This window comes from Streptomyces sp. NPDC007901 (genome assembly GCF_042959465.1).
Classification (GTDB): domain Bacteria; phylum Actinomycetota; class Actinomycetes; order Streptomycetales; family Streptomycetaceae; genus Streptomyces.
In genome coordinates, this window is the sequence record NZ_JBIBKW010000001.1 from 1 (window position 1) to 54,781 (window position 54,781).

Below are 54,781 nucleotides of genomic sequence, written 5' to 3' on the forward strand. Positions count from 1 at the left end.
AGCGTGAGGGAAACGCCCGGTTACATTCCGAACCCGGAAGCTAAGCCTTACAGCGCCGATGGTACTGCAGGGGGGACCCTGTGGGAGAGTAGGACACCGCCGAACAAATTTTGGGAAAGGCCCACGCCGTATGGCGTGGGCCTTTCTGCATTTAAGCTCAGGGGTATGCGCTATGACCTCGTCATCTTCGACAACGACGGCGTTCTCGTCGACAGTGAGCCCATCTCCAACCGGCTCCTGGCCGCCTACCTCACCGAGCTCGGGCATCCGACCTCCTACGAGGACTCGATACGGGACTACATGGGATCGGCGATGCACCGGGTCCATGAGCTCGTCCAGGAGCGTACGGGGCAGCGGTTGCCGGACGACTTCGACGATGTCTTTCACAGCCGGGTGTTCGCCGCGTTCGAGCGGGAGTTGAAGCCCGTGGCCGGAGCGGCGGAGGTGCTGGAGCGGCTTGCGGCGGACGGGGTGCCGTACTGCGTGGCGTCGTCCGGGAGCCATGAGCGGATCCGGGTGGGGCATCGGACGACGGGGCTCGACCGGTGGTTCGACGAGTCGCGGGTGTTCAGTTCGCAGGACGTGGGGCGGGGGAAGCCGGCGCCGGATCTCTTCCTGTACGCGGCCGAGCGGATGGGGGTCGCGCCGGGGCGTTGTGCCGTCGTAGAAGACAGTCCGCTGGGGGTGCAGGCGGCGGTCGCGGCCGGGATGGATGTGTACGGGTTCACGGCCATGACGCCGGCCGAGCGGCTGCGGGGTGCCACTCAACTCTTCTCCGACCTGGGGCACTTGGCTGACCTGCTGGAATGACCGGGGGCATGACGGGGGCGCTGACAATTGTCATGCCGAGCTCCGGACGTTCGTTTCTACTGGGGGACCCCGCCCGGACGCGAAGCTGAGGGCATGACGAAGACGACGAACACCGGGTCCCAGAGCAAGCAGCGGCAGGCGGGCGTGCTGGAGAACCTCCGGCCGCTGATCGTGGATGTGGCGGTGCCCCTCGGGTCGTACTACTTCTTCAAGGAGGCCTTCGGGATGAGCACCTTCGCGGCGCTCGCCTGGAGCAGTGTGGTGCCGGCCGTGCGGACGGTCTGGAGTGTGGTCAGGGAACGCCGGGTCAACGGGCTGGCGGCGCTGATCCTGGTCGTGAACGTGGTCGGGCTGGCGCTCAGCTTCGTCTCCGGCGACCCGCGGCTGATGCTGGCCAAGGACGGTGCGGTCAGCAGCACGGTCGGGATCGGGATCCTGGTGTCGGTGGCGCTGGGGAAGCCGATGATGACGGCGGGGCTGAAGCCCTTCCTGGTGAAGGGGGACGCGGCGCGGGAGGCCGCCTGGGAGCGGCTGGCCTCCGGGACCGCGGTCCGGTCGGCGGAGTTCCTGAAGAAGGAGCGGGTCTTCTCCGTGATCTGGGGTCTGGTGCTGGTGGTGGAGTGTGTGGCCCGGGTCGTCGGCGCCTACACGATCCCGGTGGCCACCATGGTCTGGCTGAGCTCGCTGCTCCTGGTCGTGGCGATCACCCTCGGGATGGTGGTCTGCGGCGGGGCGGCCGCCGAGCCGATGGCGTGCCTGATCACCGACGAGGTGAAGCGCCAGGAGGCGGCCGCGCAGGAGCGGGAGAAGGAGCAGGCGGAGGGGCAGGAGCCGCGGCTCGCTGTCGCCGCCTGAGCGGCACGAAGGTAAAGCTGAAGGAAATTCATCTTTGGCTGGATCTACCCACGAGTACGCCGGGGCCCTACGCTCGCCGCCATGACAGATGTGCTGCGGCGCGGTAGGGCCTCATTGGCGTTCAGCTTCTTCACGCAGGGCGCCACGTTCGCGCTGCTGGTGACGCGCATCCCCGCCATCCAGGACCGGTACGGCGTCTCGGACGCGCTGCTGCCGGTCTTTCTGGCTGCCGTGCCGATCCTGGCCGGTGTCGGCAGTGTCACCACCGAGCAGTTGGTGAAGCGGATACGGCCGAGTCTGCTGCTGCGCTGGTCCCAGCCCGTGGTGATGCTGGCGCTGCTCGGGGTCGGGGCCGGCGGGGCGATGGCCGAGCTCGCGGTGTCGCTGGCCGTGTTCGGGCTGGCCGTCGGGGCGCTGGACGCCTCGATGAACATGCTGGGGGTGAGCCTGCAGCGGACGTACGGGCGCAGCATCATGCTCAGCTTCCACGCCGCGTACAGCCTGGGCGGGATTCTGGGGGCCTCGCTGGCCTGGGTGGGCGCGCACTGGCACCTCGCGCTGTGGGTGTCGTATCTGCCGGTCGTGGCGGTGCTGCTGCCGGCCGCGCTGGTGGGGAGCCGGTGGTATGTGGACGGTGATCCCGCGCCGGTGGAGGACGCGACGGGCGAGGGTGCGGGCGGCGGTGTCGTCTTCAAGCTGCTGCTGCCGCTGTGTCTGGTGATGACCTTCGCGTACATCGGGGACTCGACGGTCTCCAACTGGAGTGCGAAGTATCTGAAGGACGTCCTGGGCAGCAGTGAGCAGCTCGCGACCGTGCCCTACAACGTGTACATGGTGACCACGCTGGTCGGGCGGGCCATCGGGGACTTCGGGGTACGGCGGTTCGGGGCCGTGGCCGTCGTACGGCTGGGGGCGCTGGTGGCGGCCGGGGGGTTCGCGGTGGTGGCGGTGGCGCCGGGGGCCTGGGTGGGGATGGTCGGGTTCACCCTGCTGGGGCTGGGGTTGTGTGTGCTGGTGCCGCAGACCTTCGCGGCGGCCGGGAGGTTGTTCCCGGGGTCTTCGGATGCGGCCATCGCGCGACTGAACATCTTCAACTACGTCGGGTTTCTGATCGGTTCGCCGTTGGTGGGTGCTCTCGGCGACGCGTGGAGCTATCGCGGGGCGATGCTGGTGCCGATGGTGTTGGTGCTGGTGACGTTGGTGTACGCCCGTTCGTTCGCGACCAGGTCGGACCGATACGGTGGCGGTCATGAGCGGCCGCGCACAGCTGATGTGGGACGAGGCAGTAACGGGATATGACTTCGGTCCGGGCCATCCGATGGATCCGGTCCGGCTGGCGTTGACCCGGAGTCTGGTCGGTGCCTTCGGGCTCGACCGGGTGGCGGATGTCGTCGCGGCGAAGCCGGCCGGGGAGTCGACGCTGCGGCTGGTGCACCGCGAGGACTACATCGAGGCCGTGAAGGCGGCCTCGGCGGATCCGGCGGCGGCCGATCAGTCGTACGGGCTGGGGACGGTCGATGATCCGGCCTTCGCCGGGATGCACGAGGTGTCCGCGCTGATCGCGGGGCAGTCGGTGGGGGCCGCGGAGGCCGTGTGGCGGGGGGACGCGGATCACGCCGTGAACTTCGCGGGCGGGCTGCATCACGCGATGCCGGGGGCGGCGTCCGGGTTCTGCGTCTACAACGACGCCTCGATCGCGATCGCGCGGCTGCTGGAGCTCGGTGCCGAGCGGGTCGCCTACGTCGATGTGGACGTGCATCACGGGGACGGGGTGCAGGCCGCGTTCTGGGAGGATCCGCGGGTTCTGACGATCTCGCTGCACGAGCATCCCCGGACGCTGTTCCCGCAGACCGGGTGGCCGCAGGAGGTCGGGGACGGGGCGGGGGAGGGGTCCGCGGTGAACGTGGCGTTGCCGGCGGGGACCGGGGACGCGGGGTGGTTGCGGGCGTTCCACGCGGTCGTGCCGGAGCTGGTCGCCGACTTCCGGCCGCAGGTGCTGGTCACCCAGCACGGGGCCGATACGCATTTCGAGGATCCGCTGGCTCATCTGGCCGTCTCGCTGGACGCGCAGCGGGCGGTGCAGGTGGCCTGTCATGAGCTGGCGCACGAGTACGCCGGGGGGAAGTGGCTCGCGTTGGGCGGGGGCGGATACGAGGTGGTGGACGTCGTACCTCGGTCGTGGACGCATCTGGTGGCGATCGCGGCGGGGCGGGAGATCGAGCCCGAGACGCTGGTTCCCGAGGGGTGGCGGCAGGAAGTGTTCGCCCGGACTCGGCAGTTGGGGCCGGGGCGGATGACGGACGGGCGGTGGCCGGTGGGGTGGGCGTCGTGGGAGGCGGGGTACGACCCGGCTGATCGGCTGGATCAGGCTGTGCTGGCCACCCGGCGGGCTGTGTTTCCGTTGCGGGGATTGCTGGCGTAGGGGTTTTCTCGCCCCCGCCGCCCCTACCCGTCCCATCACCGGGGGGCTGCGCCCCCTTCGACCCCCGCTTCGGCCTGGACGGCCTCGTCCTCAAGCGCCGGACGGGCTGGGTGGGTGGTGTCCGGGGGTGGTCAAACGTTACGCCGACCGTGCGGTGTTCTTCTGGTCTCCGCTCTTCGCCGGGCGCCGTCCGTCACCATCTCAGCCGTGTTGAGTGCTGGTGAGCTTCGTGCGTACCTCGTGGCTGTCGGGCTTGCCGGGGTGGTGGCCACCTCTCGGGAGCGGAGTCTTCGGCGTTACCGCCTGTTCGCTGCTCGGGATCCTCGGGTGTTGATCGGGATTGATCCACAAGGGACGTGGAGCGAGCGGGAATTGGTTCGGTTGATGGCGGACAAGTGTGGGGTTTCGGACGATCCGCGGTGTGTTTCAGGGCATGATGTGATCGACCCGGAACGCACGGTGGCCGCGCTGGATGCCTTCGCGGAGCGGGTGGGGGACGTCGCCAGGCGGCGGGCCCCGGTGCTGTTCGGGACCGGGCATCCGCACCGGCTGATCGGGTTCTACGCCGGTCTCGCGGACGCGTTGTCGGCGGCGGGGTGTGAGGTTCTCACCCCTGCGCAGGGTCGCTGTGTCGACATAACGACCCGGTTCGGTCTACGTACCTGCAACCTCGATTACGTACGAGGTGTCGGGTTCGTGAGAGAAACGGGCCGTGAACGCCCCGGTTGTGCGCCGGGTACGCACACGCATTCGCCGCTGCCGGTTCGGGTGGCGCTGGATGCGGCGGCGGGGGGTGGAGGGCCGCTGCCAGAGCTGGTGGTGGGGGATCATGGATGGGTCTGCGGCGCAGGTCAGCTCGGGTTTGAGGCCATTGGGCTCGCGGATACGGATGACCCTGCGCTCTTCGTGGGGGAGGCCGAGGGGGCCGTGTCCGTCGCCGTTCCGGTTGATGACGGCGTGCGGTCTGATTACTACACGCCGCTTACCCGCTACGTACTCAATCGAGCGTGTCTGTCACAGTAGGCCGCCGATGGGTGCACCTCTTCCCCACTCGCATCACCCGCCCCTACATTGGGGAGTGAGCACGCAACGACGAAGAGTCACCGGAAGGGGAAGCCGGTGGCCCGTCGAGTGCGGAAGGTTCAGGTGTGTCATGGCAGCTGGCGAGAGGCCTCTGAACGAGGTTGTGTTCCTTACCGTGGCGGAGGTCGCCGCGGTGATGCGAGTGTCGAAGATGACCGTGTACCGGCTGGTGCACAGCGGTCATCTGCCCGCGATCCGGGTGGGGCGGTCCTTCCGCGTCCCCGAGCAAGCGGTACACGAGTACCTTCGCGAGAGCTATGTGGGGGTGGAGACCGCCTGACGGACGTTCCGGGATTCGTTCCGGGGCACCTCGATTACGACCTCAGCGCTCGGGCGGGTAGGCTAGCCCCTCGTAGGTCGTATGGGCCCATGATGCCCAGCACCGAGTGATGAGAAGTGAGCGAGGGTAGTCGTGGGCTCTGTTATCAAGAAGCGGCGCAAGCGGATGGCCAAGAAGAAGCACCGCAAGCTGCTCAAGCGCACGCGTGTTCAGCGTCGTAACAAGAAGTAATTACGGCGCCGAGCCGCGAGAGCTTGTGTGTGGCCCCCCACCAGTACGGTGGGGGGCCACATGCATTTTCCGGCCGTTGCGGCTCGTCATGGCCCGCCGGGGGTCATGCCGGCGCAACATCGACCCGCTAAGTTGGCCCGCATACGGGAACACGGAAGAAAGGCGCTGATCTTGGGGAAGGTCGTGCTCGTGACCGGAGTGGCCCGTCAGCTCGGGGGCCGGTTCGTACGACGTATTCAGCGTGACCCCGAAGTGGACCGGGTCGTCGCCGTGGACGCGGTGGCGCCGGAGCACCATCTGGGCGGGGCGGACTTCATCCAGACCGACATCCGGCAGCCGAGCATCGCCCGGGTGCTGGCCGAGAGCGGTGCCGACACCGTCGTCCACATGGATGTGACCGGGACACCGCTGGGGAGCGGCAGCCGGGCCACCGTCAAAGAGACCAATGTCATCGGGACGATGCAGCTGCTCGGCGCCTGTCAGAAGTCGCCGAACGTGAAGCGGCTGGTGATCAAGTCCAGTACGAACGTGTACGGCTCCGCGCCGAAGGATCCCGCCGTCTTCACGGAGACGACCCCGCCGAAATCCCTGCCCAGCGGGGGGTTCGCGAAGGACACGGTGGAGGTCGAGGGATATGTGCGGGGGTTCGCCAGGAGGCGGCCGGACGTGGCGGTGTGTGTGCTGCGGTTCGCCAATATCCTCGGGGCCACCGCCGACACCCCGCTCGCGTCCTATTTCTCGCTGCCCGTGCTGCCCACCGTCTTCGGGTACGACCCCCGGCTGCAGTTCGTGCACGAGGACGATGTGATCGACGTGCTGCGGATCGCCTCGCACGATCCGGTCCGGGGGACGCTGAACAGCGGCACGTTCAACATCGCGGGTGACGGGGTGCTGTTGCTCTCGCAGTGTTCGCGGCGGCTGGGGCGGCCCACCGTGCCGCTGCTGCTGCCGGCGGTCACCTGGGCCGGGTCCCTGGTGCGGACGCTCGGTATGAGCGACTTCTCGCCCGAGCAGATCCGGCTGCTGACGCACGGCCGGGTGGTGTCCACCGACCAGATGCGCGAGACGCTGGGATTCCGGCCGAAGTACACGACGGCGGAGACGTTCGCGGACTTCGTGCGGGCCCAGGCCCCGGGGCTGCTGCCGCCCGAGGCGGTGGCAGCGGCCGTCGACCGGCTCGCCGCGCTGGGCGGCGGCCCGACAAAGACCCCGACCAAGAGCGCCAACTGAGGAGCGCAACAACGATGGCGGACGCCAAGGTCATTCCGTTCGACGACGACCGGTCCCGCGGGGCTGCCGTGCAGCGGCCGGCCCGGCGCCGGGGTCAGGGGGGCCGTCGTGGCGGCGGCGAGCAGGCGGCGGTGGTGCGTGAGGTCCAGCCCCTCGCCGGGCGGATCCCCGCGCAGGAAGATGTGCATGTGAACCGGGAGAGCCCTGAGACGGGCGTGGAGCAGCCGCACGACGACGCCGGCCTGGAGCAGCGCGTGGCGCGCGGGCTCGCGTTTCTGCGGCGGCGGCTGACCGGGGACTACGAGGTCGACGACTTCGGGTACGACGAGGAGCTGACCGACCAGGTCCTGATGTCCCTGCTGCGGCCGGTGTACGAGAAGTACTTCCGGGTCGAGGTGAAGGGCATGGAGAACATCCCGGCGGAGGGCGGTGCGCTGATCGTCGCCAACCATTCCGGGACGCTGCCGCTGGACGGGCTGATGATGCAGGTCGCCGTGCACGATCACCATCCGGCGAATCGTCACCTCAGGCTGCTCGCCGCGGATCTGGTCTTCGTGCTGCCGGTCGTCAACGAGCTGGCGCGGAAGCTGGGGCACACGCTCGCGTGCGCGGAGGACGCGGAGCGGCTGCTGGCCCAGGGTGAGCTGGTCGGGGTGATGCCGGAGGGGTTCAAGGGCATCGGGAAGCCGTTCAGCGAGCGGTACAAGCTCCAGCGGTTCGGGCGGGGCGGGTTCGTGTCGACGGCGTTGCGGAAGGGGGCGCCGATCATTCCCTGCTCGATCGTGGGGGCGGAGGAGATCTATCCGATGATCGGCAACGCGAAGACGCTGGCCCGGGTGCTGGGATTCCCGTATTTCCCGTTGACGCCGACGTTTCCGTGGCTGGGGCCGTTGGGCGGGATTCCGCTGCCGACGAAGTGGACGATTCAGTTCGGGGAGCCGATCCGTACGGACGGCTATCCGCCGGAGGCGGCCGAGGATCCGATGCTGATGTTCAATCTGACGGATCAGGTGCGGGAGCAGATTCAGCACACGCTGTACAAGTTGCTTGTGCAGCGGAGGTCGGTTTTCTTCTGAGGCGCGATGCGTTGAGATCTGGGTGCGCGTTCGGTGGGGGCTGGTCGCGCCCACGCGGCGGAGCCGCACATTGATACAGCCCCGCGCCCCTTTGGGGCGCGGGGAGTGAACCTCTGTCGGCTAGTTGCCGGTGTTCTCGCTGTCGATGCCCAGGCCGGGTAGCAGGCCCGGGAGGAGCGGGGGCAGGGTGACGTCGGGTTCGGTGATTGCGCTCTTTGAGGGGGGCGGGCTGGTCGTGCCGGTCTTCGGAGGGTCGAGGAGGCCGCCCGTGGTGCCGCCGATCAGGCCGTTGTCGGCGCTGCCGGAGGCCGAGCCGCTGGGGCTGCCGGTGCCGGATTCGTGGCCGGAGGAGGAGCTGCCGGAGGACGACGGGGCCGTCGACCGGTGGCGGCCGGAGGAACCGGTGGACGCCGTGCCGGAGCCCTGCCTGCCGGTGTCGCCGCCCGTGCTCTGGGGCGGTTGGGGGAGCAGGGACTGCAGCGGGCCGACCTCTTGGTCTATGGCGTCGAAGACCGATGACACCTGCTGGCTGACGTCCCCGAGCTGGACCGGGAGCTTGTCGCGCAGGGCGCCCCAGGCCTCGCGGTGCGACTGGGCGAAGGTGGACAGGGCCTGGATGGGGCCCAGGGAGTTCGGATCGCGCTCGTAGGCCTCGTGGAGCAGGCGGTGGCCCTCGGTGACGTCCTGCTGCATCCCGGACAGGGTGCGGCGGATCTCGCCGATCGACTCGTGGTCGAGGTGGCCGCCGCGGCCCCGCTCCATCAGCCGGCGGGCCTCCATCAGCCTGGTCGAGGCCTGGTCGAGGTAGGTCTGGCCGCGCTGGTCGTCGCCGTCGGACAGATAGTTGAGCTTGAAGTCCTCGATGCCGCGTTTGAGGCCGTACAGCGAGTCGCCGGGCAGGGCGTCGGAGCTGGCGGCGGCGACGCCGCCGAAGGCTCCGGCGGCCACGCCGACGCTCAGGCCGCCCGCGGCGAGCCCCTTGGTGAGCCGGGAACGCGGTCGCAGTTTGCCCAGTGGACTCGCCCGGTGCGCGCCCCTGGCCCGGCCGGAACGCTGCCCAGGCACGGATGTGTCCGCCGCCCCGCCCAGGGTGCCCTCCGCGAGCATGGCCTCCATCGCGGCCACCAGTTGGGCCCGCTGGACGACCTTGACCTCCGGATCGAGCTCCGGTTTGGGCAGAGCGGCGAGACCCGTCGCCAGGGCCAGCAGCTCGCCCGGCTCGGTCCGTTCGGCGCGATCCGCTGCGGCCGGTGGATCGCCCGCCGGGACCTCGGACCGCTCGGTCGCCGGGTCCCGGTCGGGCTGCTCCTCCAGGGCCTGGGCGAAGGCGTTCGCCCGCCGGTGGGCCGATACGTTCGCGATCACTGGCGGCACCTCCTCTCGTCATGACGGTCGACTCCCCAGGGGGTCCTGAGGGTTGCACGCCCTCGACCGATGCACACGATCGTGTGATCAGGGTCTTGCTGGACGTGACCACAGGGAGCCTGTATCCCGCACAACGAGCGGCTCGGCACTTGGGTTACGGACGACCGGTGATCGACTGAGAATGGCAACAGGCTTTCACCGAGCGTGAGTTGGACGTCGCCGACGGTGCCCGGCTCAGCGGGCGTCGTCCGGGAGGAGCCGGGCGAGGGTGCGCACGGCCCGGTACTGGAGGGTCTTGATGGCGCCCTCGTTCTTGCCCATCACCCGGGCGGTCTCGGCGACCGAGAGGCCCTGCAGGAAGCGGAGCGTCACGCACTCCTGCTGCTGCGGGTTGAGGCGCCGTACGGCGTCGAGCAGTGCCGCGTTGGAGAGGGACTCCAGGACGGAGTCCTCGGGCGAGCGTTCGACCTCGTTGGCGTCGAGCATCTCGCCGGTCGTCACCTCCAGGCGGAAGCGGCTCGACTTGAAGTGGTCGGCGACCAGGTTGCGGGCGATCGTCACCAGCCAGGCGCCGAAGTCGCGGCCCTGCCAGGTGAAGGTGCCGATCCTGCGCAGCGCGCGCAGGAACGTCTCGCTGGTGAGGTCCTCGGCGGTCGCCTTGCCGCCGACGCGGTAGTAGATGTAGCGGTACACGGTGTCGCTGTACTGGTCGTAGAGGCGGCCGAAGGCGTCGGACTCGCCGGCCTGCGCGCGCTCCACGAGATCCATCATCCGGGCGCTGTCGCTGTCCGCGGCCGGACGGCGGGCGGTGGCGGCGCTGCCGGAGGTCCGGCTGCGTCTGCCGACGGCGGCGCCGCCGTCGGCCAGTGCGTAGCACGGGCCCACGGGGGCGCCGCCGGCGAAGGCGGGGACGGCGTACGCGGAGGGGACGAGGCCGCGCAGCGTCTCTTTGACCGTCGCGACCGTTGCGCGCAGCGTAGCCAGGCCCGAGGCGTCAACCCCGACGTGTGGGTACACGGGACTCCCAGAGGCAGAGCTTCCATCACGTGCAGTACGGGACCTTTCACCCGTCGTAGCGACGGAGGGGTACCGGTTTGCGTCTGAGGAGAATAACGCTTCGTGCAGGCACTGCTACACCGAGTTGCTCAAATCACCGATTGCGTCGCTTCTCTCACCGATTTGAGATGGTTCAAGTGCCGCAGAGTGACTGATTGTTGATCAGAAAGGTGCGTGTTCAGGCGGAGTCGAGGGCGTGTTGGGGCGGTCCCGCGATAATTCGGGCGCGTGGCGGGAGAACGGCGGGATGTTCGGGCGCGGGCGGGCGGAAGGCATGCCTGAGGGGCGCCCCGTGCGGGGCGCCGGGCTGTGCGGATGCGCGAATGCGGAGGTGCGGATGCGCGGCTCGGCCGCGTGGTTACCGCCGGCGCCGGGACAGCGCGATCGCCGCCGCCGTGCCGCCGGCCACCGCGCCGACCCCGGCCGCCGCCGGGATGCCGACCTTCGCCGCCTTGCGGCCCGTGCGGTAGTCGCGCAGGCGCCAGTCCAGCTCCCGGGCGTGCTTGCGCAGCTTGGTGTCCGGGTTGATGGCGTACGGGTGACCGACCAGGGAGAGCATCGGGATGTCGTTGTGGGAGTCGCTGTAGGCCGCGCAGCGGGAGAGGTCGAGGCCCTCGGCGGCGGCCAGGGCGCGGACCGCCTCCGCCTTCGCCGGGCCGTGCAGGGGCTCGCCCACCAGCTTGCCGGTGTAGACGCCGTCGACCGACTCGGCGACCGTGCCCAGTGCTCCGGTCAGGCCCAGCCGGCGGGCGATCACGCCGGCGATCTCCACCGGTGCCGCCGTGACGAGCCACACCTTCTGGCCCGCGTCCAGGTGGGCCTGGGCGAGGGCGCGGGTGCCGGGCCAGATGCGCTCGGCCATGTACTCGTCGTAGATCTCCTCGCCGATGGTCTGGAGCTCCGCGACGCGGTGGCCCTTGACGATCGACAGGGCCGAGTCGCGGGCCTCCTGCATGTGCTCGGGGTCCTCGACGCCGGCCAGCCGGAACCACGCCTGCTGCCAGGCGAACCGGGCGAGGTCGCGGGTCTCGAAGAACTTCCGCTTGTAGAGGCCGCGGCCGAAGTGGAAGATGGCGGCGCCCTGCATGACGGTGTTGTCCAGGTCGAAGAAGGCGGCGGCCTTGTCGTCGCCGAGCACCGGGAAGTCCGGCTCCGCGGCTTCTTCGGCGGTCGCCGACGCCTCTTCTGCCAGGGCTTCCTGGTTCTTGCGCGCAGCCTCCGCCGAGGCCTCGCCTGCCAACACGCTCCGCGCCGTGGCGGAGCGCCTACGGGGAGTGAGCCATCCGAGAGCGGCCATGTCGTGAGCATAGCCAGTCTGTTCGGTGCATCCGGAGTCGCGGGAGTTGGTTGGGTGTGAACTCTCCGCGACCGGTCTGTTAAACAACCAGTCAAACATGCCGTGGAAGAGCGGGAGAATGGACCGCATGAGTCCTCTCTTCGGCCGGAAGGCCCCCGCGTCTCGTGCGCGATCGGTCACTCTCATCCGTAAGCCGGGCTGTCATTTGTGCGATGACGCACAGGTCGTGGTCGAGAAGGTGTGCGGCGACCTCGACGTGCCCTGGGAGCAGAAGGACATCACCCAGGACGAACGGCTGCACGACCTGTACTGGGAGCAGATCCCGGTCGTCCTGGTCGACGGTGAGCAGCACACCTTCTGGCGTGTGAACGAAGAGCGCCTCCGTAAGGCACTGACTGACTAGTCCAAACCGGTGGGAAAGTCGCCTAGGATCGACGGCGGCTTGATCTCGGGGGCGGGATTCGTGAGGAGTGTGTACGGCTTTGCCCCCATTGGAGACGGAGCGTGAGCGCGTATGCGCCGGTTCCCCGCGACCGCGCCGAGGGTGCGTGACCCCGGTCACGTTGGCGGGGCAAATCGGACACCATCTTTGTGCACGCGTTCACAAAGACATAGCCTGCTGTCGACGGGGCGGTCCGGGTACGAGTGACCGTCCGCAGCCCCGCTCAACCCGTTGGAGCACCGTGGCAACTGGCCGAACTCACCGACCGGCGACCCGCAGCCGAGGTATCCCCGAGGCCACCGTCGCGCGGCTTCCGCTGTACCTCCGGGCGCTGACCGCACTGTCGGAGCGCTCGGTGCCCACGGTCTCCTCCGAAGAGCTGGCCGCGGCCGCGGGGGTCAACTCCGCCAAGCTGCGCAAGGACTTCTCTTACCTGGGTTCTTACGGAACGCGCGGTGTCGGCTACGACGTCGAGTACCTCGTCTACCAGATCTCCCGCGAGCTGGGCCTCACGCAGGACTGGCCGGTCGTGATCGTCGGTATCGGTAACCTCGGCGCCGCCCTCGCCAACTACGGCGGGTTCGCCTCGCGCGGTTTCCGGGTCGCGGCCCTGATCGACGCCGATCCCGCGATGGCCGGCAAGCCGGTCGCCGGTATCCCGGTGCAGCACACCGACGACCTGGAGAAGATCATCCAGGACAACGGCGTCAGCATCGGCGTGATCGCCACCCCGGCCGGCGCCGCCCAGCCCGTCTGCGACCGGCTCGTGGCCGCCGGGGTCACCTCCATCCTGAACTTCGCGCCGACCGTGCTGACCGTCCCGGACGGCGTCGACGTCCGCAAGGTCGACCTCTCCATCGAGCTGCAGATCCTCGCCTTCCACGAGCAGCGCAAGGCCGGCGAGGAGCACGACGGCGCGGTTCCGCCCGTCGCCCCGCACCAGGAGTCCGGCGAGCAGGGACCCGACGGGGACGTGCCCGCCGTGATGCCGGCATGAGTCTCCTCGTCGTCGGGCTGAGCCACCGCAGCGCCCCGGTCAGCGTCCTGGAACGGGCCGCGCTCACCACGGACGCCCAGGTCAAGCTGGTCCAGGACACGGTCGCCGCCGAGCCGGCCGCCGAGGCCGCGGTCCTCGCCACCTGCAACCGCATCGAGCTCTACGCCGACGTGGACAAGTTCCACGCCGGGGTCGCCGAGCTGTCCACGCTGCTCGCCCAGCACAGCGGGGTCGGGCTGGACGAGCTCACCCCTTATCTCTACGTGCACTACGAGGACCGGGCCGTCCACCACCTGTTCTCGGTGGCCTGTGGGCTGGACTCGATGGTCGTGGGCGAGGGGCAGATCCTCGGCCAGATCAAGGACTCGCTGGCCCGGGCGCAGGAGCTGCACAGCGCCGGCCGGCTGATGAACGACCTGTTCCAGCAGGGCCTCAGGGTCGGCAAGCGCGCCCACTCCGAGACCGGGATCGACCGGGCCGGACAGTCCCTGGTCACCTTCGGCCTGGAGCAGCTGGCCGCCGGTACCGACGTCGAGACCTGGGCCAAGGGCAAGAAGGCGCTGGTCATCGGCGCCGGCTCGATGTCCTCGCTGGCCGCCGCCACGCTCGCGCGGGCGGGGGTCGCGGAGATCGTCGTGGCCAACCGGACGCTGGACCGCGCGCAGCGGCTCGCACAGATCCTGAACGAGGGCGACGACACGCACGTGACGGCCCGCGCGGTACCGATGGATGCGGTGCCGGGCGAGCTGACACGTGCCGACCTCGCGGTCTCGTGTACCGGGGCGACGGGGCTGGTCCTCACCGCCGACGCGGTCGCGGCCGCGGTCGAGGGACGCACCGGCGAACCCGTCGCCGAGATCGACGTGGCCGTACCGGCGGCCCCGAAGCCGCTGCCCGCCGCGGGCCTCGGCGCGGACGAGAACTGCCCGCTCGACCTCACCGCCGCGCAGAGTGGTTTCTCCGTGATGGGCGAGGCCGCGGTCGCCGGGATGGCCGCCGCCGAGCTGGAGCAGCACGCGGCCTGGGTGGACAACGGGACGGTGGACATCCGGGAGACCGGCCGTCGTACCCCCGAGAACCTCGAAGCCGAAGCCGAGCTGATCGGCGCGCTCGCCGCGGCCGCCACCCGGGTCGGCCGGATCCCCGAGCGACGCAGGCCGGAGCCGGTCGCCGGGTTCGTACGCCCCGCTCCCGCGCTGTTCCTCCTCGACCTCGCCATGCCCCGCGACATCGACGCGGCCGCGCACCGGCTGGCCGGGGTGCGGCTGGTCGACATCGAGTCGCTGGCGGAGGCGTCGGCCGATGCTCCGATGGCCGCCGACGTCGACCAGGTCCGCCGTATCGTTTCGGACGAGGTGGCCGCGTTCGGGGCGGCGCAGCGGGCCGCGCACATCACGCCGACCGTGGTCGCGCTGCGCACCATGGCCGCCGATGTGGTGGCGGGCGAGATCGCCCGGCTCGACGGGCGCCTGCCCGACCTGGACGAGCGGCAGCGCGGGGAGATCCGGCAGGCCGTGCACCGGGTCGTCGACAAGCTGCTGCACGCGCCGACCGTACGGGTCAAGCAGCTCGCGGCCGAGCCCGGCGGTGCCGGGTACGCGGACGCGCTGCGGACCCTGTTCGACCTCGACCCCGAGACGGTGGCCGCCGTCTCCCGGGCCGTGGACAGCACAGACGAGAAGGACCGACCGGCATGAGTGACAATCCGCTGCGACTGGGGACCAGGCGATCCAGACTCGCCATGGCCCAGTCCGGGCAAGTGGCAGAAGCCGTGAGCCGGGTGACCGGACGGCCCGTCGAGCTCGTCGAGATCACCACCTACGGCGACACCTCCCGCGAGCACCTCGCACAGATCGGCGGCACGGGGGTCTTCGTGACCGCCTTGCGTGACGCGCTGCTGAGCGGTGAGGTCGACTTCGCGGTTCACTCGCTCAAGGACCTCCCGACCACCCAGCCCGAAGAGCTGGTGCTGGCGGCCGTACCGCTGCGCGAGGACCCCCGCGACGTGATCGTCGCCCGGGACGCGCTGAAGTTCACCGACCTGCCGCGCGGCGCGCGCATCGGCACCGGTTCGCCGCGCCGGACGGCGCAGCTGAACGCGTACGCCCGCACCCACGGGCTGGACATCGAGACCGTCCCGATCCGGGGGAACGTCGACACCCGCATCGGGTACATACACGACGGCGAGCTCGACGCGGTGGTGCTGGCGGCGGCCGGCCTCAGCCGCATCGGCCGCCTCGACGAGGTGACCGACTTCCTGTCGGTCGACACGATTCTGCCCGCCCCCGGCCAGGGGGCACTGGCGATCGAGTGCGTCGCGGACAACGCGTCGCTGATCGCCGCGCTCGGGGAACTCGACGACCCGTTCACCCGGGTCGCCGTGACCGCCGAGCGGTCACTGCTCGCCGCCCTGGAGGCCGGCTGCTCCGCCCCTGTGGGCGCGCTGGCCGACCTGCTGGCCGACGGGCAGATTGTCAAGGAAATGCGCCTGCGGGGAGTCGTCGGCACGACCGACGGCACCCGGATGGTGCAGTTGTCCACCACCGGTCCCGTGCCCGAGACATACGACCAGGCGACGACGCTCGGTCGCGAACTCGCCTCCGAGATGCTTGCCCAGGGCGCGGCCGGTCTGATGGGGGAGCGAGCACAGTGAGCCCCACCAACCTTCCCGCCGGCCTCGATCACGGGCACGTCACCTTCCTGGGTGCCGGACCCGGGGATCCGGGACTGCTGACCTTGCGTGCCGTGGAGGCACTGTCCAGCGCGGACGTCCTGGTCGCCGAGCACGAGGTGCTCGACGTGATCAGAGCCCACGCCAGGCAGGGCGTCTCCGTCGTGCCCACGAGTCCGGATTACTCGTCGGACCCGTATCCGGGCACAGGCGCGCCTCAACTCACGGTTGTTGACGGTGCGTCAACAACCGCTTCCCTCCCGCCCGTGCGGGATGCGGCTCATCTTGTCATGGAGGCCGCGCGGGGTGGCAGGCGGGTCGTCCGTGCGGTGTCCGGGGACCCGGGACTTGATACGTACGCCACCGAGGAAATGCTCGCCTGCGCGGCGGCCGGTGTGCCTTTCGAGGTCGTGCCGGGTGTCGCGGCGGCGGTGGGCGTGCCCGCGTACGCCGGTGTGCCGCTGCGCGACGCGCAGGGCACCGACGTCCGCTTCGTGGACGCCCGGACGGCCTCCGACCGGTGCTGGACCGAGGTCGGTGCCTCGGACGGCACGGTCGTCGTGTCGACCTCGCTCGATTCGGTCGCGGCCGCGGCCGGGGAGCTGGTCGCCGCGGGCCGCAAGCCGGACACGCCGCTGACCGTCACCGTCGCCGGTACGACGACCCGGCAGCGGACCTGGACCGCCACCCTCGGCACCATCGCGCAGACGCTGAAGCAGGCGAAGGTGCTGCCCTCGCCGGACGGCGGCCGGCCGGTGATAGCCGTGGTCGGTGAGCGGTCCGCCGCCGCCCAGCGCGACCAGTTGTCGTGGTTCGAGTCCAAGCCGCTGTTCGGCTGGAAGGTGCTCGTGCCGCGCACGAAGGAGCAGGCGGCCACGCTCTCCGACCAGCTGCGGTCGTACGGGGCCGTGCCGCACGAGGTGCCGACGATCGCCGTCGAACCGCCGCGCACGCCCCAGCAGATGGAGCGGGCGGTGAAGGGGCTCGTCACCGGACGGTACGAGTGGATCGCCTTCACGTCGGTCAACGCCGTCAAGGCGGTGCGGGAGAAGTTCGAGGAGTACGGGCTCGACGCCCGGGCCTTCGCGGGGATCAAGGTCGCGGCAGTCGGGGAGCAGACGGCGAAGGCGCTGGTCGCCTTCGGCGTGAAGCCGGATCTGGTGCCGAGCGGTGAGCAGAGCGCCGCGGGGCTCCTGGAGGACTGGCCGCCGTACGACCCCGTGTTCGATCCCATCGACCGGGTGTTCCTGCCGCGGGCCGACATCGCCACGGAGACGCTGGTCGCCGGGCTGATCGAGCTCGGGTGGGAGGTGGACGACGTGACCGCCTACCGCACCGTGCGGGCGTCGCCGCCGCCGGCCGAGACGCGGGAGGCGATCAAGGGCGGCGGGTTCGACGCCGTGCTGTTCACGTCGTCGTCCACCGTGCGGAACCTGGTGGGTATCGCCGGGAAGCCGCACAACGTGACGGTGATCGCGTGCATCGGTCCCGCGACGGCGAAGACCGCCGAGGAGCATGGGCTGCGGGTGGACGTGATGGCTCCGGAGCCGTCGGCGGGCAAGCTCGCGGAGGCGTTGGCCGAGTTCGGGCTGCGGCGGCGGGCGAGTGCGGTGGAGGCCGGGGATCCGGTGACTCGGCCCAGTGAGCGGCGGCCGGGGGCGCGCAGGAGGCGTACCACTACGTGAGGTGAGCTGCGGGAGGGGTGGGGGGGGGGGGGCCCCCCCCCCCCGCGGGGGGGGGGGGGGGGGGTGGGGGGGGGGGGGGGGGGGGGGGGGGGGCGGCCCCCCCGCACCCCTTTTGTGTTCGTGGTTGTCTGCGGGTGCGTTGTGGCTGGTCGCGCCCACGCGGCGGTAGCCGCACATCGATACAGCCCCGCGCCCCTCTCGGGGCACGTCGTTGTCGAGGACCTTTTTGAGGTCTGCGACGACTGTGGGGATCTCCCTGTCGAAGGCCAGGCCGTCGATGCCCTCGTCTGTGACCACGGCGAGGAGGGCTCGGGTGCCGACCGCGGTGATGATGACGTGGCCGGCGGTGCACTGGGCGGTGAGTTGGCGGAGGGTGCCGGTGTTGGCCACCACCAGGCCGTCGACGGTGGCCAGGACGGTCTCGGAGACGCCCATCACCCGGTCGCGCAACGAGAGGAGGATGTCCTGCACGGGGTCGCTCATGGTGGCTACTTCCTGTCGTTCCTGTCGTGCTCGGTGGTGCGGAGGCGCGGCCGGCCTCCCCGGGGCCGCTAGCGCTTGCGGCGGGGGAGCGGGGTCGCTGAGGGTTGCGATGGTGCCGTCGAGGGGTGGGGCGGGGTGCGCAGGGCCGTGCTGGGGCGGGCGGCGGCCGTGGCGGACGGGGGCTGGAGAAGGCCCTGGGCCAGGAGGTCGCGGAGGTCCACCATGACGGCGAACAGGCCGCGGCCGAGGGCGAACGCGATGTCCCGGGGGGGGGGGTCTGCGGCCGTCGGCGGCGGTCAGGACGGCGCGGTGCCGGGGGAGAGACGGGCGGTCTGCCGCGGGTCGCGGGCGGCGGGGGCCGGGGCCAGGCGGTCGCGGGCGAAGCGGGCCGTGGCGCCGCGTTCGTTCGCCAGCAGCCGGACACGGCGGGCGTTCTCGGTGACCAGGCGGGCGGGCGGTACTGCGGCGCCCGTTTCGAGCAGCGGGCGGGCGGCGGTCACCTCCCAGCCGTCCGGGCTGGTCAGGACCAGGGCGAAGGCCGCGTCGAAGAGCGCCGCCTGGCCGATGATCTCCAGTTCCGTGGCGCCCAGCAGGCCTTGGGCGACCAGTTCCCGGGCCAGCCGTGCGGGGTCGGTGCCGGCGGCGCGTACGGCGGCCCAGTCCTCCTCGGCGACCCGGTGCGACTTGAGCAGAAGCACCTCGACACCGGGGCGCCGGGTGTCTCCATGCCCACGACCAGGCCGTCCCGGACGTGGATGACACCGCCCGGGGTGCCCGAGACCAGGACGGTGCAGGACCGTTCCTCTGTGTGCAGGGCGGACAGCAGGGCGGGGATGTTGCGGGGCGCCGGGGCCGCGTCGGTCATGCGAGCAGTCGGCCCGTGTGCTCGGCCAGGTCGCGCAGTGCCCAGGTGATGTTCGTCCGGTGCCGGTCCACCAGGGCGAAGAGGAGGAGCGGGTCGCCCTCGCGGTCGACCCGGGTCGTCACATGGTGGTGGCTGGTGGTCGTGATGACGATGGTCTCCAACTCGCCCTCGAAACCGGCCTGGTTGAGGTGAGTGGTCACCAAGTGGGCGGTCTCCTGGGCGTCCTGGGACGGTCCCGCGTCGCCGTGCTCGGCGTAGGAGAGGCCCGTCACGCCGTCCAGGAGGGCCGCGGCGGTCACACCGGGTGTGCCGGCCTCTGCCGATCCGCTCGCGTCCGAGTTGACCCACGTAAGGAAATCGAGGGCACCAGCGTGAACATCGAGACCACCCTCAAGGAAGCAATGAGCATCGACGGGGCCCTCGGAGTCGCCCTCGTCGACTACGAGAGCGGCATGTCCCTCGGCGCCCTGGGCGGTGGGCCCCACCTGGACCTGGAGCTGGCCGCGGCCGGGAACACCGAGGTCGTGCGGGCCAAGCAGCGCACCCTGAAGTCCATCGGCCTGGACGACGAGATCGAGGACATCCTGATCACGCTCGGCGGCCAGTACCACCTGATCCGCCCCCTGACCAAGGTCGGCGGTTCGCTCCTCCTCTACCTCGCCCTGGACCGGGGCCGCAGCAACCTCGCCCTGGCCCGGCACGGCCTCAAGAAGCTGGAGAGCGAGCTGGAGGTCTGACCGACGCGACGTCGGCAAGCGTGCCCGTGTGACGGGCGTAGCGTAGGGAGCATGACGAAGTACGGCTCCTTTCCCGGCACGCGGCCGCGTCGGCTGCGGACCACCCCCGTCATGCGGCGCATGGTCGCCGAGACCCGGCTGCATCCCGCGGACTTCATCCTCCCGGCGTTCGTCCGCGAGGGCGTCTCCGAGCCGGTGCCGATCGGCGCCATGCCCGGTGTCGTACAGCACACCCGGGACAGTCTGAAGAAGGCCGCCGCGGAGGCCGTCGCGGCCGGGATCTCCGGGATCATGCTGTTCGGGGTGCCGGAGGAGGGCAAGAAGGACGCCCTCGGGACGCCCGGCACCGACCCGGACGGGATCCTCCAGGTCGCGCTGCGGGACGTGCGCGCCGAGGTCGGCGACGAACTGCTCGTGATGTCCGACCTCTGCCTCGACGAGACCACCGACCACGGGCACTGCGGGGTGCTGGACGACGAGGGGCGCGTGGACAACGACGCCACCCTGGAGCGGTACGCCGAGATGGCCCAGGTGCAGGCCGACGCCGGCGCCCATGTCGTCGGCCCCAGCGGGATGATGGACGGGCAGATCGGCGTCATCCGCGACGCCCTCGACCAGATCGGGCGGGAGGACGTCGCGATCCTCGCCTACACCGTGAAGTACGCCTCCGCCTTCTTCGGCCCGTTCCGGGAGGCCGTCGGCTCGTCCCTGAAGGGCGACCGCAAGACCTACCAGCAGGATCCCGCCAACATGCGGGAGTCGATGCGCGAGCTGGCCCTGGACCTGGAGGAAGGGGCCGACATGGTGATGGTCAAGCCGGCCGGGCCCTACCTCGACATCCTCGCCCGGGTCGCCGACTCCGTGGACGTACCGGTCGCCGCCTACCAGATCTCCGGCGAGTACTCGATGGTCGAGGCCGCCGCCGAGAAGGGCTGGATCGACCGCGAACGGGCCATCCTGGAGACCCTCACCGGCATCAAGCGGGCCGGCGCGCAGAACATCCTGACGTACTGGGCGGTGGAAGCCGCCCGGATGCTGGGCTGAGCCCCGGGTCATGGTGCCCCCGGCCGGAGAGATCCGGCCGGGGGCACTTTCAAGTCGCCGGTGGCGTTAGGTTGTTGACCGTCCGTTGTTGACCGTCCTCGCCCTTCGCCGACCGTCCGGGAGACGCCCATGTCCGGTGACGCCCTCAGTCAGGACCCCGCCCAGCTGAGAAGGAGGATAGACAGCACCAAGGCACACCCGGCCCGCGTGTACGACGTCTTCCTCGGCGGCAAGGACCACTACCCCGCCGACCTCGCCGCCGCCTCCGCCGCGCTCTCCGCCAATCCGCGCGGCTACCTCGACGTCCGGCACAACCGCGACTTCCTGCGCCGCGCCGTGAACACGCTGGCCGAGGACGGGATCCGGCAGTTCCTCGACATCGGCACCGGCCTGCCCACCGCGGAGAACGTCCACCAGATCGCCCAGCGCGTCATACCCGACTCCCGGGTGGTGTACGTCGACAACGACCCGATCGTCCTCGCGCACGCCCGCGCCCTGCTCACCAGCGGGCCCGAGGGCCGTACCGACTACATCGACGCCGACTTCAGGAACCCGGCGGAGATCCTCGAACAGGCCTCGAAGACACTGGACTTCGACGAGCCGATCGCCCTGTGCCTGGTGGCGATCCTGCACTTCGTGGAGGACGAGGAGGCCTACCCGATCGTCCGCGGACTCGTCGAGGCGCTGCCCGCCGGCAGCCGGGTGGTGCTCAGCCACCTCACCGAGGACCTCAACCCCGAGAACATCCGGGCGGTCCAGCGGGCCTACACCGAGCGCGGCTTCAGCTTCGTCCTGCGGTCGCGGGCCGACGTCGAGCGCTTCTTCACGGAGAACTCCCTCGCCCTGACCGACCCGGGCGTGGTCCCCGTGCACCGCTGGCGCGCCGACCACGCGGCGCCCGTGCCCGAGCAGCCGGACGCCGCCTTCCTGGAGTCCCTCGACCCCGTCGAGCGGGTCCGCTACGCCGACATCAACGACGTCACCGACGCGGACATCAACGTCTACGCGGGGCTCGGCGCGAAGGCCTGAGGCCTCCCCCTCACCAGTCGAGGACGTCGTCCTGGTTCTGCTGCCAGTACGTCACCCGCAGCGAGCTGTCGTAGTACACGCCCTTCGCCGGCAGCAGCGGTGTCGCCGAGGCACCGCCGCTGCTGTTCGGGGTCATGCCCTGGAAGGCGACGGTCAGCTTCCGGGCGGTCGTGCCGCCGTCGCCGCTGCCGTCGGCCGCGGACAGCAGCACGCCCGCGTAGCCGGACTCGCCCGGCGCGAGGGTGGTGACCGCCTGCGGGTGGGTCGCCTCGTCGGGCTGCGGCACCCACTGCATCTCGTCGAAGCGCAGGACGGGGTAGTAGGTGAGGTCGCAGGTCCTGCTGCCGGTGTTCCGCACGGTCAGCAGCAGGTGGTTCAGCGGGCGGGAGAGCGGCTGGGCGGTGACGGTGGTGTTGGAGCCGTTGCACAGGACGCGGGAGGTGCTGCTGCCCGGCTTCTTCGTGGCGGTGTCGCTCACGGGCGAGGGGGTCGACTTGGCGGTGCCCGAGCCGGTGTCGCCGGTGTCCGTGTTGCCGGTGGTACCTGTGGCGGCTTCCGAGGTCTTCGGTGTCGGTGTCGCCGGCTGCGACGCGGTCGTCGCCGGTGCGGACGCGCCCTCGTCGCGGGTGCCCGTTCCGTCCTCGCAGGCCGTGAGGGCGAGGGCGGCGACGGCGGCGCCGGTGGCGGCGAGCAGACGGACACGGCGGGTGGCGCGCTGGGCCATGGCGAATCCTCTTTCGAGTGACGGCGTGCTTGGATGGCCACAGCCTGTGGGCCGCTCCGTCCCGTCCGCCACAGCCGCCGGACGATCCGGGACGCTGGAACGGCCACACCGGCTCTGACCTGTAAGAACAACCCTTCCCTGGAACGCGGGTACGGGATGTGGGGGGACGGAGGAATGGTGTCGGACGGCACTTCGGGAAGCGGTTTCGCCGAGTCGCTGCGGGAGTTGAAGGACCGCTCGGGGCTCAGCTACGGCACGCTCGCCAAACGGCTGCACATGAGTACGTCCACCCTGCACCGCTACTGCAACGGGGACGCCGTACCGGCGGACTACGCCCCCGTGGAACGCCTCGCCCGGCTCTGCAAGGCCGGCCCCGAGGAACTCGTCGAGCTGCATCGGCGGTGGGTGCTGGCGGACGCGGAGCGAGCACGCAAACCGGACCCACCCCGGAAGGCGGCCGAGGCAGCGGCCGTGGAACCGGCGGCCGTGGAACCGGCGGCCGTGGAACCGGCGGCCGTGGAAACGGCGGTCCGGGAAACGGCGGTCCGGGAAACGGCGGTCCGGGAAACGGCGGTCCGGGAAACGGCGGTCCGGGAAACGGCGGTCCGGGAGACGGCGGTCCGGGAGACGGCGGTCCGGGAGACGGCGGTCCGGGAGACGGCGGTCCGGGAGACGGCGGTCCGGGAGACGGCGGCTGTGGAAGTGGTGGGTCCGGAGCCGGTGGGTCCGGAAGCGGCGGCTGTCGGGGAACCGGGGCCGAGCCCCGTGCCGGAGCCGTTGGTGGAATCGGTGCCGGAGTCGTTGGCGGGGTGGGACGGCGAGCGGCGTCGGCGTACCGTCCGGCCCGTGCTGCTCGCCGGCACCGCGGTCGTCGTCCTGCTCGGCGCCGCCGTCCTCGCCGTGAAGCTGCCCTCCGGCGGGACCGACGACAAGGGGCAGGGGCCCGCGGGCGCCGCCGCGTCGGTGTCCGGCGGCCCGCGCTCCGCAGGGGCCACGGCCTCGGGTACCCCGTCCACCGCCTCGCCGTCCGCCTCCTCCTCCGGCGACTCCGGCTCGTCCTCCCCCTCCGCGCCGACCACGGCCACCGGCGGCTCCGGGGACGCCGGTACGGCCGCCTCCGCGCCCGCCGCCGGCAGCACCGCGCCTCCGCTCACCGTCAACACCCAGCCGTACTCCTGGGAGAGCCCCTGCTCCCAGCACTACCTGATCGACCGGGCGCCGGCCGACGTGGCGCCGCCGCCGCTGGAGACCGATGCCACCGCCTGGGTCTCCGCGCACCAGGCGGTCTCCTCGGGGGAGCAGTACGTCACGCTGACCGTGCAGGGGACCGGCAAGGAGTCGGTGGTGCTGGAGAGCCTCGCGGTCCGCACGGTGGACCGGAGCGCGCCGCTCGCCTGGAACGACTACGCGATGGGATACCCGGGCGTCGGCTGCGGCGGAAACGTGCCCACCCGCTCCTTCACCGTCGCCCTGGACGCGATGCGCCCGGCGGTCGTCCCGGAGGCGGGGCACCGGGACTTCCCGTTCAAGGTGAGCGAGTCGGACCCCGAGGTGTTCTACGTGACGGCGGACGCCTCGGCGTACTCCGTCGGCTGGTATCTGGAGCTGGCCTGGTCCAGCGGGTCGCGGCACGGGACGCTGCGGATCGACGACAAGGGGCGGCCGTTCCGCACGAGTGGCAACAACGGGCGGCCCGCCTACGAGTTCCCGCTGGGCGGCGAGGCCTGGCGGGCCGCGTCGTCGGGGGGCTGAGAGCGGGACGCGGCGGAGGGGCCCTCGTCGCGTACGCCCTGTCCGTCCCGGCACCCGCTGAGGGCGGTCGCGGCGACCAGCGCGAGGGCGGCCACCGCGAGCAGACGGCGGCGGCCGGGGGCCGGGGTGGGGGGCGTGGCGGACATGCGAGGACTCCCTTGGCGATCTCGAACTGCCTTCAGCCTGTCCGGTTGCCCGCCCGGGCCGCCAGAGCACACCGGGAATTCGGGACGCGTGCCGCCGTTCCACCCCTGTGAGCTGTGCGGATCCCGTCCCGTGGGACGACGGTCCGGGACGTCCTGGCCGCCGGAGCGGGGGCCTCGGCGCCGTCCGTCCGGATCGCGGAATGACGGGTGTAGACGGCATGCACCTCTCTAGGCTCCGGCCAAGACGAGGATCAGACCGCGGACCCGGATCGAGGACCGGACCAAGAACCGGACCGAGAACGGGACCGCGGATCCAGACCGAGGAGAGCCGTCCATGACCGTCACCAGCGCCCCCGCCCCCGCCCTGCCGCCGCTCGCGGCCCGTGCCCGTACCGTCGGCGGTTCGCCCGTGCGGGAGATCCTCGCGGTGACCGCACGCCCCGAGGTGATCAACTTCGCGGGCGGGCTGCCGGCCCCGGAGCTGTTCGACCGGGAGGGCATCGCCGCCGCCTTCCGGACGGTCCTCGAGGAGACGCCCGAGCGGGCGCTGCAGTACTCCACGACCGAGGGCGAACCGGTGCTCCGGCAGGGGCTCGCGGCCCGCCTCCAGGCGCAGGGCCTGCCCACCGACCCCGACGACCTCCTGATCACCACCGGCTCCCAGCAGGCCCTCTCCCTCCTCGCGAGCGCCCTGATAGACCCCGGTGACACCGTCCTCGTCGAAAGCCCCTGCTATCTGGCGGCACTTCAGGTGTTCGGGCTGGCCGGCGCGCGGGTCCTGCCCGTCCCCTGCGACGACGACGGAGTCGACCCGGCCGCCCTCGCGGAGCTGATCCGCGCCGAGCGGCCCAAACTCCTCTACCTGGTCCCGACCTTCCAGAACCCCACCGGCCGCACCATGCCCGCCGCCCGCCGTGCCGCCGTCGCCTCGGCCGCCGCCGGGCACGGCCTGTGGATCGTCGAGGACGACCCCTACGGCGAGCTCCGCTACGACGGCGACCGCGTCCCCTGGATCGCGTCCTTCCCCGGCGCCGAGGACCGCACGGTCCTGCTGGGCTCCTTCTCCAAGGTCATGGCCCCCGGCCTGCGGCTCGGCTGGCTCCGCGCCCCGGGCGTCGTGCGCCGCGCCTGCGCGGTGGCCAAGCAGGCCGCCGACCTGCACACCCCGACCGTCAACCAGCTGGCCGCCGCCCGCTATCTGGACGTCCTCGACGCCCATGTCGCCAAGGTCCGCGCCGTGTACGGCGAACGCCGGGACGCCATGCTCGCCGGGCTGGCCGACGCCCTCCCGGCCGGCTCCACCTGGAACCGGCCCGAGGGCGGCATGTTCCTCTGGGCCCGGCTCCCGGAGTCGTACGACACCACCGCCCTGCTCCGCCGGGTGGTGGAGCAGAACGTGGCCTACGTCCCCGGCGAGCCCTTCTACGCCGCCGACCCCGACCGCTCGACCCTGCGGCTGTGCTTCGTGACGCAGACACCGGAGGAGATCGCGGAGGGCCTGCGCAGACTCGCCAAGGGGCTCGCCGGGGGCCTCGACGACTAGGCGTGTATCGAAAGAGCTGCCAGGTGTCCGAGCTGTAGGCGCGAAGATCGAGCGCAACTCGGTGGCGTCTGGAGCGGAGATCAGGAATGCTCGCGCGCATGGTCTCGGTATTGCAGAACGTGGCGATTGACTGTGCGGATGCCTACGAGCTGGCCCGGTTCTGGAGCAGAGTGACCTGCCGTCCGCTGCATCCGGAGGACAAACCGGGTGATCCGGAGACTCAGGTGGTGCTGGCGGAGGGCCCAGTGCTGTACTTCAACCAGGTGCCCGAGGCTAAGACGATCAAGAACCGGATCCATCTGTGTCTGCGCCCAGAGACCTCGCGTGAGCAGGAGGTGGAACGGCTGCTCGGCCTCGGTGCCACCCTTGTCGCCGATCTCCGGAATCCCGATGGCTCTGGCTGGGCGGTCCTTGCTGATCCCGAAGGCAACGAATTCTGCGTTCTGCGCAGCGAGTCCGACCGGGCCGCCATGACTTCCTGACGCCTCCACGGCCATCCTGGCCGGTTTCGGCTGGTCACAGCCACTCGTTGATGGCCGCGACGAGGACGGTCGCCTGGTAGCGGACCGCGAGCTTGTCATACCTCGTAGCCACAGCACGGTGCCGCTTGAGGCGATTGATGCAGCACTCGACAGCGTGCCGGGCCTTGTGGTCTTCCTGGTCGAACTTCGGCGGCCTGCCGCCTTTCGAGCCGAGCTTCTTGCGGTTGCGGGCTTGGTCGGCCTTGTCCGGGATGGTGCAGCGGATCCCGCGCCGACGCAGGTAGGCGCGGTTCTTCCGGGAGGCACAGGCCCTGTCGGCGCGCACGCGATCAGGTGGGATGCGGGGCCTGCCCGGCCCGATGCGGGGCACGCGGACCGTCTCCAGGACGGGCTCGAACTGCGGGCAGTCCCCGCGCTGCCCGGCGGTGACCACGACCGACATGGGCTTCTGCCCTTGCTCGGTGGCCAGGTGGAGCTTGGTGGTCAGGCCGCCGCGCGAGCGTCCCAGGCCGTGATCGTCCGGCTCGGTGGCGATGCCGCCGGGCGGCTCCTTTTGCAGGTCCCCCTTTTCCTCGCTCCGGCGGCGTGCTGGTGGGCCCGGCACACTGTGGAGTCCACGTTGAGATCCCAGGCGATCAGGCCCTTGGCGTCGGCCCCGGGCCTGCAGCGCGGTGAAGATCCGCTGCCAGGTGCCCCGCTGCCAGCGGCGGAACAGGTCGTACACCCGGCCCCGGGGCCCGTACCGCTCCGGGACATCCCGCCACGGAGTCCCGGTCCGGGTCCGCCACCGTATGTCGTCGATCAGCTGCCGACGGGTCCATATCGGGGGCCGGCCCGGCTTCTTGCCCTTCGGCAGCAGCGGCTCCAGCACCGCCCACTGCTCGTCCGTCAGATCTCCACGTGCCACGAAACAAGATCATCTCAGGTCCAAGATCCACTTCCGGTACACGCCCTAGCGGGGGCTCAGTCCCACCAGAAATGCCACAGCCGCTCGCCGACCAGCTGCTCGGCGTAGGACGAGAGGGTGTCGTCCTTGCCGGGCAGCACGGCGTACGGGCAGAACGCGAAGTGCTCGGCGGCGAGCGCCTCGGCCTGGTCGAGGTCGGCGGGCGGGGCGGCCACGGAGACGGCGAGGTGGTCCAGGCCCAGGGCCACCACCCGTATCCCGAAGCGGTCCTCCCAGGAACGCAGCACCGCGCACAGCCGGGCCACGTCCTCCTCGTGGTTGACCGGGCCGCTCCAGCCGATCGCCGACGGTATGTCCGCGCTGCGCCGGGCGGACACCAGCGCCAGATGCGGCTCCTTCAGCCACGGCCGGCCCTGGCTCAGCGCGTCGGCGACATCGGCGGCCCGCGCGTCCGGGTGGGCGACCAGCGCGGGGGCGGGGGCGAGCCCGGGCCACTCCTCGCCCTCCAGCGGGTCCTCTTCCCAGAAGTCCTCCAGCACCTCGTCGGCGTCGTGGTCCCCCGGGTACGACGTCTCCCCGGGCGCGAAGTCCCAGTCGTCGATCTCGGACACGTCGACGAGCACCGGCAGCAGCCCCGCACGCGCGGCCGGCGCACCCAGCGCGGCCCAGGTCCCGGGGCCCGCGGGCTGCCCGGCGTACCACAGCAACGGCTCGTGCCACGGGCCGTCGAGCGTGTCGTCGACCAGTGTCCCGGGCGGGAGTTGAAGCCCCAGGGACCGGCCGCTCGGGTCGGTCGCCAGCTTGGGCAGCGGGTTGGGAAGAGTCGCCATGGCAGTGACTGTAAGGGGCGGCACTGACAACGACGGACGGGGCTATCCGACGGATGCGGTGAAGGCGGCCCAGGCGGCGGGGGAGGCGGTGAGGGTGGGGGCGGTCTCCGCCGGGTTCTTGGAGTCCCGGATGTGGACGGCGTGGGGGCAGGCGGCTACTTCGACGCATGCGCCGCCTTCGTCACCGCTGTAGCTCGACTTCCGCCAGGCGACGGCGACTTCGATGCACGCGCCGCCTTCACTGCCGCTGTAGGTCGACTTGAACCACTGAAGTGCCTCGGTGTTCATCGCTCTCCTAGCAGGCGGTCGAGCAGGCCCGCCGAGTCCTGAGTGGTCAGGGCCTGCGTCCGCAGCATCGCATACTTGCGCGCCAGCCTGGAGACCTCATCCGCGTCGGACACCCACTGACTGCCGCGCTGGGACTCGGTGTACGCGAGGTGCTGATGGTCCGGGGTTTCGAGGAGGATGAAGGGCCCGTTGACACCTGCGTGGTAGGGGCTGCTCAGAAGCAGGAACTGCAGGGATACGCAGGGCAGTTCGGCGAGCTCCCGAAGGCGGCGGAGCTGTCCCGTACGCACCTCCGGCCCACCGAGTGCCATGAGCAGCACCGGTTCCCAGACGACGAAGCTGAGCGTCGGCGCGTTCCTGCGGTGCAGGATCTCCTGGCGCTCCAGCCGGGCCGCCGTCCGCGTCTCGACCTCGTCCCCGTCGTACGCGGGCACGCGGTTGCGCAGGACGGCCCGCACATACGCCTCCGTCTGCAGAAGACCGGGGAGCACCGCGTTGTCGTACCAGGACAGGGCGATCGCCTCGCGCTCGTGCTCCATGTAGACCTCGGCCCACATCGGGAACTGGTCCACATCCGGCAGGTTCGCCACCCCCGCCGCCAACATCCCTTTCGTTTCGAGGACTTCGTCCATCCGCGCCGCCACGTCCGGTTTCAGCGCCCGCCTGCCCTGCTCGATCGACGCGACCGTCTGTTCGTCGAGTCCCACCCGCAGGCCCAGCTCGGTCTGCGTCAGACCGGCGACCCGGCGCGCCGCGCCGAGTTGCTTGCCGAGCATCTTCATCGACGTCTGGTTCTTGGGCCGCGGCGGCTTCTTCGCGCTCATGTCGGTCTCAATCCCCTTGGGCACGCGTACGTCACCGGGTCGGAACCCGTACAAAAATTTCGTACGGGTTCACTGCCTGCCTCACGTTAGTGACTCTGCGCGACATTCGTCCCGTGAACGACGTAACCGAACTCCTCTATCCCCGCGAACAGTTCTATGCCCGGGAGCGCCGGTCCGTGCCCGCGGCCAGGCGGTTCGCCGCGCAGTCGCTCAGATGCTGGGGCCTGTCCGACTGGACCCGCGCCGACGACGTGTCGCTGTGCGTGAGCGAGTTGGCGACGAACGCGCTCCTGCACGGGGTGCCGCCCGGCCGGGGCTTCCTTCTGCGGTTGCGGTACGACGGTGACGTCGTCCGCGTCGAGGTGCACGACAGCGGGTCGGGCGTGCCGAGGATCGCCGAGGAGACGGACGGCGAGGGCGGCCGCGGTCTGCTGCTGGTCGCGTCGCTCGCCGACAAGTGGGGGGTGTGCGAGCGGGCGCTCGGCAAGGTGGTGTGGGCAGAGTTCGAGGGCTCCGCCATGGCGGGCGTACAGCTGGTATAACCGTGAGTATGTCGACGAGTAAGCTCACGGTGACCGTGCCGGACGAACTCCTCCAGGCCGCGCGCGAGGCGGCGGACGGCAATCTGTCCGCCTTCGTCGCCAGAGCCATAAGAGATCAGCTGTTGCGCGACGCGATGGCGCTGTACGCCGAGGACAACGCCCGTATCGGAGACGACCTGGACGATCTGTACAGCGCGGCGGAGGACGATCTGTGCGACAACTGAAGCGCGGCCAGGTGTGGACCGTCCCCACCGTGGGCCGGGATCGCACGGTGGTCGTCGTCCAGAACGACCACGTGGCCGAACTGCACCCCGGCGCGGTGCTCTGCGCGCTGCTCGACACGTCCGGGGAGCGGCGGGAATCACTGGTCACGGTCCGGGTGACGACTCCGCTGAGGGGAGTGGTCCTGGCCCCGGACCTGTACAACTTCCGGCTGGGGCGGTTCGAGCAGGGCAAGTACCACGGAGACGTTCCCGGCGAGCAGATGGAACGCGTGGACATCGCGTTGCGGGCGGTGCTCAGTCTCTGACGTTCTCGGCCCCTTGCCGGCGGCCCCCGCTGACGTGGGGGTGTGACCGAGGGGTTGTTGCTGCGGTGAGGACGGTCAGAGCTTCTCCGGCGTCCTGATCCCCAGCAGCGCCATGCCCCGGTGCAGGGTCCGGGCCGTGATGTCGCACAGGAAGAGGCGGTTCTCCACCTGCTCGGGGGTGTCGGCCTTCAGGACCGGGCACTTGTCGTAGAAGGAGGTGTAGAGCGAGGCCAGTTGGTACAGGTACGCGGCCAGCTTGTGCGGGGCGTACTCCGCCGCCGCCTCGAAGACCGTGTCGCCGAAGGCGTCCAGGTGCAGGCCCAGCGCCCGCTCCGCGGCGTGCAGTTCCAGCTCCGCGTGGGCGGCGGGGCGGACGTCGCCCGCCTTGCGGAGGATGGACTGGATCCGGGCGTAGGCGTACTGGAGGTAGACGGAGGTGTCGCCGTTGAGCGAGACCATCTGGTCCAGGTCGAACTTGTAGTCCCGGCTGGGGGACGTGGACAGGTCGGCGTACTTCACCGCGCCGATGCCGACCTGCGTGGCCCGCTCCTGGATCTCGTCCTCGGTCAGGTCCTGCGCCTTCTCCCGGACGACCTCGGCGGCCCGCTGCACCGCCTCGTCCAGCAGGTCCTCCAGCCGTACGGTCTCGCCCTCACGCGTCTTGAACGGCTTGCCGTCCGCGCCCAGCACCGTGCCGTAGCCCATGTTGTGCGCGGTGACGTCGTCGGTGAGCCAGCCCGCCCGGCGGGCCGCCTCGAAGACCATCTTGAAGTGCAGGGACTGGCGGACGTCCACGACGTAGATCAGGGACGTGGCGTGCAGGTCCTGGACCCGGTTGCGGATCGCCGTCAGGTCGGAGGCCGCGTAGCCGAAGCCGCCGTCCGCCTTCTGCACGATCAGCGGGACCGGTTGGTCGTCCTTGCCCCGGATGTCGTCGAAGAAGACGACGAGCGCGCCTTCGGAGCGGACCGCCACGCCCATCTCCTCCAGGAGGCGGGCGGTCTCGGGCATGCCGTCGTTGTACGCCGACTCGCCCACGATCTCGTCGTCGCGGATCTCCATGTCCAGCTTCTCGAAGACCGAGTAGAAGTAGACCTTCGACTCGTCCACGAACCGCTGCCACAGGTCGAGGGTCTCCTTGTCGCCGGACTGGAGGGCGACCACCCGCTTCCGGGCCCGCTCCTTGAACTCCTCGTCCGCGTCGAAGACCGCCCGGGAGGCCTTGTAGACCCGGTTCAGGTTCGACATGGCCTGCTCGCCGTCCGTGTCGGTCTCCGCGGACAGCTCGGCCGGGTTCTCGATCAGGTACTGGATGAGCATGCCGAACTGGGTGCCCCAGTCGCCGATGTGGTGCCGGCCGATCGTCTTCTCGCCGGTGAAGTCGAGCATGCCGCGCAGGGCGTCGCCGATCACCGCGGAGCGCAGGTGGCCGACGTGCATCTCCTTGGCGACGTTCGGCTGGGCGTAGTCGATGACGGTGAGGCCCGGGTGCGTCTTGGACGGCACGCCGAGCCGGTCGCCGTCCGCGTACCGCGCGGCCAGGTTCTCGGTGATCGCCTTGTCGGCGAGGGTGATGTTGAGGAAGCCGGGGCCGGAGACCTCGACGTCCTGGATCAGGTCCGCGCCGGTGGTGATGTGCGAGACGACCTGCGTCGCCAGCTCCCGGGGGTTGGCCTTGGCCTTCTTGGCGGCGGCGAGGATGCCGTTCGCCTGGTAGTCGGCCCGGTCGCTGCGTCGCAGCAGGGGGTCCACGGGGGCCTCCGGCAGGGTGGCCGAGAGGGCGTTCGTGAGCTGCTGGGTGACGGAGTCGCTGAGGGACGTGACCGGGGCCATGGGGTGGGAGCCGTTCTCCTCGTGGGTGCTGGTAGACGGGTCCAGTATTTCACGGGGGGTAAAGGGGTTTTTGCGGCCACGGGGTGGGGGTGGTGCGGTGCGCTGCCGGGTGCGGGTGCGTGGGGGCTGGTCGCGCAGTTCCCCGCGCCCCCAAGCGGCGGCTGTGCCGCCGGTCGGGGCTGTGCTGCGTGCTTGGTCGTGCCCGTGCGGCGGAGCCGCATATCGGTGCGGCCCGGTGCCCCCGGGCGGCTGCTGCGCCACCGGTCGGGGGCGCCTTGACAACCCGTTTTCGTAGATGTGGGGGTGCCTGGGAGAATGGAGCGGTCAGCCGTGCGACCGTACCGGCTGCCCGTTGCCAGAAAGAAGGACGTGCCGACGTGGCTCAGAGCACCGAGACCACCGACTGGGTCTCCCGTTTCGCGGATGAGGTCATCGAGGAGTCGGAGCGTCGGGCCCCGGGCAAACCGGTCGTCGTCGCGTCCGGGCTCTCGCCGTCGGGGCCGATCCACCTGGGCAACCTGCGTGAGGTCATGACCCCGCACCTGGTCGCGGACGAGGTCCGGCGGCGCGGGTACCAGGTGCGGCACCTGATCTCCTGGGACGACTACGACCGGTACCGCAAGGTGCCCGCCGGCATCGCCGGGGTCGACGAGAGCTGGGCCGAGCACATCGGCAAGCCGCTGACCTCCGTGCCCGCGCCGAAGGGCTCCGCGTTCCCGAACTGGGCCGAGCACTTCAAGGCCGCGATGGTCGAGTCGCTGGCCGAGCTCGGTGTGGAGTTCGACGGGATCAGCCAGACCGCGCAGTACACGTCCGGTGTGTACCGCGAGCAGGTGCTGCACGCCATGAAGCACCGGGGTGACATCGACGCGATCCTGGAGCAGTACCGGACGAAGAAGGCCCCCAAGAAGCAGCAGCAGAAGGCCGTCGACGAGGCCGAGCTGGAGGCCGAGGAGGGCTCGGGCGCGGCGAGCGAGGACGACGGCTCGTCCGGCTCCGCCGGGTACTTCCCGTACAAGCCCTACTGCGGGGGCTGCGGGAAGGACCTGACGACCGTCACCGCGTACGACGACGACAGCACCGAGCTGACGTACGTCTGCACCGAGTGCGGCTTCACCGAGACCGTCCGGCTGAACGAGTTCAACCGCGGCAAGCTGGTCTGGAAGGTCGACTGGCCGATGCGCTGGGCCTACGAGGGCGTGATCTTCGAGCCGAGCGGTGTCGACCACTCCTCGCCCGGGTCCAGCTTCCAGGTGGGCGGGCAGATCGTGGGGATCTTCGGCGGGCAGCAGCCCATCGGGCCCATGTACGCCTTCGTGGGCATCAGCGGCATGGCCAAGATGTCGTCGTCCCGGGGCGGGGTGCCGACCCCGGCCGACGCGCTGAAGATCATGGAGCCGCAGATCCTGCGCTGGCTGTACGCCCGCCGCCGGCCCAACCAGTCCTTCAAGATCGCCTTCGACCAGGAGATCCAGCGGCTCTACGACGAGTGGGACAAGCTCGACGCCAAGGTCGCGGAGGGCGCCGCGCTGCCCGCCGACGTCGCCGCGCACTCGCGTGCCGTGCGCACGGCGGGCGGTGAGCTGCCGCGGACGCCCAAGCCGCTGCCGTACCGGACCCTCGCCTCGGTCGCCGACATCACCGCCGGGCACGAGGACCAGGCGCTGCGCATCCTCAGCGAGCTGGACCCCGCGAACCCGCTGGGATCGGTGGACGAGGCACGCCCCCGCTACGACAAGGCCGAGGCCTGGATCAACACCCAGGTACCGGCCGACCAGCGGACCATCGTCCGCGAGGAGCCCGACGCCGAGCTGCTGAAGTCCCTCGACGAGGCGTCCCAGCAGTCCGTACGACTGCTGCTCGACGGGCTCGCCGAGCACTGGTCGCTCGACGGGCTGACCCACCTCGTGTACGGCGTGCCCAAGGTGCAGGCCGGGTTCTCCGCCGACGCGACGCCCAAGGAGCTGCCGGCCGAGATCAAGACGGCCCAGCGCACGTTCTTCGCGCTGCTGTACCACCTGCTGGTGGGCCGGGACACCGGCCCCCGGCTGCCCACGCTGCTGCTCGCGGTGGGGCAGGAGCGGGTGCGGGCCCTGCTCGGGGCGTAGCACCGGGATGTGACGCATGAAGAAGGGGCCCTCCGCCGAGGAGGGCCCCTTCTTCATGCCGTCGCGCGGCTCGCGTGGCTTACGTGGCTTACGCGATGTGGTCTTCCTGCAGCTCCGCCGTGTGGCGGTTGGTGAAGCGGTTGACCATGCGGTCCGCGTCGCGCTGCGGGAGCGTGATGCCGAAGGTCGCCTCCACGTCACCCCTGAACTGGCCGGAGCTGGGGTAACCGCCGTCTATCGACTTCTTGAAGACCAGGTAGAAGTCCTCCTCCGCCGGCTCCGGGGGCCCGCCGCCCTCACCGAGCTCACGGGTGCGGCCCGGGCCGGAGGGGATGGGGAAGCTGCCGGTCTGCTCCGACGGGGACTCCTCGGGGAGGGGCGGCTGCTCCTCCGGGAACTGGTTCTGGGCGAGCTGTTCCTGCCGGTACTGCTGCTCTTGCTGGTACTGCTCCTGCTGGTACCGCTGCTGCTCCTGCTCGTACCAGGCCGCGTACTGCTCCTCGGTGAACTGCGGTTCGTACGGCGGCTCGAAGTCGGGGTTGTAGTCGCCGTGGTACTCGATCTGCTGGGGATCCCTGGCGTGCAGCCACTGGTTGACGTCCGTCTCGGGTTCCGGCGCCGCGGCCTGCCGGGGGACGGCCGGTTGCCCGGCGCCGGGGGCCGGCTCGGGGCGCTGCTCGGCGGGCGGCGCGACCACGGCCGCCGCCGGGGCCTGTACGGCGGGTGCGGGGGCCGGCAGGAGGGCCGGGAGGTCGATGCCCGCCGCCGCCAGGCCGTTTGGGGCGGTGTCGGCGAGGGGGACGCCGTACTTCGCCAGGCGCAGCGGCATCAGGGACTCCACCGGGGCCTTGCGGCGCCAGGCCCGCCCGAAGCGGGAGCGGAGCCGCGCCTGGTAGACGAGACGTTCCTGCTCCAGCTTGATGACCTGGTCGTAGGAGCGCAGCTCCCACAGCTTCATGCGGCGCCAGAGCAGGAAGGTCGGGACCGGGGAGAGCAGCCAGCGGGTGAGGCGGACCCCCTCCATGTGCTTGTCCGCCGTGATGTCGGCGATCCGCCCGATCGCGTGCCGGGCCGCCTCGACCGCCACCACGAAGAGGACCGGGATGACCGCGTGCATGCCCACGCCCAGCGGGTCCGGCCAGGCCGCCGCGCCGTTGAAGGCGATCGTGGCGACGGTCAGCAGCCAGGCCGTCTGCCGCAGCAGCGGGAAGGGGATGCGGATCCAGGTCAGCAGCAGGTCAAGGGCGAGCAGGACACAGATGCCCGCGTCGATACCGATCGGGAAGACATAGGCGAAGTTCCCGAAGCCCTTCTTGATGGCCAGCTCGCGGACGGCCGCGTACGAACCGGCGAAGCCGATGCCGGCGATGATCAGGGCGCCGGTCACGACCACGCCGATGAGAACGCGGTGCATCCGAGTCAGCTGCATTGGCGCGGCCACCCGTACTCCCCTCCCCTTGCGTGTTGTTGCGCGCAACAGGGTGGCACATGTGTGCGGCGCACGTGTTGCCGGTCAGCTCTTCTTGGCTGACGACTTGGAGGGCGAGGCGGAGGCGGAGGGCGACTTGGAGGTGGACTTGGAGGGTGTCGCCGCAGGTGAACTCGGTGCGGAACCGGACCCGTTGGCCGTCGAGACCGACGCCACCGCCTCCTTGGCCGCCTTCTCCGCCGCCTTCGTGAGCGTGTCGGCGTCCGGCGTCTTCTCGCCGGCCAGACCCGCGCCGTTGTAGTCGACGGTGACGACCACGTTCGCGACCCGGGCCACGACCGTCTGCTGCTTGAAGGCGCCCTCCTTCTTCTTCAGGTCGTAGCGCACCACGGTGGCCTGGTCGCCGGCCCCGGTCACCGGCACCGACTTGGTGTTCTTGGCACCGGTCACGGACTGGGCGTCCTGCAGCTGGGTCGTGTAGTACGCCTCGGCCTGCTTCTCGCCGGAGCCGCGGTTGGCGTCCGAGTCGAAGCGGAGGAAGGAGATGTTCAGCCAGCGGAACTGGGAGCCCTTCACACCGTTGTTGTCCAGGCTGCTCCAGGAGCAGCTGTTCCGCGTGGCCACATCGTCCGAGCTGCCCTCCTTGCCCGACTTCACGCCCTTCGGGACGAGTTCGGTGAGCGTCTTCTTCGACAGCACCGCGCACGGCTCGGGCAGCTTCTGGTACTTGGCCGCCTGGACGGTCGGCGAGGCGGCCGTGGAGCCGTCGGAGGGGGCGGTGACGGTGCCGGTGCCGCTGCCCGTCCCCTGGGCGCCGCTGTCCGAGTCCGAGGAGCAGGCCGTCGCGAACAGGGCCACCGCGGGGACGGCCGCCGCGCAGACGAGACCGCGGCGCAGGCGCCCTGCCCGTCGCGGTGCGTTCCGTTCGGTCCGGGCGCTCTGGTCGGCTGGCTGGACTGCTACTCGCTGCATGGTTCCTTCACTCATACGTTCGGGGTTCCTGCGGTCGGATCGGGTCCGAGGGGCCACGGTACGCGGTGAGGGAGCTGTGCGGTTTTGGTTCGCCTGCTTTGCGGACGGGGTGCGGACGGCGGGCCCGGACGGTCAGCCGTTGAGGGCCTCGGCCAGTTGGGCGGCCAGATTCTGGGCCCTGTCCTGCATTTCCTTGCTGTCCGGAACGGTCCCGGTGGCCATCGGCTGCTCCTCGTACTCGATGGTCACCACGACGTTGGACGTGCGGAACACCACAGTCACGGTCCGCTGTTCGGCCGTCGAACCGGACGCGCTGAGCTGATCGTCGAGATACGCCTCGTCGCCGAGGTCGGCGAGGGTGCGGGGCTGGAGGGCGGCCGGGGTGGTGGAGGGGGACGCGGACGCCGAGCCGGAACCGGAGGCGGTGGCGGAGGCGGAGGGTGACGCCGGCGAGGAGGGCGACCCGGACGCCGACCCGGACGCCGACCCGGACGGTGGCTCCGATGCCGACTCCGACTCGGTCGCGGTCGGGGACGCGGACTCGGGGATGTCGGCCGCCGCCTCCATCTGCGTGTAGATCGTCTGCGCCTCGGTGTCGTCGCTGATCGAGTTGTCGTACGACACCACGCGCTCGAAGTCGACGGAGAGCCGGTCGGTGGCGTCGCTGGACTCGACCTTCCAGCGGCAGCCGACCTTGCGGTCGGTGTCGTAGGTGAGCGTGGCGTCGCCCGCGTAGGCCTTGTCGCGCTGCGTCTCGTCGGTGATCTGGGCGATACCGGGGAGCAGGGAGTCCAGGGTGTCGTGGCTGACCGCGCCGCAGGCCTCGGGGAGGGTGCGGTACTTGCCGGGCTGGGCGGCGACGGTGGAGGTGCCGGTGTCCGCGTTCTTGTCGCTGGTGTCGTCGCCCCCGCTGGAACCGCTCGTGCAGCCGGCCAGCAGGGCCGCGAGAAGCGCGGCGGTGCCGGTTACGTACGCCTTCCGCTGCACGGTCAGGCTCCCTTCCGTTCACTGGGTCGCTCGGTCCTGCTCCAGTGTCCCCGCTGGTTATTCGCTTGCCGCAGCGGGGAGTCCCCTGGAGACAATGTGTATCGCACGCACTGCTGTGAACGCCGGTCCCTTGTCTGATTTCAGCGACCTTGGCACTGCATTTGCGTTTAATGTCATTAATTCTGTTTGTCCTTTTTGGTGTGCTGTTCGCGGGGGAATGAGGAAGTCATGTCGTACGTGGAGATACCGGGTGCGAAGGTGTCGATCCGGATGTGGACCGACCCGGCGACGGTCGAGGACGTGGCGCTCCAGCAGCTGCGCAACGTCGCGACCCTGCCGTGGATCAAGGGCCTCGCCGTCATGCCGGACGTCCACTACGGCAAGGGCGCCACGGTCGGCTCCGTCATCGCGATGCAGGGCGCGGTGTGCCCGGCCGCGGTCGGCGTCGACATCGGCTGCGGCATGTCCGCGGTGAAGACGTCCCTCACGGCCAACGACCTGCCGGGCGATCTCTCGCGGCTCCGCTCCAAGATCGAGCAGGCGATTCCGGTGGGGCGCGGCATGCACGCCGATCCGGTGGAGCCGGGGGACTTCCACGGGCTGGCCACGGCCGGGTGGGGGGAGTTCTGGGGGCGGTTCGACGGGGTCGCCGATGCGGTCAAGTTCCGTCAGGAACGGGCGCATCAGCAGATGGGAACGCTCGGGTCGGGCAACCACTTCGTCGAAGTCTGCACGGATACGACCGGTGCGGTGTGGCTGATGCTGCACTCCGGTTCCCGGAACATCGGCAAGGAACTCGCCGAACACCACATCGGCGTGGCCCAGAAGCTCCCGCACAACCAGGGCCTGGTCGACCGCGACCTCGCCGTCTTCGTCGCGGACACCCCGCAGATGGCGGCGTACCGCAACGACCTGTTCTGGGCGCAGGAGTACGCGAAGTACAACCGCACGCTGATGATGGCGCTCCTCAAGGACGTGATCCGTAAGGAGTTCAAGAAGGCCAGGCCGGTCTTCGAGCCGGAGATCAGCGCCCACCACAACTACGTCGCCGAGGAGCGCTACGACGGGATGGACCTGCTGGTCACCCGCAAGGGCGCGATCCGGGCGGGGAGTGGGGAGTTCGGGATCATCCCGGGGTCCATGGGCACCGGTTCGTACATCGTGAAGGGCCTCGGCAACCCGCTGTCCTTCAACTCGGCCTCGCACGGCGCCGGCCGGCGGATGAGCCGCAACGCGGCCAAGCGCCGGTTCTCGACCCGGGACCTGGAGGAGCAGACCCGGGGCGTGGAATGCCGCAAGGACTCCGGTGTCGTGGACGAGATCCCGGGCGCTTACAAGTCGATCGACCAGGTCATCGAGCAGCAGCGGGACCTCGTCGAGGTCGTCGCGAAGCTCAAGCAGGTCGTCTGCGTCAAGGGGTGACCGCGCGGTCCGTCACTTCGCGTGGCGGACCGCGTAGATCATCACGAACGCGACGATGTGGATGCCGAAGAGGAAGTAGGCCAGGAAGTACCAGACCTGGCGTTCGTTCCTGGTCTCCTGCTTCAGGCGGGCTTGTTCCAGGTCCTGTTCCACGGCGGCCGCCGGGTCCTCGTCCGGCATCACAGGTCCCGGTGGACCTTGGTGTTGGAGGCCTGGGCGCGGGGGCGGACCACGAGGAGGTCGATGTTGACGTGGCTGGGGCGGGTGACCGTCCAGGTGATGGTGTCGGCCACGTCGTCGGCGGTGAGGGGCTCGGCGACGCCCTGGTAGACCTTGGCCGCCTTCTCCTCGTCGCCGCCGAAGCGGGTCAGCGCGAACTCGTCCGTCTTGACCATGCCCGGGGCGATCTCGATCACCCGGACCGGCTTGCCGACGATCTCCAGGCGGAGGGTCTCGGCGAGGACGTGTGCGCCGTGCTTGGCGGCGACGTAGCCGGCGCCGCCCTCGTAGGTGCCGTGGCCGGCCGTGGAGGAGACCACGACCACCGTGCCGTCGCCGCTCGCCTCCAGCTTGGGGAGCAGGGCCTGGGTGAGGTTCAGGGTGCCGATGACGTTCGTCTCGTACATCGTGCGCCAGTCGGCCGGGTCGCCGGTGGCCACCGGGTCGGCGCCGAGGGCTCCGCCGGCGTTGTTGACGAGGACGGCGACCGCCTTGAAGGCCGTCGCGAACTCGTCGACCGCCTCGCGGTCCGTCACGTCGAGGGGGTAGGCCGTGGCCTCGCCGCCGGCCTCGTTGATCTCCTTGGCCAGCGCCTCGACGCGGTCCTCGCGGCGGGCGGTGAGGACCACGCGGTAGCCGGCGGCGGCGAGCTGCCGGGCGGTGGCGGCGCCGATTCCGCTGCTCGCGCCGGTGACGACCGCGATGCGGGATGGGGCCATGGGTTGCTCCTCAGCGGGGTTGGGAGTGCGGGTCGGTCTGTGGCAAGGATAGGTGGGGGGTGGTTTCGGTTGTTCGGCGGCTGCGGGGCGGTGGGGGTCGCTCGCGCCCACGCGGCGGAGCCGCACATCGGACACAGCCCCGCGCCCCTGGGTAGGGAGCCTTGCCGTCAGCTTCTGGGGGCCCACATGATCACTGCCATTCCCGCCAGGCAGATCGCCGCGCCCGTGAGGTCCCAGCGGTCCGGGCGGTAGCCGTCGGCGATGGCGCCCCAGAGAATGGAGCCAGCGACGAAGATGCCGCCGTAGGCCGCCAGGATGCGGCCGAAGTGGGCGTCGGGCTGGAAGGTGGCGACGAAGCCGTAGGCGCCGAGGGAGAGGATGCCGCCGGCGATCCAGAGCCAGCCGCGGTGTTCCCGTACGCCCTGCCAGACCAGCCAGGCGCCGCCGATCTCGAAGAGGGCGGCGACGACGAAGAGGGCGGCGGAGCGGAGGATCAGCATGCTCGCAGCCTGTCACGTGGGGGCCGCGTCACCTGTTGGGAGGTAACCGGGGTGGGGCCCTGGTGGCATACATCCGTAGGACTGTCGGAGTCGGACGGGACGGATGGCATGGCGATGCGGCGATACGGGCTTGCGGTGGTCGGTGCGGTGGCGGCTGGTGCGCTGGTGCTGGGGACGGGCGGTGCCGCCTGGGCCGGGGACGCCGATCTCGAGGTGCACGGTTCCGCCATGATGAGCGGGGGCGTGATGGAGGTCCGGCTGACCCCGGCCAATCACGGGCCGGACGCCGTCGCCGCTGCCAGTGTGCGGCTGACCTGGTCGGCGGCGCTGGCGGACGAGCAGCGGTTGCCGGCCGCGTGCGCGCGCACCGGCGACCGGGAGGTGGTGTGCGGCACCGGGCCGCTGGCGGTCGAGCTGCCCGGCGAGCAGCTGGTGGTTCCGGTACGGCTGCGGGAGGAGCCGTCGGAGGTGACGCTGGCGGTGGACGTGGCCTGGAGCGGGGGCGTGGTGGACCACGACCGTACGAACGACAGGCAGCGGGTGCTGGTGCTGGCGACCGGGGACCCGTACGCCTTCTGAGCGGGGGCGGGGACCGGGCGGGGACGGTCAGGACTTGTTCGTCGTGCCCCAGGTGTAGTCCTCGGCGGCCTCGGTGATCAGGTCCTTGACCGCCTGTGGGTGGGAGACCAGGGACACGTGCGAGGAGTCGATCTGCACCGTCCTGCGGGCGTTGGCGCGCTTCGCCTCGAAGCGTTCCAGGTCCGGGTTGATCGCCCGGTCCTGTTTGCCGACGAGGGCGTACACGGGCTTGGTCCGCCAGGCGGCGCCGGTGAGCTTGTCCGCGAACGCCGACATCGCGATCGGACGCTGGGTGGCCGCCATGACGGCGGTCTGGCCGGCGGGCAGGTCCGCGGCGAAGACCTGGCGCAGTCGGTCCGGCTTGATGTACACGTCCGTGCCGGTGGTGCCGTCGGCGTTGCGGAAGGGCACCTGCTGGAGCGCCTGGGTGAGCGGAGCGGGGGCGAACTTGGCGGCGAGGACGGCCTGTGACTCCCCGGCGTCGGGCATGATCGCGTTGATGTAGACGAGGGCCTTGACGTTGTCGTTTCCGACGGCGGCCTGGGAGATCACCTCTCCGCCGTAGGAATGGCCGGCCAGGATGATCGGTCCCGTGACGGACTTCAGGAAGCTCGCGAGGTAGGCCGAGTCCTGGGCGACACCGCGGAGCGGGTTGGCCGGTGCGGCCACGGTGTAGCCGTTCTGCTGGAGCCGTTCCACGACACCGTTCCAGCTCGACGCGTCGGCGAAGGCGCCGTGCACGAGCACGATGGTCGGCTTCGCCCGGCCGGGATCACCGCTCGGGCCGCCGGCCCGCGCGGTGTCGGGTGCCAGGACGGAGGTGGCCCCCGACAGGGCCAGAAGGGCCGCGCCCCAGCGGGCGATGTACACGGTGCGGCGGGACTCACGGGATATGCGCATGCCGGTCCTTCGGCGCGGGGGGCGTCGGCGACGCCCGGGATTCCAGCGTCGAGGACCCCGGTCGGCCCGTCCCCGTGGACGGGCCGACCGGGTGAACGCGCCCCGAGGGCCCGCTTCAGCGAGGGCGCTCTTCCGTGCCGTCTTCGGGGTGGGAATAGGTGGACGTGGGGTCTCGTTCTGTGGGTATAGTTGAATCGTAAACAACCTGGAGGGTGAGCGAGCATGCAGTTCGGGATCTTCACGGTCGGCGACGTCACGCCGGACCCCACCACGGGGCGGACGCCGACCGAGCGGGAGCGCATCAAGGCGATGGTCGCGATCGCGCTGAAGGCCGAGGAGGTCGGTCTGGACGTGTTCGCGACCGGCGAGCACCACAACCCGCCGTTCGTGCCGTCGTCGCCGACCACCATGCTCGGCTACATCGCCGCGCAGACGGAGCGGCTCGTGCTCTCCACCTCCACCACCCTGATCACCACCAACGACCCGGTGAAGATCGCCGAGGACTTCGCGATGCTCCAGCACCTGGCCGACGGCCGGGTGGACCTCATGATGGGCCGCGGCAACACCGGCCCGGTCTACCCCTGGTTCGGGCAGGACATCCGGCAGGGCATCAACCTCGCCATCGAGAACTACGCGCTGCTGCACCGGCTGTGGCGCGAGGACGTGGTCAACTGGGAGGGCAAGTTCCGCAGTCCGCTGCAGGGCTTCACCGCCACCCCGCGCCCGCTGGACGGCGTCGCGCCCTTCGTCTGGCACGGTTCCATCCGTTCGCCCGAGATAGCCGAGCAGGCCGCCTACTACGGTGACGGCTTCTTCCACAACAACATCTTCTGGCCCGCCGACCACACCAAGCGGATGGTCGAGCTGTACCGGGCCCGGTACGCCCACTACGGGCACGGCACGCCGGAGCAGGCGATCGTCGGCCTCGGCGGCCAGGTGTTCATGCGGAAGAACTCGCAGGACGCGGTGCGCGAGTTCCGGCCGTACTTCGACAACGCGCCGGTCTACGGCCACGGGCCCTCCCTGGAGGACTTCACCGACCAGACCCCGCTGACCGTCGGCACGCCCGAGCAGGTCATCGAGAAGACGCTGGCCTTCCGGGAGTACGCCGGTGACTACCAGCGCCAGCTGTTCCTCGTCGACCACGCGGGGCTGCCGCTGAAGACGGTCCTGGAGCAGCTCGACATGCTGGGCGAGGAGGTCGTACCGGTGCTGCGCAAGGAGTTCGCGAACGGCCGTCCGGCGGACGTTCCCGAGGCGCCGACGCACGCGTCGCTGGTCGCGGCCGCCGCCGCGGAGAAGACGGAGACGAAGGAGGTCCAGGCATGAAGCTCGTCGTCGTGTCGGCGGGGCTGAGCGTGCCGTCGTCCACGCGGCTGCTGGCGGACCGGCTGGCGGCCGCCGTGGGCCGGGAGACCGACGTGCAGGTCGAGGTCGTGGAGCTGCGCGACCTCGCGGTCGAGATCGCGCACAACTTCACCAACGGGTTCCCGGGGCGGAAGCTGGCGGCCGCCCTGGAGGCGGTGACGGAGGCGGACGGCCTGATCGCCGTCACGCCGGTCTTCACGGCCTCGTACAGCGGTCTGTTCAAGTCCTTCTTCGACGTGCTCGACAAGGAAGCGCTGGTCGGCAAGCCGGTACTCGTCGCCGCGACCGGCGGTACGGCCCGGCACTCGCTGGTGCTGGAGCACGCGCTGCGGCCCCTGTTCGCCTACCTGCGGGCCGTGGTCGTACCGACAGGCGTCTACGCGGCCTCGGAGGACTGGGGCGCGGAGGGACTGGAGGACCGTATCGACCGCGCGGCGGGAGAACTGGCGGGGCTGATGACGGGCCTGTCGGGGATCAAGCCCCAGAGGTCCGACGACCTGCGGGTGATCCCCTTCGCAGAACAACTGGCGAAGCTCAGCGCCTCCTGAGGGGCGCGGGGCTGTATCGATGTGCGGCTCCGCCGCGTGGGCGCGAGAACCCCCCGCCGGCCGACAGCCAAAACTCAACGCCCGTTGCCTCTGTGACGGTGAGAGGCAGGTAAAAAGGGTGATCGTAGGCCCGCTCAGCCCGGCCGAACCGCCGGAGGCCTTGGCAGACTGGGTGCGTGCCCCAGACTGTGCTGCTCGCCGAAGACGACCGCGCCATCCGCCACGCCCTGGAGCGGGCCCTCACCCTGGAGGGTTATGAGGTGACGGCGGTCGCGGACGGTGTGGAAGCGCTGGCGCACGCCCACCGCGACCGGCCCGATGTCCTCGTCCTCGATGTGATGATGCCCGGCATCGACGGCCTCCAGGTCTGCCGGGTGCTGCGCGCGGAGGGGGACCGGACCCCGATCCTCATGCTGACCGCGCTGGTCGAGACCGCCGACCGGATCGCCGGGCTGGACGCGGGCGCCGACGACTACGTGGTGAAGCCCTTCGACGTGGAGGAGGTCTTCGCCCGGCTGCGCGCGCTGCTGCGCCGTACCTCCCCGGTGACCGCCGGTGGCGGCGGTGGCGGCGGTGTGGCCCCCGCCGAGCCCGGCCGGGAGCCGCAGATCTCCGACCGTCAGATCGAGGCCGCCGGCCTGCGCATGGACCTCCAGGCCCGCCGGGCCTGGCGCGGCCGGCGCGAGCTGGAGCTGACGCGTACCGAGTTCGAGCTCCTTGAGCTGCTGGCCAGGAACGCGGGGATCGTCCTCGACCACTCCACGATCTACGACCGTATCTGGGGCTACGACTTCGGCCCCGGCTCCAAGAACCTCGCCGTCTACGTCGGCTACCTGCGCCGCAAGCTCGACGAGCCCGGCGCCCCGCAGCTGATCCACACCGTCCGGGGCGTGGGTTACGTGCTGCGGGAGGACTGAGTGGGCCGTCTCGGGCGGCTGGAGCGGCTCAGGCGGATGCTGGCCCGGCGCCGGCCCAAGCTGGTCTCCCTGCGCACCACCTTCGTCGTCTCCTTCGCGGCGGTCACCGCGGCCGTCACGATCGTCGTCGGCATCCTGTCCTACAACGCCGCCGCCCGGCTGGTCCGCGTCGACCAGCAGTCGGTGTTCACGCAGGTCGTCTCGGACGTCCAGGACGAGGTGAAGACGCACAAGATGGTGCCGGAGGACTTCTCCTCCTCGCGGCCCGGACACGATCTGGTCCGCCCGGCCCGCACCGACGTCCAGGTGCTCGGCGCGCGCGGCGAGATCGTCGACCACGGCAGCCCGGTGCTGCCCGTCACCGCCGCGGACCGGGCGGCCGCGATGGCCAAGGACGCCGGGAAGACGGCCCAGCACAAGGACGTCCGGGTCGGTGAGGACCTGTTCCGGATCGCGACGGTCGCGCTCGGCGACGGCCGGGGCGCGGTGCAGGTGGCGCAGGAGTTCAGCGACACCGAGGACCTGCTGCGGGCGCTCCAGCAGCGCACCCTGGCGCTGATGGCGGCGGTCGTGGTCGCCGCCGGGCTGTTCGGCTGGTGGCTGGCCCGGCGGATCACCCGCCGGCTGGTGATCCTCACCTCGGCCGCGGAGGACGTGGCCCGCACCCGGCAGCTCGGCATCCAGGTCCCGGTCACCGGCCTCGACGAGGTGGGGAGGCTGGGCCGCGCCTTCGACCGGATGCTGGGCCGGCTCGCGCAGTCGGAGGAGGACCAGCGGCGACTCGTCCAGGACGCCGGGCACGAACTCCGCACGCCCCTCACCTCCCTCCGTACGAACATCTCCCTGCTCCGCCGTATCGACGAGCTTCCGCCCGCCACCCGCGACGAGCTCGTCGCCGACCTCGGCCAGGAGGCGCGTGAGCTGACCGACCTGGTCAACGAGCTGGTCGACCTCGCGGCCGGGCAGTCGGACTCGGAGCCGCCGCAGCGGGTGGACCTCGCCGACATCGCGGAGGACGTGGCCGGGCTGGCCCGCCGCCGCACCGGCCGCGAGGTCCTGATCCGCTTCAGCGGCGACACGACCACGGACGGCCGCCCCGGCATGCTCCAGCGGGCCCTGTCGAACCTCGTCGAGAACGCGGCCAAGTTCGACCGGGACGGCAAGGGCCCCATCGAGATCAACGTCACCGGGCCCGCCCGGCCGGGCACGGTCCGCGTGGAGGTCCTCGACCGCGGCCCCGGTATCGCCGACGGCGACCTGATCCGCATCTTCGACCGCTTCTACCGTGCCGCCGACGCCCGCTCCCTCCCCGGCTCCGGCCTCGGTCTCTCCATCGTCCGCGAGGTCGCCATGGCCCACGGCGGAGCCCCCTTCGCCTTCCGCCGCGAGGGCGGCGGCGCGGTCATCGGCTTCACGGTGGGCGGCGGCTTCGCCGGGGGCAGCACCTTGCGCTCCTGAGGCACGGTCCACACGTCCAGGGTGCGAGCCGCGGGTCTCCCCGTGTGTGGACCGCGGGTCCGTGCCCCCGGCGCGTGAACCTCCGAAGCGCAGCTCCGCGCCCCCTGTTCGCGGCGGCCGCGCCGGGGTGATGATCGGGGCAGTGGGTGACGGTGGGGAGGGATTTGTGCTGAGCGATGTGGAGGCGGCCGCTCTGGCCCGTGTCGACGAGGAGGCCGTCGGCAGGACGCTGCTGGAGCTGATGGCGGTGCCGAGTGTGACGGGGAGCGCGGCGGAGTCGGAGTTGCAGCATCTGCTGGCCGGGCGGCTGGAGCGGCTGGGGCTGGAGGTGGATCTGTGGTCGATGGATCTGCCGGCGCTGCTGGCCGACCCGGAGTTCCCGGGGGCGGAGGCGGCGCGGGACGAGGCGTGGGGGCTGGTCGGGCGGACGGGCGGGGCCGACGGGCCGACGCTGGTCCTGCAGGGGCATGTGGACGTCGTACCGCCGGGGGATCCGGCCGCCTGGGAGGGCGATCCGTTCGTGCCGAGGGTGACCGGGGACGTCGTCCACGGGCGCGGGGCGTGCGACATGAAGGCCGGCCTGGCGGCGCACCTGGCCGCGCTGGCGGCGGTGCGGGCGGCCGGGGTGCGGCTGCGGGGACGGGTGGCGGTGCACTTCGTGGTGGGGGAGGAGGACGGCGGGCTGGGCGCGTTCGGGACCCTGCGCCGGGGCTACGGCGGTGACGCCTGCGTGATCACCGAACCGACCGCCGGGACGCTGGTCACGGCCAACGCGGGGGCGCTGACCTTCCGGCTCTCCGTGCCGGGGAAGGCCGCGCACGCCAGCTCCCGGGACGCGGGGGTGAGCGCGATCGACGGCTACCTGGCGATCCACCGGGCGCTGGCCGGGCTGGAGCGGGCCCGTAATCACGCGCCCTCCCCGCTGATGGCCGAGTACCCGATCCCCTACGCGCTCTCGGTCGGCACGCTGCGCGCCGGTGACTGGGCCAGCAGCGTGCCGGACCTGCTGGTGGCCGAGGGGCGGCTGGGCGTCCGGCTGGACGAGGACCCGGCGGAGGCGCGGGCCGCGCTGGAGCGGTGCGTGGCCGAGGTGTGCGCCGCCGACCCGTGGCTGCGGGAGCATCCGGCGACGGTGACCTGGCCGGGCGGGCAGTTCGCGAGCGGCCGGCTGGCGGAGGGGCACCCGCTGCGGGGCGTGGTGCGCGACGCCTGCGCGGACGCCAACGGCTGGGCGTCCCGGCCCCGGGAGCGCGGGGCGCCGTACGGCAGCGACCTGCGGCTGTACTCGGGGGCCGGGATCCCGACACTGCAGTACGGGCCGGGGGACGTACGGGTGGCGCACAGTGCCGAGGAGCGGGTGTCCGTGGCGGAGGTGGTGGCGGTGGCCCGGACGCTGGTGCTGACGGTGCTGCGCACGGTGGGGGCGGAGCAGGGCGGGGCCGCCCCCACGGCAGCCACCCCGTCATGACCTCCAGGGAACCGTGAGGAAGCCCTCCGCGCGGGCGCTGGCCAGGCCGATCCGCGGGAGGTCGCTGCTCTTCGTGAAGAGGATGTAGCGGGGCTCCCACACCGGGCGGTACTTCGCGTTGGCGCGGTAGAGGGACTCGATCTGCCACCAGCGGGAGAAGAAGGTGAGGGTGGCGTGCCACAGGCGCAGGACGGGGCCCGCACCGAGGCGGGAGCCGCGTTCGAAGACCGAGCGGAACATCGCGAAGTTGAGGGAGACGCGGTCGACCTTGAGCTCGCCGGCACGTAGGAGGAGCTCGACGACCATGAACTCCATCAGGCCGTTCTCGGAGTCGCGGTCGCGGCGCATCAGGTCCAGGGAGAGGCCGTGCTCGCCCCAGGGGACGAAGCTGAGGAGGGCGCGGGGGGTGTCGTCCGCGTCGCGGCACTCCAGCATCACGCAGCGGCCGTCCGCCGGGTCGCCCAGGCGGCCCAGGGCCATGGAGAAGCCGCGTTCGGTGGCGCCGTCGCGCCAGTGGTCGGCGCGGTCGATGAGCAGCGCGAGCTCGTCGGCGGGGATGTCCTCGTGGCGGCGGATGCGGACCGTGTAGCCGGCCCGGCGGACCCGGTTGTGGGCCTGGCGGACCACGCGCATCGCGCGGCCCTCCAGGGTGAAGTCGGCGATGTCGACGATCGCCTCGTCGCCGAGTTCCAGGGCGTCCAGGCCGTGCCGGGCGTAGACGGTGCCCGCCTCCTCGCTCGCGCCCATGACGGCGGGCGTCCACGCGTGGCGCCGCGCCTCCGTCAGCCACGCGTCGATCGCGCCGGGCCAGGCCTCCGGGTCGCCGATCGGGTCGCCGGAGGCGAGGCTGACGCCGCCGACGACGCGGTAGGTGACCGCCGACTTGCCGGTGGGGGAGAAGATCGCCATCTTGTCGCGGCGCAGGGCGAAGTAGCCGAGGGAGTCGCGGGCGCCGTGCCTGTCCAGCAGGGAGCGCAGCCGGGCCTCGTCCTCGGGGCTGAGCAGGCGGCGGCCGCGCGGGGAGCGGAAGCCGGCGTAGAGGACCAGGCAGAAGGCGGCGGCGAGGAGGACGTTGATGACGATGTCGGTCCAGCGGGGGGCGTGGACCGCGGTGACGTGGTCGGCGAGCGGGCCGACGCTGACGCCCCTCAGCAGGGTGTAGGCGATCTCGTCGGGCAGGGTGGCGCCGGGGAGCTTGTTCGTAGCGTGCACGAGGAGCGTGCCCAGGCCGCCGGTCACCAGGAGGCCGGCGGCGCCCACCGCCAGCGCCGTCTTCGGGTTCGACGGGTCGCCCACCGCGTTGAACTCCCGGCGGCTGATCAGCAGCGCGGCCACGAAGAGGCCGGTGAGGGCGACGGAGACCCAGTTGAAGAGATGGGCGCGGTACTCGTGCTGGGTGAGCGCGAGGACGTAGAGCGCGAGGAGGGGGGTGGCCAGGCACATGTTGACCACCCAGGCCGCCCGTTTGCGGCGCCGCATCACCAGGACGAAGAAGATGGCGAGGGCGGCCGAGACCAGGCCCGCGGTCGCCAGGTACGGCGTGAAGAACTGGCCGGAGTGGTGCGCGTGCTGCCGGTGCAGGTGGAGCGTGAGGCGGCCGTTGTTGTGTTCGTCGACCTCCTGGCGGAACGGGAGCGACATCACAGCCACTATGTTCAGCACCGCGATCAGACGCAGGTACCAGACGGTGGCGTCGGCGGCTCGCCTGCGGAGCGCGGCGCCGGGGTCGTCGCCGGGGGTGCGGCGGGCGGCGGAGGCGCGCGGGGGGTTCAGGGTCGACTGCTGTGCGGGCATGGGGACCGGTCACCTTGGGGACGGGGACGATGACGGAAGGGGGCTGACCCTACAGCCTGTAGGGTAATGGCGGGAGGCAGGGGAGTGACCTGCCGTGGTGCGGAAAACGGTGTGAAAGGGTGTCCGGCCTCTTACGGGCCCTCCCGCCCGGCCCGCCGCCGCGCCACCAGCACCCACGCCAGGTTGCCGATCGCCGCCCCGGCCGCCACCGCCGCCACGATCACCCCGCCCGTCGCCAGCCCGTCGCTGAACAGGTGCGGACGCCGGTCGAGGCTGTGCAGGCCGAAGCCGGACAGCTCGTACACGCCCACGGCCGCGACCAGCAGGCTTGCCACCAGCACCGCCACCGTGGGGGCGAGGTTGCGCCGCGCCTCCTGTGTGTCCGTGCCCTGCATTGCTACCCCCGATGAGCTGACGGGCCGCCGTGGCCGATGGGGAACCTACAATACGTAGGGTCCGGATAGCCTCAGGACGTGCGTATTTACATCAGCGTGGACATGGAAGGCATCACCGGGCTCGTCGACAGGGACGACGTGCAGCCGGGTGGGCGGGACTACGAGCGCGGCCGGGCGATGATGGCCGAGGACGTGAACGCGGCGATCCGCGGGGCGGTGGACTCCGGGGCGACCGAGGTGCTCGTCAACGACGCCCACGGGCCGATGCGCAACCTGCTCCCCGAGGCCCTGCACCCGGCGGCCCGCCTGGTCCGCGGCAAGCCGAAGCGGATGCTCATGCTGGAGGGGCTCACCGAGGAGTCGGACGCGGCGATATTGGTCGGCTACCACTCCCGGGCCGGCGCCCTCGGCGTCCTCAGCCACAGCTTCATGGGCCACGAGATCGAGGACATGTGGCTGGACGGCAGGCCCGTCGGCGAGATCGGGCTGGCGCACGCCACCGCCGCCGCGCTCGGCGTCCCCGTCGTGGCCCTCACGGGTGACGACGCGGCGTGCGCCGAGATGACGGCATGGGACGAATCGGTCGTCACCGTCCCCGTGAAGTACGCCCGGGACCGGTTCGCCGCCGAGCTGCGCCCGGCCGGGGAGGCCCGCCGGGCGATCGAGGAGGCGGTCGCCGAGGCCCTCTCGCCCGCGCCGAAGCGGCCCGCCGCGCCCGAGGGCGAGTCGGTCCTCACCGTGCGCTGGCAGTCCGCCTCGGTCCCGGCCGTCCTCCTCGGCATCCCGGGGGTGACGGCCACGGACAGCCGCACCGTACAGGCCCGTGGCCTGCTCCCGGCGCTCTACCTGCAGTTCGGCGTCTGGATGCGGGTGGCGTCCTCGCTCACCAACCAGCCGCCGTACTGCTGACCCCCCGGCGCGAACTCAGCCGAAGCGGCCGGCCACGTAGTCGGCCGTCCGCTGGTCCTCCGGAGAGTTGAAGACGGTCTCGGTGGCGCCGTGCTCGACGATGCCGCCCGGGGTGCCCTGCTCGGCCAGGAAGAACGCGCACTGCTGGGAGACGCGCGCGGCCTGCTGCATGTTGTGGGTGACGATCACGATCGTCACCTGGCCGGCCAGGTCGTGGATGGTCTCCTCCACCCGGCGGGTGGAGGTGGGGTCCAGGGCCGAGCACGGCTCGTCCATCAGGAGCACCCGGGGGCGGACCGCCAGCGCCCGCGCGATGCACAGCCGCTGCTGCTGACCGCCGGACAGCGCGCCGCCGGGCTGCCGGAGCCGGTCGCGGACCTCCTTCCACAGGCCCGCCCGGGTGAGGGACTCCTCGACCAGCTCGTCCCTCTCCCGGCGGCCGACCTTCGTACCGGTCAGCTTCAGGCCGGCCACCACGTTGTCGTAGATCGACATCGCCGGGAACGGGTTCGGCTTCTGGAACACCATGCCGATCCGGCGGCGGGCGTCGGTCAGCCGCCAGGACGCGTCGTAGATGTCCTCGCCCTCGAAGAGCACCTCGCCGCCGAACTGCGCCGAGGGGATCATCTCGTGCATCCGGTTCAGGGTGCGCAGGAACGTCGACTTGCCGCAGCCGGACGGACCGATGAGCGCGGTGACCTCGCCCGCGGGCATGGTCAGCGACACCCGGCTGAGCACCTGGTGGGAGCCGAACCAGGCGGAGACGGCACGGGCTTCGAGGGTGGCGGGGGCGGGGCCGTCCGCCCCGGGGGCGGGCAGCACGGCGGTGTCGGTCGGCGCGGGGTCGGCCGCCTCGGGGGCGGTGGCCGCGGTCTCGGTGGTCGCGGTGTCGGTCGTCGCGGTCTCGGTCATCTCATTCACCTGTCACAGCAGATTCGGCAGCAGTTCGGTGGTGCGCGTCGCGACCTGGAGGCCGAGCACGGCGACGACCGGGGCGAAGACGATCCATGTCTGGTGGCGGCCCCAGCGGTGCCAGGCCCAGACGGCGGCGACCGCCGTCAGCAGCAGTGCCTGCAGCCACATCACCAGCGGCCACGGCATCCCGGAGGGCCGCGCCAGGGGTTCCTCGGAGGCCGGGAGCGTACCGGCCCGGATCACGGCCGCCGGCGTCTGGAACGTGTCGGAGACCAGGTCGGCGTCGACGCGCAGGACGCCCGAGGGCATGAACTTCGGGCCCGTCGCCGTGATCAGCACCAGCCGGCTCTTCCCGGAGGCGAGCGCGGTCGGCGCCGGGTCACCGGCCCGTCGTACGTCGATGACCAGGTACTTCGCCTTGCCCTGGCCGGTGATCACGGTGAAGGTGTCGCCGGAGGTCAGCTCGGAGAGCCGGCCGAACGTGCCGCCGTACGCGGCCGCCCGGCCCATCAGCACGCTGGTGCCGGCCTGGCCGGGCATCGGGGTGTCCCGGCGGTGCCCGGGGCCGTCCGTCATGACGGAGGAGTCGGTGCCCTCCAGGACGACCTGGCTCAGGCCCAGCTTCGGTATGTCGACGATCGCGACCGGCGAGCCGGGGGCCAGCAGCTTGCCGTCCTGGTCGGTCTGGGCCACCGGGGCGGTGCCGAGGGCGAGTTCCTCGCGCAGCCGGTCGAAGTCGGCGTGCTGGGCGGAGTGTTGCTGCGCGCCGCTGACCACCAGCAGCTGGACGGTCATGCCGAGCAGCAGGGCGGCGAGACTGAGCAGTCCGCCGCGCGAGAGGTGGCGGACGAAGGTGAGGCTGCGGACGGGCCTGCGCGGCACGGCCGGAGCCAGAGCTTTTGGTGTCGGTACGGCGACCGTCACGGCGGCCCGCCTCCTTCGGAAAGATCGGTTCGGAAAGACCGGTGAGGGCCGCCGGGAGCCGCGTGAGGCTCCCGGCGGGCCCGTCAGACGGTCACTTGCTGGTGATGGTGAAGTTGGCGCCGGTCTTCGAGTTCACGGTCGAGGAACCGACGTAGAAGGCGTGCAGGGTGTGCTTGCCCTTGGCCAGCTTCGGCAGGGTGAAGGTGACCTTGCCGCTGCTCAGGGTGCCGGTGGCGATCACCTTGGTGCCCTGGTAGATGCGGACGGTGCCGGTCGGGGTGGTGCCGGTCGCGGTGACCTTGACGGTGACCTTGGCCTTGGCGGTGTGGCTCACCGAGGTCGGGGCGGAGGTGGAGACCGCCGCCGAGGCCTTGGTGACCTTCAGGGAGACGGTGGTGGACGACGAGTTCAGCTTGGAGCTGCCGCCGTAGGACACCGTCAGGGAGTGGGTGGCGACCTTGAGGTGGTTCGACAGGCTGATGGTGACCTTGCCGGTCGAGCTCAGGGTGCCGGTGCCGAGGGTGGTGGAGCCCTCCTTCACCGTGACCTTGCCGCTCGCGGTGACGCTGTGCGAGCCGGCGACGGTGACGGCGACCTTCGGGGTCTTGCCGTACGCGGTGGTGGCGGTGGCGGCGGTCGTGGTGCTCTTGTACTTGACCGCGCCGGTCCAGGTGGCCGCGGCACCGGTGCCGTTGAGGTTGTTGGCGGTGACCGTGGCGGTGTAGGTGCCGGTGGCCAGGCCCGTGAAGGAGTACGACGTGGCGGAGGCCGCGACGTCCTTGACGGCGACGACACCGCCGTCCGCGTCGGTCAGCGTGATCCGGTAGTCGGTGACCGGCAGCGCGGTGGCGGACGGGGCGGTCCACGACAGCTTCAGGCTCGCGTCGCCGACGGTGGCCTTGACGGTCGGCGCGCCGGGCACCGAGGCGTCGACGCCGGACTCCTCCAGGCCGCCGAGCTTGGCGTGCTTGGCCACGGAGATGGAGCCGTTGTAGGACTCGTTGACGAAGCCGAACTTGGCGATGACCGCCTCGGCCGCGTCCGACGCCAGCGCGGCGGTGTGGCTGCCGCTGGTGACGAAGACGTCGTACAGGTCCTTGTCGAAGAAGACGCTCGTGGAGTCGATCGCCCGGCTCGGGACGACGTTGTACACGTCGCGGCCGAAGGTCGAGTTGTCGTAGTAGGCGTTGACCGGGGACAGCTTGCCGTTCACCGTGGTGACCGGGCTGGTGGCGCCGGTGTCGCCGGGCAGCTGGATGGAGGCCAGGTGACCGCCGGCCGCGGCCGCGGTGGTGCTGTAGTCGGGGGAGACGCCGTTGTTCTGGGCGATCCAGGAACCGACGGAGAACGGGACGAGCGCGCCGTCCTCGGTCAGGGCCGCGTTGGCCTGGTTCTCCTGGACGGTGGTGACGTTCGGGGAGAGCGTCGCGTCCGTCAGGCCGATCGCCGCGAGGAAGAACTTGCGGGTGCCGGAGCCGGACTGCGGGATCCGCGGGTGCACGGTCTGGCCGTTCACCGTGGTGAGCGTGCCCGAGTAGATGTCGTGCAACTGGTCCACGGTCAGCGTGTCCAGGGCCGAGCCCTTGACCGCGACGCCGACCGCGTCACGCGCCATCGGGATGTAGGTCAGCGCGGTGCCGGAGGCCGACGGGCCGCCCGAGGAACGCGCGAAGTCGACCTGGCCGCTGATGGAGACACCGGCGCTGGTCGGGTACTTGTCACCGGTCAGCGCCTCGCTGAGGGCGAGACGGCCGTTGCCGGAACCGTTCGGGCGCAGGAAGGACGGGCCGTCCGTGCGGGTCTTGATGGTGGAGGTGGTGGAGCCGGTGCCGGGCTCGATCGCGTCGTACGACGCGATGCCCGCGCCGTTCGTCGACTTCACGGCGGAGGCGGAGTAGCTGGTGCCGTTGACGGTGTCACCGGCCAGGGCGTTCAGGACGTCCTGGGTGGTGTCCGAGCCGACGCCGACCAGCTGGCGGAAGGCACCGGCGTCCGGGTCGGCGACCGCCGGGGTGGCGAGGGCGAGGCCGCCAGCCACCACGGCAGCGGCGACGAACGCCGCCGAAGAGCGCAGATTGCGCATCGAGAGTCTCCTGACGAGAGCTTGCTAGCTGGGTGTTGCCAGAGGATCTGGCAGGGTGGTACGAGCCGTCCGCCCCGACTGCCTTTCGGGGCGGGCGGCCGTCTGTGGG

The 54,781-nt window shown here is 71.1% G+C and carries 56 protein-coding genes and 1 rRNA gene; 33 read left to right on the top strand and 24 right to left on the bottom strand.

Going from position 1 to position 54,781, the window contains the following annotated elements; all coding sequences use genetic code 11:
- The 10 genes from rrf to ACFZDK_RS00050 form a co-directional block, all read left to right on the top strand.
- A 5S ribosomal RNA gene (gene rrf, locus ACFZDK_RS00005) occupies positions 1-105 on the top strand; the annotation flags it as partial.
- A gap of 60 nt (positions 106-165) precedes the next feature.
- Positions 166-810 carry an HAD-IA family hydrolase gene (locus tag ACFZDK_RS00010; protein WP_390968196.1) on the top strand — a complete coding sequence of 215 codons (645 nt, stop codon included), beginning with the start codon at positions 166-168 and terminating at the stop codon, positions 808-810.
- Positions 811-903: 93 nt separating this feature from the next.
- On the top strand, positions 904-1,665 hold the full coding sequence (locus tag ACFZDK_RS00015; protein WP_390968198.1) for a VC0807 family protein: 762 nt from the start codon (positions 904-906) through the stop codon (positions 1,663-1,665).
- A gap of 81 nt (positions 1,666-1,746) precedes the next feature.
- Positions 1,747-2,964 carry an MFS transporter gene (locus ACFZDK_RS00020; protein WP_390968201.1) on the top strand — a complete coding sequence of 406 codons (1,218 nt, stop codon included), beginning with the start codon at positions 1,747-1,749 and terminating at the stop codon, positions 2,962-2,964.
- The gene (locus ACFZDK_RS00025; RefSeq protein ID WP_390968205.1) at positions 2,915-4,087 is read left to right on the top strand and encodes an acetoin utilization protein AcuC; all 1,173 of its coding nucleotides are present in this window, start codon (positions 2,915-2,917) and stop codon (positions 4,085-4,087) included. The genes ACFZDK_RS00020 and ACFZDK_RS00025 overlap by 50 nt, the downstream gene beginning before the upstream one ends.
- Before the next feature lie 207 nt (positions 4,088-4,294).
- A complete protein-coding gene (locus ACFZDK_RS00030) occupies positions 4,295-5,110 on the top strand; it encodes a phosphatase (RefSeq protein WP_390968207.1) in 816 nt (271 codons plus the stop codon).
- Positions 5,111-5,240: 130 nt separating this feature from the next.
- Positions 5,241-5,450, top strand: coding sequence for a helix-turn-helix domain-containing protein (locus ACFZDK_RS00035; protein ID WP_067299677.1), 210 nt, complete (start codon positions 5,241-5,243; stop codon positions 5,448-5,450).
- Between the two features lie 132 nt (positions 5,451-5,582).
- Complete coding sequence (locus ACFZDK_RS00040) at positions 5,583-5,681, top strand: 30S ribosomal protein bS22 (RefSeq protein ID WP_003948845.1); 99 nt, start codon at positions 5,583-5,585, stop codon at positions 5,679-5,681.
- Positions 5,682-5,852: 171 nt separating this feature from the next.
- Positions 5,853-6,911 (top strand): NAD-dependent epimerase/dehydratase family protein, encoded by a 1,059-nt coding sequence (locus ACFZDK_RS00045; RefSeq protein ID WP_390968209.1) that lies wholly within the window; start codon positions 5,853-5,855, stop codon positions 6,909-6,911.
- 14 nt (positions 6,912-6,925) lie between these two features.
- Positions 6,926-7,987, top strand: coding sequence for a lysophospholipid acyltransferase family protein (locus tag ACFZDK_RS00050; RefSeq protein WP_355721828.1), 1,062 nt, complete (start codon positions 6,926-6,928; stop codon positions 7,985-7,987).
- A gap of 120 nt (positions 7,988-8,107) precedes the next feature.
- On the opposite strand, the gene ACFZDK_RS00055 is transcribed toward ACFZDK_RS00050, so the two are convergent.
- The 3 genes from ACFZDK_RS00055 to ACFZDK_RS00065 form a co-directional block, all read right to left on the bottom strand.
- Positions 8,108-9,352 (bottom strand): DUF5667 domain-containing protein, encoded by a 1,245-nt coding sequence (locus ACFZDK_RS00055; protein WP_390968212.1) that lies wholly within the window; start codon positions 9,350-9,352, stop codon positions 8,108-8,110.
- A 234-nt stretch (positions 9,353-9,586) separates the two neighbouring features.
- Positions 9,587-10,369: an ECF subfamily RNA polymerase sigma factor, BldN family gene (locus ACFZDK_RS00060; RefSeq protein WP_390968214.1), complete on the bottom strand. Its 783-nt coding sequence runs from the start codon at positions 10,367-10,369 to the stop codon at positions 9,587-9,589.
- 397 nt (positions 10,370-10,766) lie between these two features.
- On the bottom strand, positions 10,767-11,705 hold the full coding sequence (locus ACFZDK_RS00065) for an HAD-IB family hydrolase (RefSeq protein WP_390968216.1): 939 nt from the start codon (positions 11,703-11,705) through the stop codon (positions 10,767-10,769).
- A gap of 118 nt (positions 11,706-11,823) precedes the next feature.
- Here ACFZDK_RS00065 and ACFZDK_RS00070 point away from each other — a divergent pair, with 118 nt between their 5' ends.
- The 5 genes from ACFZDK_RS00070 to ACFZDK_RS00090 all read left to right on the top strand — a co-directional run bounded on the left by ACFZDK_RS00070 (position 11,824) and on the right by ACFZDK_RS00090 (position 17,500).
- Positions 11,824-12,108, top strand: a complete 285-nt coding sequence (locus ACFZDK_RS00070) for a glutaredoxin family protein (protein ID WP_390968218.1) — start codon at positions 11,824-11,826, stop codon at positions 12,106-12,108.
- A 280-nt stretch (positions 12,109-12,388) separates the two neighbouring features.
- Positions 12,389-13,144: a redox-sensing transcriptional repressor Rex gene (locus ACFZDK_RS00075; RefSeq protein ID WP_390968220.1), complete on the top strand. Its 756-nt coding sequence runs from the start codon at positions 12,389-12,391 to the stop codon at positions 13,142-13,144.
- The gene (locus ACFZDK_RS00080; protein ID WP_390968222.1) at positions 13,141-14,841 is read left to right on the top strand and encodes a glutamyl-tRNA reductase; all 1,701 of its coding nucleotides are present in this window, start codon (positions 13,141-13,143) and stop codon (positions 14,839-14,841) included. The genes ACFZDK_RS00075 and ACFZDK_RS00080 overlap by 4 nt, the downstream gene beginning before the upstream one ends.
- Complete coding sequence (gene hemC, locus ACFZDK_RS00085; protein WP_390968224.1) at positions 14,838-15,797, top strand: hydroxymethylbilane synthase; 960 nt, start codon at positions 14,838-14,840, stop codon at positions 15,795-15,797. Before ACFZDK_RS00080 ends, hemC begins: the two co-directional genes overlap by 4 nt.
- A complete protein-coding gene (locus tag ACFZDK_RS00090) occupies positions 15,794-17,500 on the top strand; it encodes a uroporphyrinogen-III synthase (RefSeq protein ID WP_390968226.1) in 1,707 nt (568 codons plus the stop codon). The genes hemC and ACFZDK_RS00090 overlap by 4 nt, the downstream gene beginning before the upstream one ends.
- 779 nt (positions 17,501-18,279) lie before the next feature.
- Here the strand turns inward: ACFZDK_RS00090 and ACFZDK_RS00095 are convergent.
- Positions 18,280-18,681, bottom strand: a complete 402-nt coding sequence (locus tag ACFZDK_RS00095; RefSeq protein WP_390968228.1) for a hypothetical protein — start codon at positions 18,679-18,681, stop codon at positions 18,280-18,282.
- A gap of 163 nt (positions 18,682-18,844) precedes the next feature.
- The gene (locus ACFZDK_RS00100) at positions 18,845-19,147 is read right to left on the bottom strand and encodes a hypothetical protein (protein ID WP_390968230.1); all 303 of its coding nucleotides are present in this window, start codon (positions 19,145-19,147) and stop codon (positions 18,845-18,847) included.
- A 72-nt stretch (positions 19,148-19,219) separates the two neighbouring features.
- Here ACFZDK_RS00100 and ACFZDK_RS00105 point away from each other — a divergent pair, with 72 nt between their 5' ends.
- The 3 genes from ACFZDK_RS00105 (at position 19,220) to ACFZDK_RS00115 (ending at position 21,658) form a co-directional block, all read left to right on the top strand.
- Complete coding sequence (locus ACFZDK_RS00105) at positions 19,220-19,585, top strand: hypothetical protein (protein ID WP_390968232.1); 366 nt, start codon at positions 19,220-19,222, stop codon at positions 19,583-19,585.
- Between the two features lie 51 nt (positions 19,586-19,636).
- On the top strand, positions 19,637-20,629 hold the full coding sequence (gene hemB, locus ACFZDK_RS00110; RefSeq protein ID WP_390968234.1) for a porphobilinogen synthase: 993 nt from the start codon (positions 19,637-19,639) through the stop codon (positions 20,627-20,629).
- A 129-nt stretch (positions 20,630-20,758) separates the two neighbouring features.
- Positions 20,759-21,658 carry an SAM-dependent methyltransferase gene (locus tag ACFZDK_RS00115; protein WP_390968236.1) on the top strand — a complete coding sequence of 300 codons (900 nt, stop codon included), beginning with the start codon at positions 20,759-20,761 and terminating at the stop codon, positions 21,656-21,658.
- Positions 21,659-21,668: 10 nt separating this feature from the next.
- Here ACFZDK_RS00115 and ACFZDK_RS00120 read toward each other — a convergent pair whose 3' ends face one another.
- The gene (locus tag ACFZDK_RS00120) at positions 21,669-22,382 is read right to left on the bottom strand and encodes a DUF4232 domain-containing protein (RefSeq protein WP_390968238.1); all 714 of its coding nucleotides are present in this window, start codon (positions 22,380-22,382) and stop codon (positions 21,669-21,671) included.
- A gap of 177 nt (positions 22,383-22,559) precedes the next feature.
- On the opposite strand from ACFZDK_RS00120, the gene ACFZDK_RS00125 reads away from it, so the two are divergent.
- Positions 22,560-24,134: a helix-turn-helix domain-containing protein gene (locus tag ACFZDK_RS00125; protein ID WP_390968240.1), complete on the top strand. Its 1,575-nt coding sequence runs from the start codon at positions 22,560-22,562 to the stop codon at positions 24,132-24,134.
- Here ACFZDK_RS00125 and ACFZDK_RS00130 read toward each other — a convergent pair.
- Positions 24,080-24,280, bottom strand: coding sequence for a hypothetical protein (locus ACFZDK_RS00130; protein WP_390968242.1), 201 nt, complete (start codon positions 24,278-24,280; stop codon positions 24,080-24,082). The two genes, ACFZDK_RS00125 and ACFZDK_RS00130, sit on opposite strands and share 55 nt — an antisense overlap.
- Positions 24,281-24,614: 334 nt before the next feature.
- Between ACFZDK_RS00130 and ACFZDK_RS00135 the strand changes: the two genes are divergently transcribed.
- Positions 24,615-25,823, top strand: coding sequence for an aminotransferase class I/II-fold pyridoxal phosphate-dependent enzyme (locus ACFZDK_RS00135; RefSeq protein ID WP_390968244.1), 1,209 nt, complete (start codon positions 24,615-24,617; stop codon positions 25,821-25,823).
- A 98-nt stretch (positions 25,824-25,921) separates the two neighbouring features.
- On the top strand, positions 25,922-26,305 hold the full coding sequence (locus ACFZDK_RS00140; protein WP_390970020.1) for a VOC family protein: 384 nt from the start codon (positions 25,922-25,924) through the stop codon (positions 26,303-26,305).
- Between the two features lie 34 nt (positions 26,306-26,339).
- Here the strand turns inward: ACFZDK_RS00140 and ACFZDK_RS00145 are convergent, their stop codons facing one another.
- The 4 genes from ACFZDK_RS00145 to ACFZDK_RS00160 are packed head-to-tail and all read right to left on the bottom strand — an operon-like array spanning position 26,340 to position 29,154.
- Complete coding sequence (locus tag ACFZDK_RS00145) at positions 26,340-27,212, bottom strand: IS5 family transposase (RefSeq protein ID WP_390968246.1); 873 nt, start codon at positions 27,210-27,212, stop codon at positions 26,340-26,342.
- A 56-nt stretch (positions 27,213-27,268) separates the two neighbouring features.
- Positions 27,269-28,042, bottom strand: coding sequence for a DUF4253 domain-containing protein (locus tag ACFZDK_RS00150; RefSeq protein ID WP_390968248.1), 774 nt, complete (start codon positions 28,040-28,042; stop codon positions 27,269-27,271).
- 42 nt (positions 28,043-28,084) lie between these two features.
- Positions 28,085-28,330 (bottom strand): DUF397 domain-containing protein, encoded by a 246-nt coding sequence (locus ACFZDK_RS00155; RefSeq protein WP_390968249.1) that lies wholly within the window; start codon positions 28,328-28,330, stop codon positions 28,085-28,087.
- Complete coding sequence (locus ACFZDK_RS00160; protein ID WP_390968251.1) at positions 28,327-29,154, bottom strand: Scr1 family TA system antitoxin-like transcriptional regulator; 828 nt, start codon at positions 29,152-29,154, stop codon at positions 28,327-28,329. Before ACFZDK_RS00160 ends, ACFZDK_RS00155 begins: the two co-directional genes overlap by 4 nt.
- Positions 29,155-29,267: 113 nt before the next feature.
- Here ACFZDK_RS00160 and ACFZDK_RS00165 point away from each other — a divergent pair, with 113 nt between their 5' ends.
- The 3 genes from ACFZDK_RS00165 to ACFZDK_RS00175 are packed head-to-tail and all read left to right on the top strand — an operon-like array spanning position 29,268 to position 30,225.
- Complete coding sequence (locus ACFZDK_RS00165; RefSeq protein ID WP_390968252.1) at positions 29,268-29,696, top strand: ATP-binding protein; 429 nt, start codon at positions 29,268-29,270, stop codon at positions 29,694-29,696.
- Between the two features lie 8 nt (positions 29,697-29,704).
- Complete coding sequence (locus ACFZDK_RS00170; RefSeq protein WP_390968254.1) at positions 29,705-29,920, top strand: type II toxin-antitoxin system CcdA family antitoxin; 216 nt, start codon at positions 29,705-29,707, stop codon at positions 29,918-29,920.
- A complete protein-coding gene (locus tag ACFZDK_RS00175) occupies positions 29,908-30,225 on the top strand; it encodes a type II toxin-antitoxin system PemK/MazF family toxin (RefSeq protein WP_365710747.1) in 318 nt (105 codons plus the stop codon). The genes ACFZDK_RS00170 and ACFZDK_RS00175 overlap by 13 nt, the downstream gene beginning before the upstream one ends.
- Positions 30,226-30,300: 75 nt before the next feature.
- Here ACFZDK_RS00175 and argS read toward each other — a convergent pair whose 3' ends face one another.
- Entirely contained in the window at positions 30,301-32,058 is a 1,758-nt protein-coding gene (gene argS / locus ACFZDK_RS00180; RefSeq protein ID WP_390968257.1) for an arginine--tRNA ligase, read from the bottom strand.
- Between the two features lie 377 nt (positions 32,059-32,435).
- Here argS and lysS point away from each other — a divergent pair, with 377 nt between their 5' ends.
- Positions 32,436-34,166 (top strand): lysine--tRNA ligase, encoded by a 1,731-nt coding sequence (gene lysS / locus ACFZDK_RS00185; RefSeq protein WP_390968259.1) that lies wholly within the window; start codon positions 32,436-32,438, stop codon positions 34,164-34,166.
- An 88-nt stretch (positions 34,167-34,254) separates the two neighbouring features.
- Here lysS and ACFZDK_RS00190 read toward each other — a convergent pair whose 3' ends face one another.
- From ACFZDK_RS00190 to ACFZDK_RS00200, 3 genes are all read right to left on the bottom strand, one after another.
- Complete coding sequence (locus tag ACFZDK_RS00190; RefSeq protein ID WP_390968261.1) at positions 34,255-35,595, bottom strand: DUF2637 domain-containing protein; 1,341 nt, start codon at positions 35,593-35,595, stop codon at positions 34,255-34,257.
- An 84-nt stretch (positions 35,596-35,679) separates the two neighbouring features.
- Positions 35,680-36,582, bottom strand: coding sequence for a DUF3558 domain-containing protein (locus ACFZDK_RS00195; RefSeq protein ID WP_390968263.1), 903 nt, complete (start codon positions 36,580-36,582; stop codon positions 35,680-35,682).
- 117 nt (positions 36,583-36,699) lie between these two features.
- The gene (locus tag ACFZDK_RS00200) at positions 36,700-37,554 is read right to left on the bottom strand and encodes a DUF3558 domain-containing protein (RefSeq protein WP_390968264.1); all 855 of its coding nucleotides are present in this window, start codon (positions 37,552-37,554) and stop codon (positions 36,700-36,702) included.
- Between the two features lie 228 nt (positions 37,555-37,782).
- On the opposite strand from ACFZDK_RS00200, the gene ACFZDK_RS00205 reads away from it, so the two are divergent.
- Complete coding sequence (locus ACFZDK_RS00205) at positions 37,783-38,976, top strand: RtcB family protein (RefSeq protein WP_390968266.1); 1,194 nt, start codon at positions 37,783-37,785, stop codon at positions 38,974-38,976.
- Between the two features lie 12 nt (positions 38,977-38,988).
- On the opposite strand, the gene ACFZDK_RS00210 is transcribed toward ACFZDK_RS00205, so the two are convergent.
- The 3 genes from ACFZDK_RS00210 to ACFZDK_RS00220 all read right to left on the bottom strand — a co-directional run bounded on the left by ACFZDK_RS00210 (position 38,989) and on the right by ACFZDK_RS00220 (position 40,414).
- Positions 38,989-39,156 carry a hypothetical protein gene (locus ACFZDK_RS00210; RefSeq protein ID WP_390968268.1) on the bottom strand — a complete coding sequence of 56 codons (168 nt, stop codon included), beginning with the start codon at positions 39,154-39,156 and terminating at the stop codon, positions 38,989-38,991.
- A complete protein-coding gene (locus ACFZDK_RS00215) occupies positions 39,156-39,914 on the bottom strand; it encodes an SDR family NAD(P)-dependent oxidoreductase (protein WP_390968269.1) in 759 nt (252 codons plus the stop codon). The genes ACFZDK_RS00210 and ACFZDK_RS00215 overlap by 1 nt, the downstream gene beginning before the upstream one ends.
- Positions 39,915-40,081: 167 nt before the next feature.
- Positions 40,082-40,414, bottom strand: coding sequence for a YnfA family protein (locus ACFZDK_RS00220; protein ID WP_390968271.1), 333 nt, complete (start codon positions 40,412-40,414; stop codon positions 40,082-40,084).
- A gap of 108 nt (positions 40,415-40,522) precedes the next feature.
- On the opposite strand from ACFZDK_RS00220, the gene ACFZDK_RS00225 reads away from it, so the two are divergent.
- Entirely contained in the window at positions 40,523-40,993 is a 471-nt protein-coding gene (locus tag ACFZDK_RS00225) for a hypothetical protein (RefSeq protein ID WP_390968272.1), read from the top strand.
- 27 nt (positions 40,994-41,020) lie between these two features.
- Here the strand turns inward: ACFZDK_RS00225 and ACFZDK_RS00230 are convergent, their stop codons facing one another.
- Entirely contained in the window at positions 41,021-41,893 is an 873-nt protein-coding gene (locus ACFZDK_RS00230; RefSeq protein ID WP_390968274.1) for an alpha/beta fold hydrolase, read from the bottom strand.
- Between the two features lie 222 nt (positions 41,894-42,115).
- Here ACFZDK_RS00230 and ACFZDK_RS00235 point away from each other — a divergent pair, with 222 nt between their 5' ends.
- The 5 genes from ACFZDK_RS00235 (at position 42,116) to ACFZDK_RS00255 (ending at position 47,652) form a co-directional block, all read left to right on the top strand.
- Positions 42,116-43,222, top strand: coding sequence for a CE1758 family FMN-dependent luciferase-like monooxygenase (locus ACFZDK_RS00235; protein ID WP_390968276.1), 1,107 nt, complete (start codon positions 42,116-42,118; stop codon positions 43,220-43,222).
- Positions 43,219-43,809 carry a CE1759 family FMN reductase gene (locus ACFZDK_RS00240; RefSeq protein WP_390968278.1) on the top strand — a complete coding sequence of 197 codons (591 nt, stop codon included), beginning with the start codon at positions 43,219-43,221 and terminating at the stop codon, positions 43,807-43,809. The genes ACFZDK_RS00235 and ACFZDK_RS00240 overlap by 4 nt, the downstream gene beginning before the upstream one ends.
- Positions 43,810-43,985: 176 nt before the next feature.
- Positions 43,986-44,726, top strand: coding sequence for a response regulator (locus ACFZDK_RS00245; RefSeq protein WP_390968280.1), 741 nt, complete (start codon positions 43,986-43,988; stop codon positions 44,724-44,726).
- Positions 44,727-44,762: 36 nt separating this feature from the next.
- A complete protein-coding gene (locus ACFZDK_RS00250) occupies positions 44,763-46,184 on the top strand; it encodes an ATP-binding protein (RefSeq protein ID WP_390970022.1) in 1,422 nt (473 codons plus the stop codon).
- A 166-nt stretch (positions 46,185-46,350) separates the two neighbouring features.
- On the top strand, positions 46,351-47,652 hold the full coding sequence (locus tag ACFZDK_RS00255; protein WP_390968282.1) for an ArgE/DapE family deacylase: 1,302 nt from the start codon (positions 46,351-46,353) through the stop codon (positions 47,650-47,652).
- Here the strand turns inward: ACFZDK_RS00255 and ACFZDK_RS00260 are convergent.
- Both ACFZDK_RS00260 and ACFZDK_RS00265 read right to left on the bottom strand, forming a co-directional pair.
- Positions 47,647-49,446: a phosphatidylglycerol lysyltransferase domain-containing protein gene (locus ACFZDK_RS00260; RefSeq protein WP_390968284.1), complete on the bottom strand. Its 1,800-nt coding sequence runs from the start codon at positions 49,444-49,446 to the stop codon at positions 47,647-47,649. The two genes, ACFZDK_RS00255 and ACFZDK_RS00260, sit on opposite strands and share 6 nt — an antisense overlap.
- Positions 49,447-49,577: 131 nt before the next feature.
- The gene (locus ACFZDK_RS00265; protein ID WP_390968286.1) at positions 49,578-49,841 is read right to left on the bottom strand and encodes a hypothetical protein; all 264 of its coding nucleotides are present in this window, start codon (positions 49,839-49,841) and stop codon (positions 49,578-49,580) included.
- 78 nt (positions 49,842-49,919) lie between these two features.
- On the opposite strand from ACFZDK_RS00265, the gene ACFZDK_RS00270 reads away from it, so the two are divergent.
- Positions 49,920-50,750 carry a M55 family metallopeptidase gene (locus ACFZDK_RS00270; protein WP_390968288.1) on the top strand — a complete coding sequence of 277 codons (831 nt, stop codon included), beginning with the start codon at positions 49,920-49,922 and terminating at the stop codon, positions 50,748-50,750.
- Positions 50,751-50,765: 15 nt separating this feature from the next.
- Here the strand turns inward: ACFZDK_RS00270 and pstB are convergent, their stop codons facing one another.
- The 3 genes from pstB to ACFZDK_RS00285 all read right to left on the bottom strand — a co-directional run bounded on the left by pstB (position 50,766) and on the right by ACFZDK_RS00285 (position 54,672).
- A complete protein-coding gene (pstB, locus tag ACFZDK_RS00275; RefSeq protein WP_390968290.1) occupies positions 50,766-51,662 on the bottom strand; it encodes a phosphate ABC transporter ATP-binding protein PstB in 897 nt (298 codons plus the stop codon).
- 12 nt (positions 51,663-51,674) lie between these two features.
- Entirely contained in the window at positions 51,675-52,589 is a 915-nt protein-coding gene (locus ACFZDK_RS00280) for a sortase domain-bontaining protein (protein WP_390968292.1), read from the bottom strand.
- A gap of 91 nt (positions 52,590-52,680) precedes the next feature.
- Positions 52,681-54,672 carry an Ig-like domain repeat protein gene (locus tag ACFZDK_RS00285; RefSeq protein WP_390968294.1) on the bottom strand — a complete coding sequence of 664 codons (1,992 nt, stop codon included), beginning with the start codon at positions 54,670-54,672 and terminating at the stop codon, positions 52,681-52,683.
- Positions 54,673-54,781 lie beyond the last annotated feature (109 nt).

Excerpts from the sequence above, each read along its gene's own strand:
- ACFZDK_RS00010 (WP_390968196.1), top strand. The coding sequence starts at position 166 with ATGCGCTATGACCTCGTCATCTTCGACAACGACGGCGTTCTCGTCGAC.
- ACFZDK_RS00015 (WP_390968198.1), top strand. The coding sequence starts at position 904 with ATGACGAAGACGACGAACACCGGGTCCCAGAGCAAGCAGCGGCAGGCG.
- ACFZDK_RS00020 (WP_390968201.1), top strand. The coding sequence starts at position 1,747 with ATGACAGATGTGCTGCGGCGCGGTAGGGCCTCATTGGCGTTCAGCTTC.
- ACFZDK_RS00025 (WP_390968205.1), top strand. The coding sequence starts at position 2,915 with ATGAGCGGCCGCGCACAGCTGATGTGGGACGAGGCAGTAACGGGATAT.
- ACFZDK_RS00035 (WP_067299677.1), top strand. The coding sequence starts at position 5,241 with ATGGCAGCTGGCGAGAGGCCTCTGAACGAGGTTGTGTTCCTTACCGTG.
- ACFZDK_RS00050 (WP_355721828.1), top strand. The coding sequence starts at position 6,926 with ATGGCGGACGCCAAGGTCATTCCGTTCGACGACGACCGGTCCCGCGGG.
- ACFZDK_RS00065 (WP_390968216.1), bottom strand. The coding sequence starts at position 11,705 with ATGGCCGCTCTCGGATGGCTCACTCCCCGTAGGCGCTCCGCCACGGCG.
- ACFZDK_RS00070 (WP_390968218.1), top strand. The coding sequence starts at position 11,824 with ATGGACCGCATGAGTCCTCTCTTCGGCCGGAAGGCCCCCGCGTCTCGT.
- ACFZDK_RS00080 (WP_390968222.1), top strand. The coding sequence starts at position 13,141 with ATGAGTCTCCTCGTCGTCGGGCTGAGCCACCGCAGCGCCCCGGTCAGC.
- hemC (WP_390968224.1), top strand. The coding sequence starts at position 14,838 with ATGAGTGACAATCCGCTGCGACTGGGGACCAGGCGATCCAGACTCGCC.
- hemB (WP_390968234.1), top strand. The coding sequence starts at position 19,637 with ATGACGAAGTACGGCTCCTTTCCCGGCACGCGGCCGCGTCGGCTGCGG.
- ACFZDK_RS00115 (WP_390968236.1), top strand. The coding sequence starts at position 20,759 with ATGTCCGGTGACGCCCTCAGTCAGGACCCCGCCCAGCTGAGAAGGAGG.
- ACFZDK_RS00120 (WP_390968238.1), bottom strand. The coding sequence starts at position 22,382 with ATGGCCCAGCGCGCCACCCGCCGTGTCCGTCTGCTCGCCGCCACCGGC.
- ACFZDK_RS00130 (WP_390968242.1), bottom strand. The coding sequence starts at position 24,280 with ATGTCCGCCACGCCCCCCACCCCGGCCCCCGGCCGCCGCCGTCTGCTC.
- ACFZDK_RS00135 (WP_390968244.1), top strand. The coding sequence starts at position 24,615 with ATGACCGTCACCAGCGCCCCCGCCCCCGCCCTGCCGCCGCTCGCGGCC.
- ACFZDK_RS00140 (WP_390970020.1), top strand. The coding sequence starts at position 25,922 with ATGGTCTCGGTATTGCAGAACGTGGCGATTGACTGTGCGGATGCCTAC.
- ACFZDK_RS00150 (WP_390968248.1), bottom strand. The coding sequence starts at position 28,042 with ATGGCGACTCTTCCCAACCCGCTGCCCAAGCTGGCGACCGACCCGAGC.
- ACFZDK_RS00155 (WP_390968249.1), bottom strand. The coding sequence starts at position 28,330 with ATGAACACCGAGGCACTTCAGTGGTTCAAGTCGACCTACAGCGGCAGT.
- ACFZDK_RS00160 (WP_390968251.1), bottom strand. The coding sequence starts at position 29,154 with ATGAGCGCGAAGAAGCCGCCGCGGCCCAAGAACCAGACGTCGATGAAG.
- ACFZDK_RS00170 (WP_390968254.1), top strand. The coding sequence starts at position 29,705 with ATGTCGACGAGTAAGCTCACGGTGACCGTGCCGGACGAACTCCTCCAG.
- argS (WP_390968257.1), bottom strand. The coding sequence starts at position 32,058 with ATGGCCCCGGTCACGTCCCTCAGCGACTCCGTCACCCAGCAGCTCACG.
- ACFZDK_RS00190 (WP_390968261.1), bottom strand. The coding sequence starts at position 35,595 with ATGCAGCTGACTCGGATGCACCGCGTTCTCATCGGCGTGGTCGTGACC.
- ACFZDK_RS00195 (WP_390968263.1), bottom strand. The coding sequence starts at position 36,582 with ATGAGTGAAGGAACCATGCAGCGAGTAGCAGTCCAGCCAGCCGACCAG.
- ACFZDK_RS00205 (WP_390968266.1), top strand. The coding sequence starts at position 37,783 with ATGTCGTACGTGGAGATACCGGGTGCGAAGGTGTCGATCCGGATGTGG.
- ACFZDK_RS00210 (WP_390968268.1), bottom strand. The coding sequence starts at position 39,156 with ATGCCGGACGAGGACCCGGCGGCCGCCGTGGAACAGGACCTGGAACAA.
- ACFZDK_RS00215 (WP_390968269.1), bottom strand. The coding sequence starts at position 39,914 with ATGGCCCCATCCCGCATCGCGGTCGTCACCGGCGCGAGCAGCGGAATC.
- ACFZDK_RS00220 (WP_390968271.1), bottom strand. The coding sequence starts at position 40,414 with ATGCTGATCCTCCGCTCCGCCGCCCTCTTCGTCGTCGCCGCCCTCTTC.
- ACFZDK_RS00225 (WP_390968272.1), top strand. The coding sequence starts at position 40,523 with ATGGCGATGCGGCGATACGGGCTTGCGGTGGTCGGTGCGGTGGCGGCT.
- ACFZDK_RS00230 (WP_390968274.1), bottom strand. The coding sequence starts at position 41,893 with ATGCGCATATCCCGTGAGTCCCGCCGCACCGTGTACATCGCCCGCTGG.
- ACFZDK_RS00235 (WP_390968276.1), top strand. The coding sequence starts at position 42,116 with ATGCAGTTCGGGATCTTCACGGTCGGCGACGTCACGCCGGACCCCACC.
- ACFZDK_RS00240 (WP_390968278.1), top strand. The coding sequence starts at position 43,219 with ATGAAGCTCGTCGTCGTGTCGGCGGGGCTGAGCGTGCCGTCGTCCACG.
- ACFZDK_RS00250 (WP_390970022.1), top strand. The coding sequence starts at position 44,763 with ATGCTGGCCCGGCGCCGGCCCAAGCTGGTCTCCCTGCGCACCACCTTC.
- ACFZDK_RS00260 (WP_390968284.1), bottom strand. The coding sequence starts at position 49,446 with ATGCCCGCACAGCAGTCGACCCTGAACCCCCCGCGCGCCTCCGCCGCC.
- ACFZDK_RS00265 (WP_390968286.1), bottom strand. The coding sequence starts at position 49,841 with ATGCAGGGCACGGACACACAGGAGGCGCGGCGCAACCTCGCCCCCACG.
- pstB (WP_390968290.1), bottom strand. The coding sequence starts at position 51,662 with ATGACCGAGACCGCGACGACCGACACCGCGACCACCGAGACCGCGGCC.
- ACFZDK_RS00285 (WP_390968294.1), bottom strand. The coding sequence starts at position 54,672 with ATGCGCAATCTGCGCTCTTCGGCGGCGTTCGTCGCCGCTGCCGTGGTG.